The organism is Streptomyces sp. NPDC021562 (assembly GCF_040640875.1).
Taxonomy (GTDB): Bacteria; Actinomycetota; Actinomycetes; order Streptomycetales; family Streptomycetaceae; genus Streptomyces.
The window spans coordinates 90050-145144 of the sequence record NZ_JBFACN010000013.1 but is presented as its reverse complement, the minus strand read 5'-3'; the positions used below and the strand labels follow the sequence as shown (position 1 = coordinate 145144).

At 73.3% G+C, this 55095-nt stretch carries 52 protein-coding genes and 1 pseudogene (1 of these 53 running past the window's edge); 26 read left to right on the top strand and 27 right to left on the bottom strand.

Annotation, left to right across the window (positions count from 1 at the left end; translation table 11 throughout):
* Nucleotides 1-117, top strand: the 3' portion of a protein-coding gene (locus AB0G52_RS21710; protein ID WP_132887500.1) for an ATP-binding protein. It extends 309 nt beyond the left edge of the window; 117 of the gene's 426 nt are visible here — the last part of the coding sequence; the start codon falls outside the window, past its left edge; it ends in the stop codon at nucleotides 115-117.
* A 96-nt stretch (nucleotides 118-213) separates the two neighbouring features.
* Here AB0G52_RS21710 and AB0G52_RS21705 read toward each other — a convergent pair whose 3' ends face one another.
* The 4 genes from AB0G52_RS21705 to lnt all read right to left on the bottom strand — a co-directional run bounded on the left by AB0G52_RS21705 (nucleotide 214) and on the right by lnt (nucleotide 4593).
* Nucleotides 214-1488 carry a PP2C family protein-serine/threonine phosphatase gene (locus AB0G52_RS21705; protein WP_361337968.1) on the bottom strand — a complete coding sequence of 425 codons (1275 nt, stop codon included), beginning with the start codon at nucleotides 1486-1488 and terminating at the stop codon, nucleotides 214-216.
* Between the two features lie 96 nt (nucleotides 1489-1584).
* Nucleotides 1585-2343 (bottom strand): IclR family transcriptional regulator, encoded by a 759-nt coding sequence (locus AB0G52_RS21700; protein ID WP_132887498.1) that lies wholly within the window; start codon nucleotides 2341-2343, stop codon nucleotides 1585-1587.
* Between the two features lie 89 nt (nucleotides 2344-2432).
* Complete coding sequence (locus AB0G52_RS21695) at nucleotides 2433-2912, bottom strand: NUDIX domain-containing protein (protein WP_132887497.1); 480 nt, start codon at nucleotides 2910-2912, stop codon at nucleotides 2433-2435.
* Between the two features lie 67 nt (nucleotides 2913-2979).
* A complete protein-coding gene (lnt, locus tag AB0G52_RS21690) occupies nucleotides 2980-4593 on the bottom strand; it encodes an apolipoprotein N-acyltransferase (protein WP_361337967.1) in 1614 nt (537 codons plus the stop codon).
* 172 nt (nucleotides 4594-4765) lie between these two features.
* Between lnt and AB0G52_RS21685 the strand changes: the two genes are divergently transcribed.
* Nucleotides 4766-5818, top strand: coding sequence for an O-antigen ligase family protein (locus tag AB0G52_RS21685; protein ID WP_361337965.1), 1053 nt, complete (start codon nucleotides 4766-4768; stop codon nucleotides 5816-5818).
* A 119-nt stretch (nucleotides 5819-5937) separates the two neighbouring features.
* On the opposite strand, the gene AB0G52_RS21680 is transcribed toward AB0G52_RS21685, so the two are convergent.
* Nucleotides 5938-6492, bottom strand: coding sequence for a hypothetical protein (locus AB0G52_RS21680; protein WP_132887494.1), 555 nt, complete (start codon nucleotides 6490-6492; stop codon nucleotides 5938-5940).
* Between the two features lie 89 nt (nucleotides 6493-6581).
* Nucleotides 6582-7382, bottom strand: a complete 801-nt coding sequence (locus AB0G52_RS21675; protein WP_132887493.1) for an aspartate/glutamate racemase family protein — start codon at nucleotides 7380-7382, stop codon at nucleotides 6582-6584.
* 39 nt (nucleotides 7383-7421) lie between these two features.
* On the opposite strand from AB0G52_RS21675, the gene AB0G52_RS21670 reads away from it, so the two are divergent.
* Nucleotides 7422-8615, top strand: coding sequence for a glycosyltransferase (locus AB0G52_RS21670; protein ID WP_361337962.1), 1194 nt, complete (start codon nucleotides 7422-7424; stop codon nucleotides 8613-8615).
* 10 nt (nucleotides 8616-8625) lie between these two features.
* On the opposite strand, the gene AB0G52_RS21665 is transcribed toward AB0G52_RS21670, so the two are convergent.
* On the bottom strand, nucleotides 8626-9942 hold the full coding sequence (locus AB0G52_RS21665) for a TerD domain-containing protein (RefSeq protein ID WP_132887491.1): 1317 nt from the start codon (nucleotides 9940-9942) through the stop codon (nucleotides 8626-8628).
* A gap of 297 nt (nucleotides 9943-10239) precedes the next feature.
* Between AB0G52_RS21665 and AB0G52_RS21660 the strand changes: the two genes are divergently transcribed.
* The 3 genes from AB0G52_RS21660 (at nucleotide 10240) to AB0G52_RS21650 (ending at nucleotide 14653) form a co-directional block, all read left to right on the top strand.
* Nucleotides 10240-10692, top strand: coding sequence for a DUF6643 family protein (locus AB0G52_RS21660; protein ID WP_132887490.1), 453 nt, complete (start codon nucleotides 10240-10242; stop codon nucleotides 10690-10692).
* 739 nt (nucleotides 10693-11431) lie between these two features.
* The gene (locus AB0G52_RS21655; RefSeq protein ID WP_132887489.1) at nucleotides 11432-12040 is read left to right on the top strand and encodes a hypothetical protein; all 609 of its coding nucleotides are present in this window, start codon (nucleotides 11432-11434) and stop codon (nucleotides 12038-12040) included.
* Between the two features lie 174 nt (nucleotides 12041-12214).
* Nucleotides 12215-14653: a right-handed parallel beta-helix repeat-containing protein gene (locus AB0G52_RS21650; RefSeq protein WP_165939277.1), complete on the top strand. Its 2439-nt coding sequence runs from the start codon at nucleotides 12215-12217 to the stop codon at nucleotides 14651-14653.
* On the opposite strand, the gene AB0G52_RS21645 is transcribed toward AB0G52_RS21650, so the two are convergent.
* A complete protein-coding gene (locus AB0G52_RS21645; protein WP_361337958.1) occupies nucleotides 14654-16957 on the bottom strand; it encodes a hypothetical protein in 2304 nt (767 codons plus the stop codon).
* A 292-nt stretch (nucleotides 16958-17249) separates the two neighbouring features.
* Here AB0G52_RS21645 and AB0G52_RS21640 point away from each other — a divergent pair, with 292 nt between their 5' ends.
* Both AB0G52_RS21640 and AB0G52_RS21635 read left to right on the top strand, forming a co-directional pair.
* Nucleotides 17250-18068 carry a DeoR/GlpR family DNA-binding transcription regulator gene (locus AB0G52_RS21640; protein ID WP_132887486.1) on the top strand — a complete coding sequence of 273 codons (819 nt, stop codon included), beginning with the start codon at nucleotides 17250-17252 and terminating at the stop codon, nucleotides 18066-18068.
* A 91-nt stretch (nucleotides 18069-18159) separates the two neighbouring features.
* Complete coding sequence (locus AB0G52_RS21635; protein ID WP_132887485.1) at nucleotides 18160-18666, top strand: SRPBCC family protein; 507 nt, start codon at nucleotides 18160-18162, stop codon at nucleotides 18664-18666.
* Here the strand turns inward: AB0G52_RS21635 and AB0G52_RS21630 are convergent.
* The gene (locus AB0G52_RS21630; RefSeq protein WP_132887484.1) at nucleotides 18634-19758 is read right to left on the bottom strand and encodes a PLP-dependent cysteine synthase family protein; all 1125 of its coding nucleotides are present in this window, start codon (nucleotides 19756-19758) and stop codon (nucleotides 18634-18636) included. The two genes, AB0G52_RS21635 and AB0G52_RS21630, sit on opposite strands and share 33 nt — an antisense overlap.
* Before the next feature lie 374 nt (nucleotides 19759-20132).
* Between AB0G52_RS21630 and AB0G52_RS21625 the strand changes: the two genes are divergently transcribed.
* Both AB0G52_RS21625 and AB0G52_RS21620 read left to right on the top strand, forming a co-directional pair.
* The gene (locus AB0G52_RS21625) at nucleotides 20133-20456 is read left to right on the top strand and encodes a hypothetical protein (RefSeq protein ID WP_132887483.1); all 324 of its coding nucleotides are present in this window, start codon (nucleotides 20133-20135) and stop codon (nucleotides 20454-20456) included.
* A gap of 183 nt (nucleotides 20457-20639) precedes the next feature.
* Nucleotides 20640-21047 (top strand): annotated as a pseudogene (locus AB0G52_RS21620) (ATP-binding protein); the annotation flags it as partial.
* Nucleotides 21048-21892: 845 nt separating this feature from the next.
* Here the strand turns inward: AB0G52_RS21620 and AB0G52_RS21615 are convergent.
* Nucleotides 21893-23128 (bottom strand): ROK family protein, encoded by a 1236-nt coding sequence (locus AB0G52_RS21615; protein ID WP_132887481.1) that lies wholly within the window; start codon nucleotides 23126-23128, stop codon nucleotides 21893-21895.
* 73 nt (nucleotides 23129-23201) lie between these two features.
* Nucleotides 23202-23852, bottom strand: a complete 651-nt coding sequence (locus tag AB0G52_RS21610; RefSeq protein WP_361337955.1) for an alpha-ketoglutarate-dependent dioxygenase AlkB — start codon at nucleotides 23850-23852, stop codon at nucleotides 23202-23204.
* Nucleotides 23853-23919: 67 nt separating this feature from the next.
* On the opposite strand from AB0G52_RS21610, the gene AB0G52_RS21605 reads away from it, so the two are divergent.
* Together AB0G52_RS21605 and AB0G52_RS21600 are read left to right on the top strand one after the other, a co-directional pair.
* Complete coding sequence (locus AB0G52_RS21605) at nucleotides 23920-25065, top strand: methyltransferase (protein WP_132887697.1); 1146 nt, start codon at nucleotides 23920-23922, stop codon at nucleotides 25063-25065.
* A gap of 101 nt (nucleotides 25066-25166) precedes the next feature.
* Entirely contained in the window at nucleotides 25167-25946 is a 780-nt protein-coding gene (locus AB0G52_RS21600; RefSeq protein ID WP_361337952.1) for a DeoR/GlpR family DNA-binding transcription regulator, read from the top strand.
* A gap of 18 nt (nucleotides 25947-25964) precedes the next feature.
* Here AB0G52_RS21600 and AB0G52_RS21595 read toward each other — a convergent pair whose 3' ends face one another.
* From AB0G52_RS21595 to AB0G52_RS21585, 3 genes are all read right to left on the bottom strand, one after another.
* Nucleotides 25965-26360, bottom strand: a complete 396-nt coding sequence (locus tag AB0G52_RS21595; RefSeq protein WP_165939276.1) for a luciferase family protein — start codon at nucleotides 26358-26360, stop codon at nucleotides 25965-25967.
* Nucleotides 26361-26514: 154 nt separating this feature from the next.
* The gene (locus tag AB0G52_RS21590; protein ID WP_132887478.1) at nucleotides 26515-27444 is read right to left on the bottom strand and encodes a carbohydrate kinase family protein; all 930 of its coding nucleotides are present in this window, start codon (nucleotides 27442-27444) and stop codon (nucleotides 26515-26517) included.
* The gene (locus AB0G52_RS21585; RefSeq protein ID WP_361337950.1) at nucleotides 27441-28118 is read right to left on the bottom strand and encodes a class II aldolase/adducin family protein; all 678 of its coding nucleotides are present in this window, start codon (nucleotides 28116-28118) and stop codon (nucleotides 27441-27443) included. Before AB0G52_RS21585 ends, AB0G52_RS21590 begins: the two co-directional genes overlap by 4 nt.
* A gap of 57 nt (nucleotides 28119-28175) precedes the next feature.
* On the opposite strand from AB0G52_RS21585, the gene AB0G52_RS21580 reads away from it, so the two are divergent.
* A complete protein-coding gene (locus AB0G52_RS21580) occupies nucleotides 28176-28829 on the top strand; it encodes a TetR family transcriptional regulator (protein ID WP_132887476.1) in 654 nt (217 codons plus the stop codon).
* 441 nt (nucleotides 28830-29270) lie between these two features.
* On the top strand, nucleotides 29271-30077 hold the full coding sequence (locus AB0G52_RS21575) for a polysaccharide deacetylase family protein (RefSeq protein ID WP_361337948.1): 807 nt from the start codon (nucleotides 29271-29273) through the stop codon (nucleotides 30075-30077).
* Here AB0G52_RS21575 and AB0G52_RS21570 read toward each other — a convergent pair.
* Nucleotides 30056-31210, bottom strand: a complete 1155-nt coding sequence (locus AB0G52_RS21570) for a galactosyldiacylglycerol synthase (protein WP_361337946.1) — start codon at nucleotides 31208-31210, stop codon at nucleotides 30056-30058. The genes AB0G52_RS21575 and AB0G52_RS21570 overlap by 22 nt on opposite strands.
* A 281-nt stretch (nucleotides 31211-31491) precedes the next feature.
* Here AB0G52_RS21570 and AB0G52_RS21565 point away from each other — a divergent pair, with 281 nt between their 5' ends.
* Nucleotides 31492-32340 (top strand): SDR family NAD(P)-dependent oxidoreductase, encoded by an 849-nt coding sequence (locus AB0G52_RS21565; protein ID WP_132887474.1) that lies wholly within the window; start codon nucleotides 31492-31494, stop codon nucleotides 32338-32340.
* A gap of 7 nt (nucleotides 32341-32347) precedes the next feature.
* Nucleotides 32348-33319, top strand: a complete 972-nt coding sequence (locus AB0G52_RS21560; protein ID WP_361337944.1) for a DMT family transporter — start codon at nucleotides 32348-32350, stop codon at nucleotides 33317-33319.
* Between the two features lie 52 nt (nucleotides 33320-33371).
* Here AB0G52_RS21560 and AB0G52_RS21555 read toward each other — a convergent pair whose 3' ends face one another.
* Together AB0G52_RS21555 and AB0G52_RS21550 are read right to left on the bottom strand one after the other, a co-directional pair.
* Complete coding sequence (locus tag AB0G52_RS21555; RefSeq protein WP_361337942.1) at nucleotides 33372-34244, bottom strand: DMT family transporter; 873 nt, start codon at nucleotides 34242-34244, stop codon at nucleotides 33372-33374.
* 210 nt (nucleotides 34245-34454) lie between these two features.
* A complete protein-coding gene (locus tag AB0G52_RS21550; protein WP_132887472.1) occupies nucleotides 34455-35498 on the bottom strand; it encodes a YihY/virulence factor BrkB family protein in 1044 nt (347 codons plus the stop codon).
* A 182-nt stretch (nucleotides 35499-35680) separates the two neighbouring features.
* On the opposite strand from AB0G52_RS21550, the gene AB0G52_RS21545 reads away from it, so the two are divergent.
* Together AB0G52_RS21545 and AB0G52_RS21540 are read left to right on the top strand one after the other, a co-directional pair.
* Nucleotides 35681-36841 carry an MFS transporter gene (locus AB0G52_RS21545; protein ID WP_361337940.1) on the top strand — a complete coding sequence of 387 codons (1161 nt, stop codon included), beginning with the start codon at nucleotides 35681-35683 and terminating at the stop codon, nucleotides 36839-36841.
* 267 nt (nucleotides 36842-37108) lie between these two features.
* A complete protein-coding gene (locus AB0G52_RS21540; protein WP_361337938.1) occupies nucleotides 37109-37843 on the top strand; it encodes a maleylpyruvate isomerase family mycothiol-dependent enzyme in 735 nt (244 codons plus the stop codon).
* A gap of 9 nt (nucleotides 37844-37852) precedes the next feature.
* On the opposite strand, the gene AB0G52_RS21535 is transcribed toward AB0G52_RS21540, so the two are convergent.
* Entirely contained in the window at nucleotides 37853-38245 is a 393-nt protein-coding gene (locus AB0G52_RS21535) for a MarR family transcriptional regulator (protein ID WP_361337936.1), read from the bottom strand.
* 86 nt (nucleotides 38246-38331) lie between these two features.
* On the opposite strand from AB0G52_RS21535, the gene AB0G52_RS21530 reads away from it, so the two are divergent.
* Nucleotides 38332-39819, top strand: a complete 1488-nt coding sequence (locus AB0G52_RS21530) for an MFS transporter (RefSeq protein ID WP_361337934.1) — start codon at nucleotides 38332-38334, stop codon at nucleotides 39817-39819.
* 73 nt (nucleotides 39820-39892) lie between these two features.
* Nucleotides 39893-40180: a DUF6332 family protein gene (locus tag AB0G52_RS21525; RefSeq protein ID WP_361337932.1), complete on the top strand. Its 288-nt coding sequence runs from the start codon at nucleotides 39893-39895 to the stop codon at nucleotides 40178-40180.
* 159 nt (nucleotides 40181-40339) lie between these two features.
* Here AB0G52_RS21525 and AB0G52_RS21520 read toward each other — a convergent pair whose 3' ends face one another.
* Nucleotides 40340-41020 carry a TetR/AcrR family transcriptional regulator gene (locus AB0G52_RS21520; RefSeq protein ID WP_132887466.1) on the bottom strand — a complete coding sequence of 227 codons (681 nt, stop codon included), beginning with the start codon at nucleotides 41018-41020 and terminating at the stop codon, nucleotides 40340-40342.
* Nucleotides 41021-41222: 202 nt separating this feature from the next.
* Between AB0G52_RS21520 and AB0G52_RS21515 the strand changes: the two genes are divergently transcribed.
* Nucleotides 41223-42362 carry a medium chain dehydrogenase/reductase family protein gene (locus AB0G52_RS21515; RefSeq protein WP_361337930.1) on the top strand — a complete coding sequence of 380 codons (1140 nt, stop codon included), beginning with the start codon at nucleotides 41223-41225 and terminating at the stop codon, nucleotides 42360-42362.
* Between the two features lie 44 nt (nucleotides 42363-42406).
* On the opposite strand, the gene AB0G52_RS21510 is transcribed toward AB0G52_RS21515, so the two are convergent.
* Both AB0G52_RS21510 and AB0G52_RS21505 read right to left on the bottom strand, forming a co-directional pair.
* Nucleotides 42407-43684 (bottom strand): SGNH/GDSL hydrolase family protein, encoded by a 1278-nt coding sequence (locus AB0G52_RS21510; protein WP_361337928.1) that lies wholly within the window; start codon nucleotides 43682-43684, stop codon nucleotides 42407-42409.
* 35 nt (nucleotides 43685-43719) lie between these two features.
* Nucleotides 43720-44292, bottom strand: a complete 573-nt coding sequence (locus AB0G52_RS21505; protein ID WP_361337926.1) for a WHG domain-containing protein — start codon at nucleotides 44290-44292, stop codon at nucleotides 43720-43722.
* A gap of 75 nt (nucleotides 44293-44367) precedes the next feature.
* Here AB0G52_RS21505 and AB0G52_RS21500 point away from each other — a divergent pair, with 75 nt between their 5' ends.
* A complete protein-coding gene (locus AB0G52_RS21500) occupies nucleotides 44368-44859 on the top strand; it encodes an FBP domain-containing protein (RefSeq protein WP_361337924.1) in 492 nt (163 codons plus the stop codon).
* A 69-nt stretch (nucleotides 44860-44928) separates the two neighbouring features.
* Here the strand turns inward: AB0G52_RS21500 and AB0G52_RS21495 are convergent, their stop codons facing one another.
* Complete coding sequence (locus tag AB0G52_RS21495) at nucleotides 44929-45621, bottom strand: TetR/AcrR family transcriptional regulator (protein WP_361337922.1); 693 nt, start codon at nucleotides 45619-45621, stop codon at nucleotides 44929-44931.
* A gap of 263 nt (nucleotides 45622-45884) precedes the next feature.
* Here AB0G52_RS21495 and AB0G52_RS21490 point away from each other — a divergent pair, with 263 nt between their 5' ends.
* Nucleotides 45885-46358 (top strand): nitroreductase/quinone reductase family protein, encoded by a 474-nt coding sequence (locus tag AB0G52_RS21490; protein WP_361337920.1) that lies wholly within the window; start codon nucleotides 45885-45887, stop codon nucleotides 46356-46358.
* Here the strand turns inward: AB0G52_RS21490 and AB0G52_RS21485 are convergent.
* On the bottom strand, nucleotides 46348-47643 hold the full coding sequence (locus AB0G52_RS21485) for a geranylgeranyl reductase family protein (RefSeq protein ID WP_132887459.1): 1296 nt from the start codon (nucleotides 47641-47643) through the stop codon (nucleotides 46348-46350). The genes AB0G52_RS21490 and AB0G52_RS21485 overlap by 11 nt on opposite strands.
* Nucleotides 47644-47859: 216 nt before the next feature.
* Between AB0G52_RS21485 and AB0G52_RS21480 the strand changes: the two genes are divergently transcribed.
* On the top strand, nucleotides 47860-49215 hold the full coding sequence (locus AB0G52_RS21480) for a dipeptidase (protein ID WP_361337918.1): 1356 nt from the start codon (nucleotides 47860-47862) through the stop codon (nucleotides 49213-49215).
* Between the two features lie 171 nt (nucleotides 49216-49386).
* On the opposite strand, the gene AB0G52_RS21475 is transcribed toward AB0G52_RS21480, so the two are convergent.
* From AB0G52_RS21475 to AB0G52_RS21465, 3 genes are all read right to left on the bottom strand, one after another.
* Nucleotides 49387-50427 carry an NUDIX hydrolase gene (locus tag AB0G52_RS21475; protein ID WP_132887457.1) on the bottom strand — a complete coding sequence of 347 codons (1041 nt, stop codon included), beginning with the start codon at nucleotides 50425-50427 and terminating at the stop codon, nucleotides 49387-49389.
* Between the two features lie 144 nt (nucleotides 50428-50571).
* A complete protein-coding gene (locus AB0G52_RS21470) occupies nucleotides 50572-50763 on the bottom strand; it encodes a hypothetical protein (RefSeq protein ID WP_132887456.1) in 192 nt (63 codons plus the stop codon).
* A 280-nt stretch (nucleotides 50764-51043) separates the two neighbouring features.
* Complete coding sequence (locus AB0G52_RS21465) at nucleotides 51044-51997, bottom strand: ROK family protein (RefSeq protein ID WP_132887455.1); 954 nt, start codon at nucleotides 51995-51997, stop codon at nucleotides 51044-51046.
* Between the two features lie 249 nt (nucleotides 51998-52246).
* Between AB0G52_RS21465 and AB0G52_RS21460 the strand changes: the two genes are divergently transcribed.
* Both AB0G52_RS21460 and AB0G52_RS21455 read left to right on the top strand, forming a co-directional pair.
* A complete protein-coding gene (locus AB0G52_RS21460) occupies nucleotides 52247-53296 on the top strand; it encodes a LacI family DNA-binding transcriptional regulator (RefSeq protein WP_132887454.1) in 1050 nt (349 codons plus the stop codon).
* A 7-nt stretch (nucleotides 53297-53303) separates the two neighbouring features.
* A complete protein-coding gene (locus AB0G52_RS21455) occupies nucleotides 53304-54101 on the top strand; it encodes a hypothetical protein (protein ID WP_132887453.1) in 798 nt (265 codons plus the stop codon).
* Here AB0G52_RS21455 and AB0G52_RS21450 read toward each other — a convergent pair.
* Nucleotides 54047-54601: a hypothetical protein gene (locus tag AB0G52_RS21450; RefSeq protein WP_361337915.1), complete on the bottom strand. Its 555-nt coding sequence runs from the start codon at nucleotides 54599-54601 to the stop codon at nucleotides 54047-54049. The two genes, AB0G52_RS21455 and AB0G52_RS21450, sit on opposite strands and share 55 nt — an antisense overlap.
* Nucleotides 54602-55095: the final 494 nt, after the last annotated feature.

Sequence of the window (55095 nt, the reverse complement as noted above, 5' to 3'; positions counted from 1 at the left end):
ATCGACCCGGACGAGCACGGGCGGGGCGAGGAGATAGTCCACGCGCTGGCCACCCGGTACGGCATGCGCACGTGCCGGCGTGGAGTGACCCGGTGGGCCGAACTGGTCGCGGTGTGAGGACCCAGGCCGGTCCGCGGCGCGTCCGCCCGGTCTCGGCCGCCTGAACCGTCTCCTGGTTCGGGCGGCCGGGACCGGGCGGACGCGTACCGCCTGTCAGCAGCCGAGGCGCGAGGGCGAGGTGCGGCCCGTCCGCTCGATCGGCCGGACATCTCCGCCCGGCGCATCCGTCCGCTCGACCGGCCGGACACCTTCGCCCGGCGCCTCCACCGGCCCGACGCTGCGGGAGCGGTCCGCGGCCCGCATACGGAGCAGGAGCAGCGCCGCGTCGTCGTGCAGTCGGCCGCCCACGTGCGCCAGCAGTTCGTCGTGGACCGCGGTCAGGACGTGTTCCGGTTCGTCGGACACATGGCGTGCCACCCCTTCGGCCAGCGGGTAGAACCTGCGCGCACGGTCGCGGGCCTCGGTGACCCCGTCGGTGTAGAGCAGCAGCTGGTCCCCCTCGGAGAAGGGCAGGATCTCCAGGCAGGGGGGCTCGCCGACGAGGGCGCGCAGTCCCAGGGGCGGCGCCGGCCGGGTGGACTCGGCCGCGACGACCTCCCCCGAGGCGGATATGAGCAGGGGTGGCGCGTGTCCGCAGTTCACCATCTCCAGCCGCCCCTCCCCCGGGTGTCCGACGACCACCGCGGTGACGAAGTCGTCGGGGCCCAGGTTGCGCGCCAGGCTCCGCTCGATCCTGCCGACGACGGCCAGGAGTTCCGGCTCGTCGTAGGCGGCCTCGCGAAAGACCCCCAGGACCAGGGCGGCGGTGCCCACCGCGGGCAGTCCCTTGCCGCGCACGTCGCCCACGATGAGCCTGACCCCGTGCGGGGTGGACACCAGGGCGTAGAGGTCACCGCCGATCCGGGCCTCCGCCGCCGCGGCGCTGTAGCGGACCGCCACCCGGAACGGGCCCACGTTCTGCGGCACGGGCTGCAGCACCGCGTGCTGCGCGGCCTCCGCGACCGAGCGGACGGCGTCGAGCACCCGCTCCCGACGGCCCCGCAACGCGCTGGCCAGGGCGCTCGCCAGAGTGACGGCCAGCAGGGCCGACAGGACGACGGCCAGCTCACGCGCCGGCACCCCGTCCTGGGCGCCGAGCGTCCCGCCCAGCGCCGCGGCGAGGAAACCGACACACAGCACGCCCCGGAAGCCGTTGGTGCTGGCCGCCAGCGCCGGACCGGCCGCGAGCAGCGGCAGCCAGAACAACCCCGAACCGCCGAGGACGTCCACCCACACGACCCCGCAGACGATCAGTACGGGCAGCACCGGGATTCCGGCGGCCAGCTGCGGGCCGGAGCCGCGGGAGGCCGCCGTCCCCGGACGCGCCCCCCGCTTCCTGAACGGCCACGACGGCCCGTGGTGGTCGCCCTGCTCTCGCGCCTGCCTCATGTTCCGTCCGCAATCCTCACTGCACGGGGTGCACTACCGACTTGTCCGTTTCATCCAGGAAAAAGGTTCGGTCGGCACGTCACAAGGAGCGGATTTTCAGATAGTGAACGAGAGGCTCCTCGTCACCCGGTCGGCCACCGGCAGCAGCCTGGCCCGCAGCTCGGGGAGCCGGGCGAGCCGTTCCGTCGGGAGGGAGACGCCGAGCGAGCCGAGAACGTCACCGCGGTAGATCGGCACGGCGACGCACACCGTGCCGAGCGCGTACTCCTCCAGGTCCGTGACCGCCGGGGCGAGGGGAGAGGTGTCGAGCTTGCGGAGCAGTTCCGGGAGGCTGGTGATGGTGCGGGGGGTCAGGTCGGCGAGATGGTGCCGGGAGAGGTAGTCGCGGCGCGCGTCGTCGTCCAGTTCCCGCAGGACCGCCTTGCCCAGCGCGGTGGCGTGCCCGGCGTCCTCGAACCCCACCCAGAGGTCGGTCCGGGGCGCGCGGGGGCTGTCCACGATCTCGGCGACGCTGATCTCGCCCTCCTCGTAGAAGGTGAGGTAGGTGGCGGTGGCCAGCTCGTCGCGGAGGGCGGCAAGGGTCGGGCGTACGCGGCTGAGCAGCGTCTGCCCGTGGCTCGCGGTGTGCAGCGTCAGCAGCTTGTCGCCGAGGATGAACCCTCCGTCGTCCAGCTTGCGGAGGTATCCGTCGTGGACCAGGGTCCGCAGCAGGTGGTAGGTGGTCGCCAGGGGCAGCCCCGTCTCACGCGCCAGTTGCTTCGCGGGCGCGCCGTTCTCGTGCGCGCTCACCGCCTCCAGCAGACGGAAGGCGCGCTGCACGGACATGATGAGCGTGGGGCTTTCGTGGACGCTCATGCCACCAGCGTGCGCCTGGCACCCGCCGGTAGCAAGGGGCGACCCGGCGGACCGCCGGCCCCCGTCCCCGCGTGAGCCGGCCCGCCCCGTCAGCCGGAGGTCGCGGCGTCGAACCAGGTGGGCGCCTCCGACAGGGCCTGCTTGATCCGGAAGGTCCCGAACTGGTTCAGCTCGGGCAGGGCGTCCACGTCGAACCAGGCCACCTCCAACGACTCGTCGTCGTTGACCCGGGCCTCGCCGCCGACGGCCCGGCAGCGGAAGGTGATGTCCATGTACTGGCAGACGTCGCCGTTGGGGTAGGTGACCGGGTCCAGCGCCTGGACGAGGACCACCCGCTCGGCGACGCAGCGCACCGCGGTCTCCTCGAAGACCTCCCGCACGGCGCAGACCGCCGGCTGCTCCCCCGGTTCCGGAATGCCGCCGATGACCGACCACTTACCGGTGTCGGTGCGGCGGCCCAGCAGCACTCTGCCGTCGTCGTCGAAGACGATGGCGGTGATCCCGGGCAGCCAGAGCAGCTGGTGGCCCGCGGAGGCCCGGACGGCGCGGATGAACTCAGGGGTAGCCATGAGCCGACCCTAGCCGCCCGGTGATCGCTGCCCGGCAGGGACCACGGGGCGTACAGCGGGTGTACGACTACGCGTCACCGGCGCGCCGACGGCGCAGGCCGGACCCGATCGCCCAGCCGACACCGCCCGCGGCCGCCAGCACCAGAGCGATCTCGGGCAGGATGCCGAGTTCCGTCGCGGGCGTCCGGGAGGTGCGCAGCGGCACCTTCTGGACCAGGTAGGCGGGCACGAACATGCCGGTCTTCTGGGTGATCGTCCCGTCCGGCATGATGATCGCGCTGACCCCGCTGGTCACCGGCACGGTGACCGTCCGGCTGTGTTCGACCGCGCGGATGCGGGACATGGCGAGCTGCTGGTAGGTCATCTCGCTGCGGTCGAAGGTGGCGTTGTTGCTGGGCACGGAGATCATCTGTGCACCGCGCGTGACCGTGTCCCGTACGTCCCAGTCGAAGGCGGCCTCGTAACAGGTGGCGAGGCCCACCTTGGTGCCGTCGATGTCGAAGACGCCGGGCTTGGTGCCGCGGCTGAAGTCCTGGCGGACCATGCCGGTCCAGTTCTTGTTGATGGCGCCGACCAGACCGCGCAGCGGGAGGTACTCGCCGAAGGGCTGGATCTGCCGCTTGTCGTAGGTCGACGTCGGTCCCTTGACCGGGTCCCACAGGATCTGCTCGTTGAGCAGCTTGCCGTCGCGTTCGACGACGCCGCCGACCGAGATGGGCACGCCCACCGCCTTCGAGGCCTCGTCGATCACGGCCGCCGCGCCGGCGTCGGCGTACGGGTCGACGTCGGAGGAGTTCTCCGGCCACAGCACGAAGGCCGGCTTGGCGACCTTGCCCGCCTTGATGTCGGCGGCGAGCCTGAGGGTCTCCTTCACGTGGTGGTCGAGCACGGCCTGCCGCTGGGAGGCGAAGTCGAGGCCGGCCCGCGGCACGTTGCCCTGGATGAGCGCGACGGTCACCGAGCCGTGCTCCGCCTTGTCGCTCACCAGGGTCCGCGCCGCGACCGCGCCCACCACGGGGACCGCCACGCTCAGCAGGGCCGCCGCCGCGGCCCCGCGCCGGAGCTCACGCGTGCGCCGGCCCTCGACGGCGAGCCGCCCCGCCTCGTACAGACCGAACCCGCACAGGACGACCGCGAAGCCCAGCACCGGGGTGCCGCCCACCGCGGCGAGCGGCAGGAAGACGCCGTCCGCCTGACCGAAGGCGATCTTGCCCCAGGGGAAGCCGCGGAAGGGCACGCGTGCGCGTACGGCCTCGCCGGCGATCCAGAGGGCGGCCGCCCACACCGGCCACGCCGGCAGCCTGGAGACCGCGGCGACGCCCACCCCGACCAGGGCGACGAAGATCGCCTCGACGGCCACCAGCGCCAGCCACGGGCCGGGGCCGACCTCGACGCCGGTCCACACCAGCAGGGGCAGCAGGAAGCCGAGGCCGAAGAGATAGCCGAGTCCGAGGGCCGCCTTCCAGGCGCGGCCGCGCAGGACCCAGCCGAAGCCGGCGAAGGCGGGCAGGGCGAGCCACCACAGGGTGCGGGGCGGGAAGCTGACGTACAGCAGCACTCCGCTCAGGGCGGAGACTGCGGCCGGAACCAGTCGGCGGAGCAGCGCGAGGCCGCGCGCACCGGGCGTGGGGCGCGGCGTGAGCTGGTCCGATCGGTCCACGGAAGTTGCGGTGACGGTCACTCGGGGAGTGTACGGCCGGGACCGTACGGCCGACAGCGCGGTCCCGGGATGCAGGAATCGCACGGTTCCCGCACACGTCGTCCACAAGACGGGCATCGGCGGTTACGGTGTGCGAGGCGGGCGGCGGGGGCCGCCCCACAGGTCGGGGACCGCGTGGTTCGGGGGGCGAACGATGGGGTTGACCAGGATCGCGTCCGCTGTCGGGGCGGACGCGGACAGCGACAGACGAAACGTTTCGGACGCGATGGGCGTCCTGGTGCTCGGGGCCTGCGCCGGGTGGCCGCTGATCTCGGCGGCCGGGCGCGACGGACGGCCCGAGGGCGTGCTGCTCGCGGTGCTCGCCGTCGCCGCGGGCTACGCGGCGGGCCGGATGTCCGGGGCGCTGCTGCCGGTGGCCGCGCCCTGTGCCGGTGCGCTGGCCGGACTGGGGCTCGCCTGCGCGATGTCCCAGGCGGCGCCGGGTCCCCAGGTCACGGCTCCGCTCGGCCAGGCCGGTGCGATCGCCGCGCTGCTGGCCCTGGCGACGGGCGGCGCGTGCTGCGCGGCCTGGGCGACGCCGGTGCCCGCGCTGCGACGCGGCCTGCTGCTGCTGGCCGCCGGGATCGCGGTGTCCGGGGCGGTCCTGGGTTCGGCGGCCGGGTGCGTCGCCAGTACGGCCGTACTGCTCTGCTCCCTCGCCGCCGGCCGGATGCGGCACCGGGGCGCGGGCGTCGCGGGGCTGGCGCTGGCGGCCGCGGTCGTGACCGGCACGGTCCTGGCGGTCGCGGCGAACGTCCTGCCGGCCGGACTCGTCTCCGCGCTGGAAGGCCCGGAAGGCCCCCTCACCGCGCACCGGGTCCGGCTGTGGCGGGACGCCCTGCGTCTCGCGCGCCGGCACGCCGCCCTGGGTGTGGGTCCGGATCGCTTCGGTGAGGTGGGCGGCGCCGCGTCCGACGCCCTGGCGCCCGACGGCAGGCCGCATTCCGCACTGCTCCAGCAGGCCGCCGAGCAGGGCCTGGTCGGCGGCCTGCTGCTGGCCGCCGCGTTCTGCTGGCTGCTCCACGCCCTGTGGCGTTCGTCCCGCGCCACTCCCGTGGCCCTCACCGCGGGCGCGGCGCTGACGGCGCTGGCCGTGTTCGCCGCGGTGGGTGACGCGCTGAGTTCCACGACGGTGCCGGCGGGCGCGGGTCTGCTGGCGGGCCTGGCGACGGCGCGCCCGTGGGCGACGGCCGTCCCCGGCGGCTGAGTGACGTACGCGTCGGTGCGGTTGCGGACCCAGCGGCCCGGTGCCGTGCCCTGGGGGGGCGGGCGCGCCTACGACGGCGCGCCGGGCGGGAGCGGACCGCGCAGCCGTGCGTGCCCGCTTCAGCGAGCGGTACCCGGGGTGATGGTCCGCAGGCGTTCCCTGATCACGTGCACCGCGGACTCGGCGTTGTCCACGGTGATCGTGAAGGTGTGGCCGTCCCACAGGCGCAGGACGATGCCCTCGCCACGGCGCACGACGACGGCCGTGCCCTTCTCGGGGCGCCAGCGGTAGCCCCAGCCGCCCCAGTGGCGGGGGGTGATCTGCGGGGTGAAGTCGGCGCCGGCCACATGGGAGAGCGGGATGCGCCGGCGCGGTACCCCTATGTGGCCGCAGCGGACTTCGAGGCACTCCCGGTCGAGTTTCAGGTCGACGTGCACGAAGGCGAGGGTGCCGAAGAGGACCAGCAGTCCGGCGGCGATGCAGCCGACGACGGACATCACCAGCGGGGCGCCCGAGGTCCACGCGGAGTCCACGGCCAGTTCGATGCCGAGCGCCATGCAGGCGGCGCCGGCCAGCGCCAGCAGCCACTGGACGCGGTTCGTGGCACGGCCGGTCCAGATGTCGGGTCGCGGGCCGTCCTCGTCCCCGAGGTGGCCGTGGGGGTGGTCCCTCATGTCTACGAGACTACTCAGGTTTCGCTGCGCGGGCACCGCGTCGCTGAGGGTGACTGCTCACTTCGGCGGGGTCCGCGGCCCGCGCGGGGTCACCGGGACACGGCGGGGCCGGTCGGCGCGGCCGCCGCCAGCAGGCGGCCCTCGGCGTAGCTCAGCGCGGCCTCGGGCAGTTCCCCCTCACGGCCGTTGAGCAGCACCGTGACCGTGCCGGTGGCCGGTGCGCCGGGGGCCGGCCGGGCGCCGATCCGGCGCAGCGCCTGGGCGGCCACGGCGCCGGCCGAGCCGTGCAGGACGAGCGGCGCGGCGCCCGGGCGCTGCACGGCCGAGCGGATGCGGTCCGCGACGAGTTCGTAGTGGGTGCAGCCCAGGACGACGGTCGTCACGTCGTCGGGGGTGAGCTCGGCCGCGGCGCGCACGGCGGCGTCGACGGCCGACTGGTCGGCATGCTCCACGGCCTCCGCCAGGCCCCAGCAGGGCACCTCGGTGACCGGCACGCCGTCGGCGAAGTCCGCGATGAGACCGCGCTGGTAGGCGCTGCCCGTGGTCGCGGGGGTGGCCCAGATCGCGACCGGGCCGCCGCCCGCCGCGGCCGGCTTGATCGCCGGGACGGTGCCCACGACGGGGATGCCGGGCTCCAGGCGGGCGCGCAGCGCGGTCAGGGAGTTCACGGTCGCCGTGTTGCAGCCGATGATCAGTACTTCCGGGCCGCGGGCCGCCGCGGCCTCGGCGACGGCCAGCGCGCGTGCGGTGACGTCCTCGGGGGTGCGTGGCCCCCAGGGCATGCCCTCGGGGTCGAAGGAGAGTACGAGATCGGCGTCGGGGCGCAGCCGCCGTACCGCTGCGGTGGCCGCCAGCAGGCCGATTCCGGAGTCCATGAGCGCGATCTTCACCCGGTCACGATAGACGATGGGCCGTCGCGGACCGGCCCGGTGGGGCAGACTGCGCGCGTGAGCGCCATCGTGTGGACCGCCGCCGTATCCCTCGCCGCCTGGCTGTGGCTGCTGCTCTGCCAGGGCTTCTTCTGGCGCACCGACGTCCGGCTGCCGCCCCGGCGCGATCCCGGGGAATGGCCGGATGTGTGCGTGGTCGTCCCGGCCCGGGACGAGGCCGCCGTGCTGCCCCTGAGTCTGCCGTCCCTGCTCGGCCAGGACTATCCGGGCCGCGCCGAGGTGTTCCTGGTCGACGACGGCAGTACGGACGGCACCGGGGAGCTGGCCCGGGAACTGGCCGCGCGCCACGGCGGCCTGCCGCTCACCGTGGGCTCGCCCGGCGAGCCGCCCGCGGGCTGGACGGGCAAGCTGTGGGCGGTGCGGCACGGGATCGGCCTGGCACGCGCGCGTGGTCCCGAGTACCTGCTGCTGACGGACGCGGACATCGCCCATGCACCGGACAGCCTGCGGCTGCTGGTGGCGGCCGCTCGCACCGGCGGCTTCGACGTGGTGTCGCAGATGGCCCGGCTCCGGGTGGACAGCCTGTGGGAGCGGCTGGTCGTCCCCGCCTTCGTCTACTTCTTCGCGCAGCTGTATCCGTTCCGCCGGATCGGCCGTGCGGGCTCGCGCACGGCGGCGGCCGCGGGCGGTTGCGTGCTGCTGCGTACCGACGCGGCGGAGCGGGCGCGGATCCCGGACGCGATCCGGCACGCCGTGATCGACGACGTGGCGCTCGCCCGCGCGGTGAAGGGCAGCGGCGGACACATCTGGCTGGGGCTCGCCGACCGGGTGGACAGTGTGCGCCCCTATCCCGGGCTGCGCGACCTGTGGCGGATGGTCTCCCGCAGCGCGTACGCGCAACTGCGGCACAACCCGCTGCTGCTGCTCGGCACGGTCGCCGGTCTCGTGCTCGTGTACCTCGTCCCGCCGGCGGCGGTGCTGGCCGGTGCGGTCACCGGCAGCGCCACGGCGGCGCTGACGGGCGGTGCCGCCTGGCTGCTGATGACGGCGACCTACCTGCCGGTGCTCCGCTACTACCGGCAGTCTCCCGGGCTCGCTCCCCTGCTGCCGTTCACCGCGTTCCTCTACCTCCTGATGACGGTGGACTCGGCGGTGCAGCACTACCGGGGCCGCGGGGCGGCCTGGAAGGGCCGTACCTACACGCGCCCCGACGCGGTCGCCGACGAGGGCTGATCCGCCCCGGTCACTTGCGGCCGGGCGTCCAGTTCATCCCCCAGCCGTAGGCGCGGTCCACGGTGCGCTGCGGGCTCACGCCACGCTCCGGGACCAGGTAGCGGGCCTCACGCTGGACGACGAGATCCCCTCCGGTGTTGCTGATCAGGGCGAGCGCGCAGACCGTCGAGGGAACCGTGCACTCGTCGAGGGAGAAGTCGATCGGGGCGCCGTACTGGGGCTGGAGGGTGACGGTGGCGTGCAGGTCGGCGAAGGAGGTGGCGCCCTGGTAGATCGTCACGAAGACCAGGACGCGCCGGAAGTCCTGCTTGTGATCGAGGTTGAGGGTGAGGTTCTCCCCGCTCGACACGGCCCCCGTCCGGTCGTCGCCGTCGAGGTGGATGTACGGGGGCCGGTTCAGCGAGCCGAAGGCGTTGCCCAGCGCCTGCACGACCCCCTTCCGGCCGTCGGCGAGTTCGTAGAGGGCGCAGAGGTCGAGGTCGAGGTCCCCGGCGCGCCGGGCGCCCCAGCCGGGGAGTTCCTTGCGGACCTGCCAGTTGAGGTTGACGCGCAGGGCGCCCGCCGTGCCGCCCTGTTTGGCCAGCGAGACGGCGGGCGCCGCCTTGGTCAGCGTCACCTTGGACAGGCGCACGGGCGCGGTCGAGGGGGGCGGGGGGACCGGCAGGCCTGCGGAGGTGGGCGCGGGGTGCTGCGGGAAGGGGGGCCCGCTCGGGGGCGCCGGGGCGGGGGCCGGCGGGACCGGGGGCGGCGGGACCGGGGTCGGGGCGGGCGGGGCGGCGTGGGGAACGGGCGGTTGCCGCGCGTGCTGCGGCTCGTCCACCGTGATCCCGAAGTCGGTCGCGAGGCCTTCGAGTCCGCTGTCGTATCCCTGGCCCACCGCGCGGAACTTCCAGCCGCCCTGACGGCGGTACAACTCACCGAATACGAAAGCGGTTTCGGTCGTGGCACCGGTGCTGTCGAAACGTGCGACCACATTCCCGTCCGCCGCGTCGCGGACCTCGATGTAGAGACCGGGGACCCGACCGAAGGTGCCGCCGTCGGCGGAGGCCGCGAGGACGATCTGCTCGATCGGGGCCTCCACGCGCGCGAGGTCGACGAAAAGCGTGTCGGTGACCAGGTCGCCGGAGCGCCGCTTGCCCTCGTGCCGGACCGCGCCGGAGGCGTGCGAGGGCTGGTTGTAGAAGACGAAGTCCTCGTCGGAGCGGACTTTCCCGGCGACCAGCAGCAGCGCGGAGGCGTCCGCGTCGGGCACGCCCGGACCGGAGCGCCAGCCCAATTCGACGCGCAGCGCCGTGGTCGGCACCGGCGTATTCGATCCTTTCGACATTGACATGTCCGCCCCCATCACGTGTCGGCATGCCGGGCACACCCCGGCGGTCCCAGGTCATCCCTACCCGCACAACCTATTCCCGGGGACAGGGAACGCCCACGAACGGCACAGGAAGATCCCTCGCCAACCGCCGGTAACCGCCCTGGAACTCGGCCTTTACACGATCACAACGCCGATTGCCGTCCTTTTTTGCCGAGTTCGCTCGGATTGGGGATCCGGCGTCACCGCCGACACGGAAAACAACCCTCTTATCGGTCTCCCCAACCAGCACATCGTGGGCTTACCTTATGTGCCATGACCTCCCCCCGCTCCACCTATGGCGGCGGCTACTACTCCGCCTCCTTCCCGGACACCCCGATCTACGACTCGCTCGTGGCCGAACGGGGCACCCCGCAGATCGCCCCGATCCGGGTCCCTCCCGCCTACGACACGAGCAGCAGCTTCAACCTGCCCGCCCTGCCGTCGGCACTCCCCGCCCTTCCGGCCGCTCCCTCCCAGCCGGCCCCGGGCTACGGCTACCCGCAGCAGATGCAGCAGCCCGCACCGCTGCAGCAGGCGCCCACCGCCTACATCCCGCAGCAGGCGACGGCACCGCGCGGCTACCCCGGGCAGCAGCCGCAGCAGCCGCGTCCGATGATGGGCGGCACCGGTTACGAGGCGATGCGCCCGGCGGCTCCGCGCCCGCCGCAGCCCGCGCCGTACCAGGACCCGTACAACAACCAGCAACAGCAGTACCGCGGCTACTGATCCCGCAATCGGTCCGCGTTCATCCGGTCAAGGCGCTCCGGGGCCGCCCGCCCCGGCAGGCCGTCATGGCCCCAGGGGGCTGACCGGCGCCGGCTTCTGATCGACGACGGGGGAAAGGTCGTCACCGGCGCCCCTCCTATGCCCCTCCGCGCCCACCGCGTGCCCTCCCCGAGCGCCCCTGCCGACCGAGGCCGGTTCCGCGGAACACGGCGTCCCGCTCGCCTGAAGCAACGTTCCCCTGCGACCAGACGTCATCGGCGGCGCAACCACCCCGCTCCCCTCTCGACCTACCGCTGGTCGAGCACGCACCGCCCCCCCCGCTCCCGCACTTCCACCCCTGTCCGGCCGCACCTCCGCATCCGCCCCGTGCACCCCGCACGTCTGCACCGAGCCCGCCAACTCCCCTCGCACCAGCATCAGCACACGTCTGCCCCAGTCCGTGTGCCTCAATCCATCCGCACCCCACGAATCTGTAGCCGACCGTTGCCCCCGGTCCGTCTGCACCCCACCCGTCGATCCCCACCCGGCCTCCGGCGCCGTGGCTGTGATCGCTCGGTCCCGGGTCCGGGGTCGAGTGATCTCCGGTCCGGCGGGAACCCGAGTGCGCGGTCCGGTCGTTGGGCGTCACGAGAAGTCGATGACAGTGCCGGCCGGGGTGATTTCGCTCTCTCTTCGGCCGGAGCGTGCGGGTGAACGGTGCGGGTGGCGTTATCACGGAGCGGGAAGGGGGTGGTGGCCGGTGCGAGCGATCCGTGGCCTGTGGCGCTGGCGGCGCAATCCGCTGCGGCGCGCGACCGACCTGGTCGAGGCCTGGCTGGCCCTGGTGGCGCTGGTGCTGATCGCGGTGGCCGCACCCGTCCTCGGCTCGGTCGTCGGCGCGGCCGCCCAGGGCGTCCTCCAGCGGTCCGTCCGGCAGCAGCATCACGACCGGCACCTCGTCACGGTCACGGTGGTGCGCAGGCTGGGCGGCGGCACCCCCGTGGAGACCGACCCCGACGTCGCCGGCGTCCGCGACAGCCGCAGCCGCGTCCTCGCCGACTGGACGGCGCCGGACGGCAGCCGCCACGAGGGCCCGGTCCTGACGACCCTCAAGTCCCCGCACAGAGGCGACCACTTCGACGTCTGGACGGATCGGCAGGGCCTCATAACGGCCCGTCCGCTGGACTCCGCCACGGCGTCGACCCACGCTGTGCTGGCCGGGTTCGGCGCCGCACTGCTCGCCGCCGGTCTGGTCGAGGGCGGCAGACGGATGATCGTCTGGCGCATGGTCCGCCGCAGGTACGCGCGGTGGGACCAGGCGTGGGAACGGGCGGGTCCGGACTGGGGCAAGGCCGGTACGGGCAGCTGACGGCCTTTCCCTCTCTGGTCAACCCACCGCCTCGGCGCACGCTACGGTGGAGCCGCCGAAGCGCATTCGGCATCGACCCGCGCGCGAGCGAACCGCAGGGGCAGGGCACCGTCCGCGATGCCGCCCCGAGGCCAGTCAGCGATCTGTACGACGAGGTGGGGGCACGGCAACGCCATGGCACAGGGCACGGTCCAGGTGACGCACACCGGCACATCGCGGTGGCGACGCCGCACGGGTGAGTACGCTTCGCTCGCCGCCGCCCTGGAGGCAGCCGCCGACGGCGACGTCCTCACGGTCGCGCCCGGGACCTACCGGGAGAACCTCGTGGTGCAGCGCGCCGTGACCCTGCGCGGCCCGGAGGGGGCGCCCGGCTCCGTGCGGATCGCGCCCGTGGACGGGGTGCCGCTGACCGTGCGCGCCTCGGCGGTCGTCCAGGACCTGCACGTCGAGGGGCAGGACGCGGCGGCGCCGGCGCTGCTGGTCGAGGAGGGCACACCCGAACTGCTGGACGTACGGATCGTCACCCGGTCCGCGGCCGGGATCGAGGTGCGCGGCGGAGCCCGGCCCACTGTGCGGCGCTGCACCGTGGACAACCCGGCCGGCATCGGCATCGCCGTACTCGACGGCGGCGGTGGGGTGTTCGAGGAGTGCGAGATCGTGGCGGCCGGCCAGGCGGGGGTGGCGGTGCGCGGCGGCGGCCATCCGCGGCTGGACCGCTGCCGGATCCACCACGCGTCGGGCACCGGAGTGACGGCGACCGGGGAGGGCTCCGCGCTGGAGGCGGTGGGCTGCGAGATCTACGAGGTGCGCGGCTCCGGGGTGCAGGTCACCGCGCGCGCCACGGCCCACTTCACCGACTGCGACGTGCACCGCACCACCGCCGACGGTGTCACGCTCGACACCGACGCGGTGCTCACCCTCGCCGACTGCCGGATCCACGACATCCCGGAGAACGCGGTCGATCTGCGTTCACGCTCGGTGCTCACGCTGACCCGGACGACGGTGCGCCAGTTCGGGCGCAACGGACTGTCGGTGTGGGACCCCGGGACCCGGGTGGACGCCAACCAGTGCGAGATCTTCGACAGCACCGGCGACTACCCGGCGGTCTGGGTGAGCGACGGCGCCACCGCCGTGCTGGACTCCTGCCGGGTGCACGACGTGCCGGACGCGCTGTTCGTACTGGACCGTGGCTCCCGCGCGGACGTCGTGGACAGCGACCTCTCCCAGGTGCGCAACACGGCGGTGTCCGTGAGCGACGGGGCGACCGCGCAACTGGACGACTGCCGGATCCGGGACGCCGCCACCGGCGCCTGGTTCCGCGACCACGGCAGCGGCGGGACCCTGAACAACTGCACGGTGGACGGCACCCAGACCGGAGTGATCGTCACCAAGGGCGCCGATCCCACCATCGAGCGGTGCACGGTGGACGCCCCGGCGGAGGCGGGCTTCTACGTGTCGGCGGGCGGCCGGGGCTCCTTCCTGAACTGCCGGGTCACGGGCAGCGGCGGCTACGGCTTCCATGTGATCGACGGCTGCCGTACCACCCTGCGCAAGTGCCGTACGGAGCGGTGCGCGCGCGGAGGTTACGAGTTCGCGGAGGGCGGCCCGGACGCGGACCCGGGCACCGGTCCGGTGGTGGAGGACTGCACCAGCGACGAGAGCGGCAGCCTGCGCCGGCCGACGGCGCGCGAGACGGCGGTGCAGACGTCGTACCAGTCCCCCGGGCTGCTGGGTGCCATTCCCGGGCAGCGCAGCACCGAGCAGGAGCCCCTGCTGCCGCCGGCCGCGCCCGAGGAGCCGGCCCGGACCTCCCAGGCCGTGCTCGGTGAACTCGACGCGCTGGTGGGCCTGGACAGCGTCAAACGCGAGGTGCGGGCGCTGACCGACATGATCGAGGTCGGCAGGCGCCGTCAGCAGGCCGGGCTGAAGGCCGCGTCGGTCAAGCGGCACCTGGTGTTCACGGGCTCCCCCGGCACCGGCAAGACCACGGTCGCCCGGCTCTACGGCGAGATCCTCGCCTCCCTCGGGGTGTTGGAGAAGGGCCACCTGGTCGAGGTGTCCCGGGTCGATCTGGTCGGCGAGCACATCGGCTCCACGGCGATCCGCACCCAGGAGGCCTTCCAGCGGGCGCACGGCGGTGTGCTGTTCATCGACGAGGCGTACGCGCTGTCGCCGGAGGACGCCGGGCGGGACTTCGGCAAGGAGGCCATCGACACGCTGGTGAAGCTGATGGAGGACCAGCGGGACGCCGTGGTGGTGATCGTCGCGGGCTACACCGAGGAGATGGAGCGCTTCCTTTCGGTCAACCCCGGTGTGGCCTCGCGTTTCTCCCGGACCATCACCTTCGGCGACTACGGCCCGCAGGAGCTGCTGCGGATCGTGGAGCAGCAGGCCGACGAACACGAGTACCGGCTGGCGCCGGGGGCGGCCGAGGGGCTGCTGAAGTACTTCACGGAGATCCCGAAGGGCCCCGCGTTCGGCAACGGCCGTACCGCGCGGCAGACCTTCGAGGCGATGGTGGAGCGGCACGCGAGCCGGGTGGCCCAGGTGGCCGATCCGACCACCGACGACCTCACCCTGCTCTACGCCGAGGACCTGCCGGAACTTCCCTGATCAGTCGTCCCGTCCCGGGTGCCCCGCGGGCGGGTCCCGGCGCAGCCGCGACAGCAGCCGCGCCCGTTCCACGGCGAAGGCCGGGTCCGCCTGGTAGTCGGAGTGGCCCAGGACGGGGGCGGGCAGCGGGTGGTCCGGCGTGCGTCCGTAGACGAGGGGGTCCTTCAGGGGCGGGTGGTCGACCCCCGGGCCGTCGCCGTCGGAGATCCGGACGGGGCCGCCGATGGGGTCGGTGAGCCGGTAGAGGTTGCGCCAGCAGGCGACCTCGCGGTGCAGGGAGCCGAGCTCGGCCGGGCCGAAGTGGGCCGGGAACCAGCGGCCGTACAGGCGTTCCAGCGGGGAGCCGTACGTCAGCAGGGCGACCCGGCTGCGGACCGACGGGGCCAGCTGCCAGGCGGCCGCCGCCGCGAGGACGCTGCCCTGGGAGTGGCCGGAGAGGACCAGGCGGCCGCCGGTGCGGCGGATCCAGGTGACCATCCGCCAGGTCAGGTCGGGCACCGCGCGCTCCGCGTAGCAGGGCGGTGCGAACGGGTGGGCGGCGCGCGGCCAGAAGGTGCCGACGTCCCAGAGGATGCCGATGGTGCGGCGGGCCGAGGCGTCCTTGTAGGCCCGCCGGCCCCAGGTGACGAAGAGGACGAAGCCGAGCCCCACCAGCCAGGAGCCGACCGCCTGCGAGGCCTCGGCCGCGCCGTGCACGGAGGCGGGCGTCCGCCCGGCGGCCCCGTCCGGCGTCTTTCCCGTGGCCAGGGCGCCCAGCAGCGCTCCGGCGCCCAGCACCAGCGTGGTCGCGCACAGCACGGTGAGCACGAACGGCGTCCGGTCGGTGAGGGCGGCCATGGCACGGACCCGGGCGATCCGGCGGGTCCGGGCGACGTCCTCCGGCTCGCCGGGATGGTCCCGGTCCACGGCGTCGCGTTCGGCGCGGCTGAGCCGTGCGGTGCGCCAGGAGAGCCGGGCGACGGCGGCCAGGAGCACCGCGAGCACGGGCGGGACCGTCGAGGCCTGCCAGGTCAGCAGCACCGGAGGGCCGGGAATCGAGGTGCCCGTGCCGTCCAGCCAGTCGGAGACCCGCTGGGTGACTCCGCCCGACATCACCCCGCCGAGCGCGCAGGCGAGCAGGGCGACCGCGGGCCCGTTCAGGCCGCGCATCGCGGCGCGCGGATCGGGCAGCCCGCGCCGCAGGTCGAGGGCGACGAGCCCGAGGACGATCACCAGCAGGCCCTGTGCCAGGGCCAGCCCGCCGAAGGTGGCGTCCCCGGCGAGCCGTCCCGTCGACCGCCATCCGGGCCGGGACCAGCCCGCGTACAGGACGACGAACGCCAGCAGGGCGAGCGCGACCAGGGGCAGGCGTCGTACGAGACACCGGTCCAGTTCCTGGTCGAGGTGGTTCTCGGTGCGGCCGCGGCGGCACACCACCCACACCACGGCCACCGCGCAGGCGACGAGCGCGCCGGTCAGCAGCCGGCCGAGGGTGTCCAGCAGGGCGGCTCCGCCCGGCCGGCGGTCGAAGGCGGCCGCCGGTGTGAGGACGGCGGCGGCGACGGTGAGCAGACCCGCGGCGGTGTGGGCGGCGCGCAGCCGGGCGACGAGCCGGCGCCCGTACCAGAAGCCGGGGCCGGCCAGCGGTGTGTGCCCGGGCTCGGGTTCGACGGACAGGGGCCGGGTGGACTCGTAGGCGCTCCAGGTGCGGTGCGACAGGTACCAGAGCAGGCCGGTCAACGCGGTGGGCACCAGGGCGGCCAGGGCGAGCCGGCGGCCCGGGCCGCTCCACCAGCCGCCGTGCGCGCCGGCCGGGGCGAGGAAACCGAGCCAGGAGTGCCGGCGGGCGCAGGCCGTGACGCCCGCGCACTGCCAGGCGGTGAGGTCGAGGGCGACCTCGCAGGCCGCGGCGACGAACAGCACCGTGAGGGTGAGCCCGGCGAGACGGACCAGCAGCCCGTAGAAGCGCACGGTGCGCGGCCGGTTCCGGGCGGCGGGGCGCATCCAGTGGGCGAGGTTGACCACCATGAAGGGCAGGAGCAGCAGCCACAGGGCGCGGGAGGCGTTGCCGGAGGTCAGGTTGCACCAGACGTACGCCTCCGGCACCGGGCGGTCACGGTGGTCGGCGGGCCGGGACTCGGCGTCCACGTCGTCGGCGCGGCGGAAGACGGCGGCGGTTTCGTCGCCGGTGATCCGGACCGTGCGCGGGTCGTCGAGCATCTTCGCGGGGGTGGTGCCGCCGACGCCGTGCACCAGCAGTTCCAGGTCGATCTCCGTCGGCCGCCCGGTGGGGCCGACGGCGGTTCGTTCCCGCGCGCGTTCCACTGTGATCGCACTTCCCCCGTGCCGGCCGACGGTCCTTGTCCGTGCGGTTCCCAGGATCTCCGATCACGGTGTGACGTACACCACTTCTTACGGAATCTCCCCGTTGGGTGTGACGCCAGGTGCAACACGAGGTGACCGAATGACATGTGTGCACTGACACAGGCAGTGGCGCAACCGGTGCGGTCCCGTGAAAGGATGGGGCGCCCGCGCACCCGAACCGAACGGAATGTCCTGGTCGGAGCCGGTACGCGGGGCGTGTCGGACAGCTTGAGGCGAGAGGACCGGAGCGTACGTGAGTGAGAACCAGAACCTCCTCGCGGAGCAGCGCCGCGCCCTGATCCTGGACGAGGTCCGACGCCGGGGCGGCGTACGGGTCAACGAGCTGACCCGCAAGCTCGGCGTGTCGGACATGACCGTCCGCCGGGACCTGGACGCGCTCGCCAGGCAGGGCGTCCTGGAGAAGGTGCACGGCGGCGCGGTGCCGGTGGTGGAGGCGAGCACGCACGAGCCGGGGTTCGAGGCCAAGTCGGGCCTGGAGCTGACGGCCAAGGAGGACATCGCGCGGGCCGCCGCCGAGCTGGTCGTGCCGGGGGCGGCGATCGCACTGTCCGGCGGTACGACGACGTACGCGCTGGCCCATCAGCTCCTGGAGGTTCCCGACCTGACCGTGGTGACGAACTCGGTGCGGGTCGCGGACGTCTTCCACGCGGCGCAGCGCGTCTCCGGGCAGCGGCAGGGCGCGGCGACCGTGGTCCTGACCGGCGGGGTGCGCACCCCGTCCGACTCGCTCGTGGGGCCGGTGGCCGACCAGGCGATCGCGGCGCTCCACTTCGACCTGCTGTTCCTCGGGGTGCACGGCATATCGGTGGAGGCCGGCCTCTCCACGCCGAACCTCGCGGAGGCGGAGACCAACCGCCGTCTGGTGCAGTCGGCCCGGCGGGTCGTGGTGGTCGCCGACCACACCAAGTGGGCCACGGTGGGACTGAGTTCGTTCGCCAAGCTGGAGCAGGTCGACACACTGGTCACGGACGCCGGGCTGCCGGCGGAGGCGCGCGCGGAGATCTCCGAGCACCTGCGGCGGCTGGTGGTGGCGGGCGAGACGGAGGACTGACCGCGGGGCGGCCGGGGCAGACATGTGATGGCATGTCAGTTATCGTGACGGGTCCGGTCAACGGCCGTGTCGGCCAAGGGGGTTATCGCCCATGCCGCGTCAACTGCGCCCCGTGGGGCTCGACTTCGTCGAGACCGCACCCGTACGCCTGGTGTTCGCGCGGGAGATGTCCGCGCCGCCCGACCGGGTCTTCCACGCACTCAACGACGACGTGCCCGGCTGGGCGCAGTGGTTCGCCGCGGTGACGCACGCCGAGTCCGTCGACGACGGCGCCGGGCGCGCCATACGCCTCAGGGGCGGCGGGCGCTTCCGGGAGACGGTCATCGCGGCCCGGGAGGCGGAGGTCTACGCCTACCGGGTGGACCTGACCAACGCGCCGGGCGCCCGCGCCATCGCCGAGGAGTGGCGGCTCGTCCCGTCCGGCGCCGGGACCCGCGTGCAGTGGACCTTCGCCGTGGACGGCACGGCGCCGTTCCGGTTCGTGGTCAGGCTGGCCCGCGCCGGTCTTGGCCGGGCTTTCCGGGACGCGGTCGGCGCGCTGGACCGGCGTCTCGCGAGCCAGAGCTCAGTCGGGCCAGACACCGGTGGCCAGCAGTGACTCGATCGCCGCGGTGTACGGCGTGAGGTCGAGCCCCTGTTCCGCCACCCACGAGTCCGAGTAGTACTTGTCCAGGTAGCGGTCCCCCGGGTCGCACAGCAGCGTCACGACGCTTCCCGTGCGCCCCTGCGCCACCATCTCGGAGACGATCTTCAGCGCGCTCCACAGACCGGTACCGGTCGAGCCGCCCGCCTTCCGCCCGATCGCCCGCTCCAGCGCCCGTACCGCCGCCACGCTCGCCGCGTCCGGCACCTTCATCATCCGGTCGACGGCGCCCGGTACGAAGCTCGGCTCCATGCGCGGCCGGCCGATGCCCTCGATCCGGGAGCCGCAGTCGCAGGTGACGTCCGGGTCGCCGGTGGTCCAGCCCTCGAAGAAACAGGAGTTCTCCGGGTCGGCGACACAGATCCGGGTGTCGCGCTGGGTGTAGTGGACATAGCGCGCGAGCGTCGCCGAGGTGCCGCCGGTGCCCGCCGTGGCGACGATCCACGCCGGTTCCGGGAACCGCTCCAACTCCAGCTGGCGGAAGATGGATTCGGCGATGTTGTTGTTGCCGCGCCAGTCAGTGGCCCGTTCGGCGTAGGTGAACTGGTCCATGTAGTGGCCGCCGGACTCCGCCGCGAGACGCGCGGACTCCTCGTACATTCTGCGGGAGTCGTCCACGAAGTGGCACTGCCCGCCGTGGAATTCGATGAGCCGGCACTTCTCGGCGCTGGTGGTGCGCGGCATGACCGCGATGAAGGGCACGCCGATGAGCTTGGCGAAGTACGCCTCGGAGACGGCCGTCGAGCCGCTGGACGCCTCGATCACGGGGCGCCCGGGCCGGATCCAGCCGTTGCACAGGCCGTAGAGGAAGAGGGAGCGGGCCAGCCGGTGCTTGAGACTGCCCGTGGGGTGGGTCGACTCGTCCTTGAGGTAGAGGTCGATGCCCCAGGCCTCCGGCAGGGGGAAGCGCAGCAGGTGCGTGTCCGCCGAGCGGTTGGCGTCGGCCTGGACCTTGCGCACGGCCTCTTTGAGCCAGTCGCGGTAGGCGCTGTCACTGCGGTCGACGTCGAGGGTGGCGCCGGTCCGGATCTGCTGGGTGGTGCTCACGACGGGGCTCCTTCGCTTCGCGCCGACGGCGTCCGAACGCGGTCGACGCCTCGATCATAGGCATCTTCCGCACGCTTCTCACCTGCATAAACGCACCTTTGGGCGCCTCAAAGGCACCCTGGGGAACACGGGGCGAAACAGCCGGGAACAGTGGCGTGATCCCGCCGGGCGCACTGCGGCGAGTGCTCCGAGCGCCCCCGGCCCGGCCGTCCGGGCGTACTGGTGCTCCCCGCCGGAGGGGGGCAGACTGCCATCCGACGGGACGAACGTCCCGAACGGGGGCGCACACTGGATCACGACATGAACCGGAGCACGCCGGCCGGGACCACCACCTTCCGAGCCGGCGACCGAGGCAGTCGAAGGGGCGGGGCACGATGACGGAGCCGGAGTTCACGGCGACGGGCGTACGGATCGACAAGCGACTGCGTTCGCTGACCCGGGCCGGGCAGGTCCGGATAAGGGACGGCAGGGTACAGCTGCTGACGAGTTACGGCAGCGAGATCGACAGCGCGCCCGTGCAGGCGGTGCGGGCCTCCAAGCCGTGGTTCGCGTCGGACGACCGGGCCCTGGCCGACCTCAACGGCCAGCGCTACTCACTCACTCTGGGCGACCACGATCCGGCGCCGGGCGAGCCCGGTCCGCCCGCGGCCCGCCGCTTCATCGAGGCGGTACGACGAGCCGCGGGCCGGGACGGCTGACCACCGCGAGTTGCGCGACCGTAAGCACTGGGTCACGCTTGTCACACGTCACTCTGGGTACACCGGCGATAACGCTGCGAACCAGCCCGCCGGCCACGACAGCAGGCGGCCCCATGGACGGCGGCCCCTTGCTGGATCCGTTCTCCCGTGTTCTTCCGGACCTCACGTCGGGGAGTCGCAGCCGTGATCAAACACCCAAGCAGACACTGCTCGGTGGAGCTTCAAGCCTTGCCCTCGCGGATCGGTCAGGTCCGCAGAATCGTATCTGCGCAGTTGCGCTACTGGCGTCTGGACCCGCTCATCGACCGGGCCGCACTCGGCGTGACCGAGTTGCTCACCAACGTCCACCGGCATGCCCAGCCGGACAAGAACTGCACCGTGGAGATCGAGCTCCAGCTCGACCGCCTCACGGTGTCGGTCCGCGACCACGACCCGCGTCTTCCCGTGGTCGAGGAAGGGACGGCCGCCACGCCCATGGCCACCTGTGGCCGCGGGCTCGCGATGGTGGCCGCCGTCAGCGAGAGCTGGGGGGTGCGTCCGCACGACGACGGCAAGGTCGTGTGGTTCACGCTGCCCGCGTCGACGGCCGCACCGCAGCCGACCCGGCCGCCCCGCGGCACCGCCGAGCCGGCCCCCCGCCGACTCCCGGAACCGGAACCGGCGCCGGCAGCCATGCCGACTCCGTCCCACGCGGGCGCCGGGTCACCGATGCCCGCCCATGCGGGCACCGGGGCACCCGTGCCGGCGCACGCGAGCACCGGCACACCCGTGCCCGCACACGCGACTGCCGGTCCACCCCTGCCCACGCACGCGGGCACCGGGGCGCGTACGCCCGCCCATGCGCTCGCAGGATCACCCGCACTCGCACACGCGACCGCGGGAACCCCCGCCTCCGCGCACACGAGCGCCGCACCACCCACCCCGGCCCGCACAAGCGCCGGAACGCCCGCCCCCGCGCACGCGGCCGGCGGTGGGTCCGTCGCCACGCACGCTCCCGCCCGCTCGGCTGTCGCCAGTTGAGCGGGCGGTGAGGCTTCCCGTCCGGTCGCTGTGTCGGGGCCGCCGCGCACGTTCGTGCAACCGGTCCGGCTCACGCCGGAACCCAGCACCGGAGCGGAGGCCGAGGCGGCGGCTCGTCGGCGAAGCTGAAGTCGGTTCGTGGCGTGGCCGATTCGGCTGTCGCCAGTCGAGCGGGCCCGTTTTCGGTGGTGGGTGGTCGGCACCGGCCGTGCAGGGCATCGATCGGCACCGGCCGGAACCCGGCGGTTCCCCGAGCAGCGCCGGGCGGCCCGACGGGACGCCAAGTCCACGCCGTCCGGGGCCGGTACGGCGGTGCCGCCCCGGCGGCGGAAGGCGAAGCCGACGATCACGGGCTCACGGCAGCGCACGAGGGCTTTCCGAGCCCACGCGCCCGGAATGCCCGGCCACCGGGCGGTCTACCGGAGGGCTGTCAGGGGGTCGTCCAGCACCGGCTGCCAGGCCAACTCGGCGGCTCCGACGAGGCTGTTGTGGCTGAGCGTGCACGGCAGGATCGGCACGCTGCCGCTCTGCCCCCACAGGCTGCGGTCGGCGACCACCGCGCGCAGCCGCTCCGGGTCGGCCTCCAGCAGGGTGCGGTGCAGACCGCCGAGGATGATGCGGTCGGGGTTGAGGATGTTCACCAGCCCCGCCAGGCCGAGACCGAGCCGGTCGATCAGCGCCTCGGCGGCCCCGCGGACGGTCGGGTCGGCGTAGTGGTCGCGTACCAGGTCCTCGGCCTGCCGGAGCAGTGACACCTCGGGCCCGGGTTCGCGGCCGGCCTCGATGAGCAGGGCGAGGGGGTCCGCCTCGACGTCCAGGCAGCCCCGGCTGCCGCAGTGGCAGGAGCGGCCCTCGGGGTTGACGGTGAGGTGGCCGACCTCCAGGGCCAGGCCCGAGCTGCCGGTGTGCAGGCGGCCGTCCAGGACCAGCGCGCCGCCGACGCCGCGGTGACCGGTGGCCACGCACAGCAGGTCCCGGGCGCCGCGTCCCGCGCCGTGCCGGTGTTCGGCGAGCGCGGCGAGGTTCACGTCGTTGCCGGCGAACGCCGGTCCGGTGATGCCGGCCGCGCGCACGCACTCCGCGAAGATCCGGCGTACCGGTGCGCCCACCGGCCAGGCCAGGTGCAGGGGATTGAGGGCGAGGCCCTCCGGTTCGGCGACGGCGGACGGCACGGCGAGTCCGGCGCCGACACAGCGCAGACCCGTGGTGCGGAGCAGGTCGGCGCCCGCCTCGACGACCGAGCCGAGCACCTTCGCCGGGTCGGCGTCGACCGTCTCGCAGCCGGGGGCGGTGGCGACGATGCGGCCGCCGAGGCCGACGAGGGCGGCCCGGTAACCGTCGGCGTGCACCTGGGCGGCGAGTGCGACAGGGCCGTGCTCGGCGACCTCCAGCCGGTGCGAGGGGCGGCCCTGCGAACCGGCGGCGGCACCGGGGTGCGCGTCGACCCTGATCAGGCCGAGCGACTCCAGTTCGGCGGCGACGGCGCCCGCGGTGGCGCGGGTGACACCGAGTTCCGCGGTGAGGACGGCGCGGGTGGGGGCGCGGCCGGTGTGCACGAGTTCCAGGGCGGGGCCGAGTGCGCCACGTCCTCTGTCCAACCGGGGTTTCGGGGTTCCGTTCCCCGTCGGGTCGGGGGCGACCTTTCCGCTCATGGGAGGGAGTCTGCCATGATCCGCAGAAGCGGCCGAAGCGAAGGTGCGGCGCCGTGCGGGCCCATCGCGCGGTTCACAAGCCGCTCACTCTCAGTGTGAGGTTGAGACGGCCGGTCAGGCCCAGCTCCGCCGGCGACGTGCCCGGACACACCTTCGGCACCCCGTGATACGCGAGCCGCGACTCTCCTCCGAACACGAACAGGTCCCCCGATCTCAGCTCCACGTCCGTGTACGGCTTGCCCCTGCTCTCCGTGTTCCCGAAGCGGAACACGCAGGTGTCCCCGAGGCTCAGTGACACCACCGGCGCGTCCGACCTCTCGTCGGCGTCGCGGTGCATGCCCATGCGGGCGTCGGCGTCGTAGAAATTGATCAACGCGATGTCGTACGACAATCCGCCGACCGCTTCCGGCCCCAGCGCGTCGGTCACCGCGCGGCGGCCCAGTTCGTCGAGCCAGGCCGGGAAGGGCTTGACGGGACTGCCGTCGCCGTCGACGACCCTGCGGGCGTAGGCGTACGGGTACCAGTGCCAGCCCAGGCAGACCTGGCGGGCGGTCATGGTGCCGCCGCCGGGGGTGCGGACCGTGCGCAGTCCGGCGGGCGGCCGCGCCCAGTCACGGCAGGCCCGCAGGAGCTCGCGCTGCCGCTGCGCGCTCAGCCAGTCCGGGACGTGCACGGCGCCCGGCGCGACCTGGGCGCACGCCCTCGGGAACAGCTCGTCCTCCATGCCCCCATCCTGCCCGACCGGGCCTGAGCTGGGGCTCGGCTAGCCTGGACGCACGATGAGCGACCGTATGACGACTCCGTGGGGCGAGGTCGAACTGTCCCGCTTCCCCGACGACCCGCGCGACCGGCTGCGTGCCTGGGACGCCTCCGACGCGTATCTGCTCCGGTATCTGGACCGGGAGCGGATCGGGCCGGCCGGCCGGGTCGTGGTGTTCGGCGACCGGTGGGGCGCGCTGGTCACGGCGCTGGCCGAGCACCGGCCGGCGCAGATCAGCGACTCGTACCTGAGCCAGGAGGCGACCCGCCTGAACCTGGCGCGGGCGGGTGTCGAACCGGGTGCCGTGCAGCTGCTCACCACGCAGGACCCGCCGCCGGACCGGGTGGACGTGCTGCTGGTGCGGGTGCCGAAGAGCCTGGCGCTGCTGGAGGACCAACTGCTGAGGCTGGCACCGGCCGTACACGCGGACACGGTGGTGATCGGCACCGGCATGGTGAAGGAGATCCACACCTCGACCCTCCGGCTCTTCGAGCGGATCCTCGGGCCGACCCGGACCTCGCTCGCCGAGCAGAAGGCCCGGCTGATCCACTGCACCCCGGACCCGTCGCTGGAGCGCCCGGAGAACCCGTGGCCGTACTGCTACGAGCTCCCCGACGGCATCGGCGCGGTCTCCGGGCGTACGGTCGTCAACCACGCCGGTGTGTTCTGCGCCGACCGGCTCGACATCGGTACCCGGTTCTTCCTGGGGCATCTGCCGCAGGGCGGGCGGCGCGTCGTGGACCTGGGGTGCGGCAACGGGGTGGTCGGTACGGCGGTGGCGCTGGCCGATCCGACGGCCGAGGTGCTGTTCGTCGACGAGTCGTTCCAGGCGGTGGCCTCGGCGGAGGCCACCTACAAGGCCAACGGGGTGCCCGGCCATGCCGAGTTCAGGGTGGGCGACGGGCTCGCCGGGGTCGCGACCGGCAGCGTGGACGTGGTGCTGAACAACCCGCCGTTCCACTCCCATCAGGCGACCAGTGACGCGACGGCGTGGCGGATGTTCACGGGGGCCGAACGGGCGCTGCGGCCGGGCGGTGAGCTGTGGGTGGTCGGCAACCGGCACCTGGGCTACCACGTCAAGCTGCGCCGTTTGTTCGGCAACTGTGAACTGGTGGCCGGGGACCCGAAGTTCGTGGTGCTGAAGGCGGTCAAGCGGGGTTCTGGCGGCCTCTCGTGATTGTTATTGCAAGGTAGAAGCAGTTTTCGAGCACAATCAAGCATTCCTTGGAAAGCCGGGTGCGTTAGGGTCGCCCGGAACCCGAGGAACGGAGGGGGCGGATGTCGCGCGACGCCCGCTGGAAGGTGCTGCTCGAACTGCTGGTCGAGCGCGGTCGCCTGGAGGTCGAGGAGGCGGCGGCCGAACTGGGGGTCTCGGCGGCCACGATCCGCCGGGACCTCGACCAGCTGGCCGAGCAGCAGATGCTGGTGCGCACCCGGGGCGGCGCGGTGGTGCACGGGGTGTCGTACGAACTGCCGTTGCGCTACAAGACGGCGCGCCGGGCCCCTGAGAAGCAGCGGATCGCCCGGGCGGTGGCGGAACTGGTAGCCCCGGGCGAGGCGGTGGGTCTGACCGGCGGCACGACCACCACGGAGGTGGCCCGCGCCCTGGCCGTGCGCGGCGACCTCACCACGGGGACACCGGCGCTGACGATCGTCACGAACGCGCTCAACATCGCCAACGAGCTCGCGGTACGGCCCCAGTTCAAGATCGTACTGACCGGTGGTGTGGCACGCCCCCAGTCGTACGAACTCGTCGGCCCGCTCGCGGACGGGGTGTTGAGCCAGATCACCCTGGACGTGGCGGTGCTCGGGGTGGTCGCCTTCGACGCCGTCCACGGGGCCGCGGCCCATGACGAGGCGGAGGCCGCGGTCAACCGGTCGCTGTGCGAGCGCGCGGCGCGCGTGGTCGTCGCCGCCGACTCCAGCAAGCTGGGCGGGCGGGCGTTCGCCCGGATCTGCGCGGCGGAGCTGGTGGACACCCTGGTGACGGACACGGCGGCGGCGCCGGAGGCGGTGGGCCGGTTCGAGGAGGCCGGGGTCCGGGTCGTCACCGTGTGAGCCGGCCGCGGACCCCGGTCACATGCCGCTGGTGTCCGCGCTGACGAAGCCCGCGCCCCGCTGGTCGTTGCAGCCGAACACGGGCCGGTCGGCCGGGTCGGGCCAGCTCTGCTGGGCCTGGAGGGCGACGCTCACCAAGGTCAGCAGCAGGTCGACGTCGCTCGCGGCGTCGAGCCGTATCGTCACCCACTGCGAGCCGGGGACGATCCGGATCGCCCCCGTGTTCTTGAGGTCCCTGGCGAAATGCCGGATGGCTCGGGCGGTCAGACGCAGGTCCACGTCGCGGTCGGAGTGGAAGTGCGCGATCTCACCCTGCGTCGAACTCACCCCCTGGCCCAGGCCGCAGCTCGGTAGAACCTGGCTCAGGTCGGGCCAGGTCGCCAGTTGCGCGAGAGCGCGCGAGGCCAACGTCATGGGGTCATCATGGCCCGCTCACTCTCCGGTAACCAACCAGCGGGCCGTTATTAACCGAGCTGTTGCCGGACTCTGTCCGAACACAGGCTCAGGGGGCGAGTGGGCATCCGCAGGATTTCAGCGGTTCGAGGGACGGTTCGAGGGAGAGAAGGTACTACTCCCGCCTGGCGCCCGCAGCCGCGAACGCGTCGGCGGCCGCGAGGTCGAAGTCGCCGTGGTCGCTGCCGAGGCCCTGGGCGACCAACGCGGCCACCGCGTTGCCGAGTACGGCCGCCTCGAGCGGGGTACGGCCCAGGCCGACGCCGTAGACGAAGCCGGCCGAGAAGGCGTCACCGCAGCCGGTGGTGTCGACGACGTCGATCTCGAACGCGGGGACCGACTCGGTGCCGTCGGCGGTGACCAGCAGGGCCCCGTCCGCGCCACGGGTGACCGCGACCAGCCCGGCCCCGGCACCGATCAGTTTCTTCGCGCCGGCCACCAGGTCGTCCTCCTCGGAGAAGCCCAGCACCTGGTCGTCGTTGGGGAGCAGGTGGTCGATGTGGGGCAGGGCCGGCGCGAGTTGCTCGAAGCTGCCGAAGACGCCGGGCGCGAGCAGGTCGACGGAGGTGGTCACGCCGTGCTCCTTGGCGAAGTGCAGGATTCTGGCGGCGACCTCGACACCGATCAACTCCGGTCCCCCGAGGTGCAGATGGGTGGCCTCGGCGAGGGCTTCCCAGGGCACGTCGTCGAGGCCGTAGGTGACGTTGGCGCCGAGCAGATGGAGGGAGGGGCGGCCCCCGTCGGACCGGATGGGCAGCACGCTGGCCGAGGTGCCGGTGTCGACCCGGCGGACCAGGAACTCGGTGTCGATCCCGGCCCTGCGGAGCAGGTGCACCAGCATGTCGCCGGTGGCGTCGGCGCCGATCGCCCCGGTGGTCTGCACCGTGGCGCCCAGCTTGGCCAGGCTGAGGGCGGTGCCGGCGGCCGTCCCGGCGGCGGTCATCCTGATGTCCTCGACCAGGGTCGCGCCCTGCCCCTCGGGTATCGCGTCCACCGGCCGCACCAGCACGTCCAGCACGTGCACGCCCATCGTGACGACTCTCATGGCTTGCCCTCCCGCAAGGATTGAGTGGTGCCGTAGTTCCGTGCGATCGCGGCCTCGATCACCGCGAGTTGCTGCTGCTCGTCCAGGACCCGGGGCTTTCCGAGCGCCGCCGCGTGCTGGTAGACCCCGCAGGCCCATTCGAGCAACAGGGCGTTCTCGACGGCCTTGTCGAGGGTCGGACCGACGGTGACCGAGCCGTGGTTGGCCATCAGGGCGGCGCTGCGGCCGGCCAGCGCGGTCAGCACCGACTCGGCCAGGTCCGGGGTACCGAACGTGGCGTACGGCGCCACCCGCACGGCGCCACCGAGGGCCAGCAACTGGTAGTGGATGCAGGGAAGTTCGTCGAGGACGCAGGAGAGGGCGGTGGCCATCGGGGCGTGGGTGTGGACGACCGCGCCGGCGCCGTACCGCCGGTAGACCCCGAGGTGCAGGTCGAGTTCGGAGGTCGGCTGCAGCGTCCCGGCGACGACCTTCCCCGACAGGTCGACCACCGTCACCTGGTCCGCGGTGAGGTGGGCGAGCACCGCACCGGTCGCGGTGACCGCCACCCGGTCCCCCACCCGCACGCTGACGTTTCCCGCCGTGCCGACGAGCAGTCCCGCGGCCCCCAGACGGCGGCAGACGTCCGCCACCGCGGCCCGCTCCTGCACCAGTGCGGAGCTTGAGTCCGTCATGGCCGCGACGCTAACGTAAACCTGAAACAAAGTCACGTTCAGATTCAGGAGCCGTCCGTGTCCGAGCCGACCACCGACGAGACCGGGGTCGTGCTGCGCCGCACTCCCCAACAGGCCCGCAGCAAAGCGCGGTTGGCGCGCGTGCTGGAGGCGGCGGAGCGAGTGCTGGTCGCCGAGGGCGTCCAGGCGCTCACCACGACCAGGGTCGCCGCCGCGGCCGGGGTGTCGGTCGGCTCGCTGTACCAGTACCTGCCGGACCGGGACGCCATCGTCGACGCGCTGGCGGCCGGTTACTTCGCGCAGCTGGAGGCCGTCATGGACGACTTCGTCCGCGTGGCGGCCGTCGAGCGGTGGCCCGACCCGGTCGGCGTGCTCATCGACACGTATGCCGGGCTCTACCGCCGCGAACACGGCTTCCGGGCCCTGTGGTTCGGCAGCGGGCTGACCGACCGGACCAGGGAGGCGGACCGCGAGCACAAGCGCCGGATGGCCGAAGGGGTCCGCCGGGTACTCCTCGCCCTCGGCGCCGCCGACGACACGGAGACACTCGGCCGGGCCTGCCACGCCGCCGTCCTCACCGCCGACGCCCTCGCCCAGGAGGCCTTCCGCCGCGACGCCGAGGGCGACACGGCCCTCCTCGACGAGGCCAAGGTGATGCTGCGCGGCTACCTCACGGCCATCGCCCGGCGCCGGGAGCGCGGGAGGGCCTGACGGTTCCGAACGGCACCCGGAGCAACCCGGCGCCACCCCGCACATGCGACGCGCGGCGCGCACGGCGGCCCTGCGGCAGGCGGCCCCACCCGGCGCCCCGCCTCGCGACGGGACAGGTGGACACCATCGGCGGTGAGCCGGGTCCGCCCGGACTCGTCCCCTTGCCCGGCGGCCACGTGGGTTCCCGCGCCACCGGCGTCACCGTGCGCGACGCGGGCGACGCGTGCGTACGGCCCCCAGCCGGCGACGGCGGCGGCGGAGGAGGGCCGTACGCCCGTGGTCGGGAGGTGGGTGGGTTTGGCGGGGCGGCGGGCCGGATACCTTCGGCACCGCCAGGACTGTTCCCGTCACGGGCAACGGCCCGCGGTACGCGGGGGCCGACGCAGGCGCCGTGGTGGCCGCAGGCCACGGCTCGCGGCCGTTCGAGGAGGCACGTCGCCGATGGCCCGTCCGACCCGCCCCGCCCCCGTTCGCCGCACGTCCGCATACGTGCTGCTCCCCCTTGTCACCCTGGCGGCGGCCCACATCGGTCCCGCCGCCACCTGGCTCCCCGCTCTGCGGCACCGCTGCTTCCCCGGCCTCGCCGGACAGGGGCGCCCCGACCACATCGCCCTGACCTTCGACGACGGCCCCGATCCCGGATCCACCCCGTACTTCCTCGAAACCCTGGACGATCTGGGCGTCCGGGCGACCTTCTTCCTGCTGGGCGAGAGCGCGGTGCGGCACCCGGCGCTCGTCCGCGAGATGGCCGAGCGCGGCCACGAGCTCGCGGTCCACGGCTGGACGCACGACCGGCCCTGGCTGCCCGCGCCCGCCCGCGACCGGTCGGAGGTCCTGCGCTCCGTGACGGCGCTGACCGATCTCACCGGCCGGCGCCCGCGCTGGTACCGGCCCCCCTTCGGGATCCTGACGTCCGGACGGTGGGCGGCCGCGCACCGGGCGGGACTGCGGACGGTGCTGTGGACCGCGTGGGGCGAGGACTGGACGGCCGACGCCACCGCCGTCTCGGTTCGGGCCCGGATCGGAGCCGACCTGCGGCCCGGCGGTACGGTCCTCCTGCACGACTCCGACCGGGTGGCCGCCGCGGGCTGCTGGCGCTCCGCCCTGGGAGCCCTGCCGGAGATCGTGCAGGGCTGCCGCGCGGCCGGGATGACGGTCGGGCCGCTCGCCGAGCACCGCCCGGTGCGGCACCGCGGCCGCCTCCGCGCCGGGACGCCGGCCGGTGGTCAGGACGGCGAAGGTCCCTGACCCGGTCGGGCGAGCACGCGCGCGAGCAGGTCGTCCCGGAACAGCGCACGTCCCGCCGCGACGCGCCGGGCCCGCTCCGGACCCGGTCCGGTCAGCCGGCCGAGCGAGTCGACCAGGCCGGTCGCGTCGGCCGCGAGGTCGCACAGTCCGAGGACGGCCATCCGCCGGACCCCCTGCTCACCGTGGCCGGGCAGCGGCCGGTAGGCGACGACGGGCACGCCGGCGGCCAGCGCCTGGACGGCGGTCTGGCCCGCCGCGTTGTCCACCATCGCGGCGCAGCCGTGCAGCAGCCGAGGCATGTCCGTCACCCAGCCGGGCGCGGCCACGCCCGGGATCGCGGCCAGCGCCCGTCGCAACCGCTCGTTGCGTCCGCTGAGCACGACCGGACGGAAACCGTGCTCGACGAGCAGCCCGGCCGTGGCCGGCAGGTCCGAGCCCACTCCCCAGGCGCCGGCCGACACCAGCACCGTGGGACGCCCGGTCCCGGGACGTCCCGCGCGTTCGCGCGGGGCGCGCGCCCCGGTTCCCGCCCCGTCGCCGAAGAAGCGCGGGTCCACCACCGGGCCGACCGTCTCCGCCGGTCCGCCGAGCCAACGGCGCACCTGACGGGCGGCGTCCTCGGAGACACACAGGTGGCGGTCGTTGCCGGGGTGCAGCCACTGCCGGTGCACGGCGAAGTCGACGATCATCACGCTGCTGGGCACCCGCAGCGCGCCGGTGGCCCGCAGTTCCCCGGTGAGCTGCGCCGCCAGGTGGAAGACCGGCACGACCAGGTCGCAACGGGACCGGCGCACGGACGTCATGAAGGCGTCGGCGGCGAGCCGGGCCAGCGGAGCGCCGTTCGGGCGACGGCCGCGTCCGGGCCGGAAGAACAGGTGGTAGAGGGCGCCGTACGCCCATGGCGCGCGCCGGACACAGGTCTCGTAGCAGCCGCGCAGGCCCGCGCCGAGGCCGCGGGGCAGCAGGGCGAGCACATCGACGACCTGTGCCTCCCGGCCGGCCGCCCGGGCCCGGTGGGCCAGTTCGGCGGCGACGCTGTCGTGCCCGGCGCCCATACTGGCGCTGACCAGAAGCAGTCGTCGGGCTCCCGGCACGGGTCCCGTCTCGTGGCGAGCGGATGCGTGGGCGGCCATGGTTCCCCGGTCGTCAGCGGCGGCGTCGCCACGGTGTGGCCGACACCGCGATGAGTGACCCGCGACGGGCGGCGCCAAACGCGCTCGGGTGGTCCCCGCCGACCTCATCGACCATGGTGGACATGGTCGTGGTTCCCGTCGCGTGGGGGACGGCTCCGTCGGTTCCGCCGTACGGCCGTTTCGAAGACCTGCGCGGCGGATACCCCGCGAAGGGACCAGCCCGCCCGGACGCAGGGGCGGTTCCGGTCTCCCACCTGTCCTCCAGCGCTGCGAGGCCGTCCATGTCCCACGCCGTCTTCCGAGCCGACACCACCGCGCCGGCCGCGTCCGGGCAGAGTCCGCTGCCGGGCAAGCGGGCGGACACCGTGCGCAGGACCGCGGCGTTCCGGGGTCCCGCCCTCGTCACGGGTGCGTCGTCCGGTATCGGCGCGGCGGTCGCCCGCCGTCTGGCGGCGGAGGGCGGCTGGCACATGGTCCTCAACGGCCGCGACGCGACCCGGCTGGAACGGGTGGCCGCGCAGGCGTCGGCCGTGGCCTTCGCCGCGGACCTCACCCGCCCGCACACCGACCGGGAGCTGTGCGACTTCGTCCTCGACCGGGTCGGCAGGCCCGAGCTGCTGGTGGCCTGTGCCGGCGTGGGCTGGGCCGGGGACTTCACGGCCATGCCGCGTTCGGCGATCGAGGAGGTCGTCGCGGTGGACCTGCTGGCCACCCTGCACGTCGTGCGGCGGCTCGCCCCGCACATGGCCGAGGCGGGCTCCGGACGCATCGTGCTGATCGGCTCCGTGGCGGGCTGCGTCGGGGTGCGCGGGGAGGCCGTGTACTCCGCGGTCAAGGCCGCACTGGGCGTCTTCGCCGACGCCCTGCGGTACGAACTGCGGACCACCGGCGTGGGGGTCAGCCATGTCATCCCCGGCGTGGTGGACACCCCGTTCTTCGCCCGCCGCGGAGTGCCCTACCTGCGCTCGTCACCCCGGCCGGTGACGCCCGAACGGGTGGCCGACGCCGTCTGGAGCAGTGTGCGACGCGGCCGGGACGAGGTGTTCGTGCCGGCCTGGCTCCGCCTGCCCGCCCGGGTGCGGGGCCTGTCCCCCGGGCTGTACCGCTCACTCGCCGCCAGATTCGGATGAGGGGCCGGTGGGAGCGCTCACGGTCGCCCTCGCCCTGCTCGCCGCGTTGTGCAACGCCTCGGCGTCGGTGCTGCAGCGGCGGGCCGCGGCGGAGGACGAGTCCGACAGCCGGCTCGACGCCCGGCAGGCCGTGCGCTGGCTGGGACGCCTGCTGCGCCGGCCGTACTGGCTCGCGGGCGCCGGGATGCTGGCGCTGGCCAGTGTGTTCCAGGGTTCGGCGCTCGCCACGGGCAGCCTGTCCGTCGTCCAGCCGCTGCTGACCAGCGAGCTGCTGTTCACCCTGGTGGTGGGCAGTGTGGTGTTCCGTCGCCGCCCGGACCGGCGGACGTGGTTCGCGTTCGTCTCCCTCGGGGCCGGGCTGGCTCTCTTCCTCGTCGCGGCCTCGCCCACGGCCGGCCGGACCACGGCGAGCGGCGGCGCCTGGCTCGTGGCCTGCGGAGTGGTGCTCGCCGTGGTGACGGCGCTGGTGCTGGCCGGCCGGCTGGCCCGCGGCGGCCCCAGGGCCGCGCTGTACGGCCTCGCGTCGGCCATGTCGTTCGCGGTGACCGCCGCGCTGATCAAGGAGGTCGTGGGGAGGTTCGGACAGGGCCCGGCGGCGGTTCTCGGGCACTGGTCGCTGTGGGCACTGGCCGTCGCGGGGCTGATCGGTTTCACCCTGCTGCAGGCGGCGTTCCGCGCCGGATCGCTGACGGCGTCCCAGCCCGCCCTCACCCTCGGTGACGCCCTCACCAGTGTCGCCCTCGGCTGGGCGCTGTTCGGGGAGCGCATCGGGCTGGGGGTGCGGCTGGTGCCCGAGATCATCGGCGTCCTGCTCATCGGCGCGGGCAGCCTCGGCCTGGCGGGCGCGCCGTCGGTCAGCGGCACCTGGGACACGGTCCCCGACGACCCGGCCGAGCCCGCCGACGGACAGCGGCGGGACGGACAGGAACGGCAGGTGCGGCGGCAGCGTCAGGAGCGGCAGAAGGGACCCCACGAGTGACGGGCCGGGCGGTGGGACGCGGGGACCGACGGCGGACCGGGCGCCCTCCTCCTCACCCCGGCCGCTCCTCCTCCCCCGAGTCCTGTCCCGGCATGGCCGGATGGCGGGCGAGCACGAAGACACCAGTGACGACGGCGGCCAGCCCCGCCACCTGCCAGGCGAGGGAGGCGCTGTCGGTGTGCAGGCGGTCGCCGAGGAACGCGATGCCGCAGGCGATGCCCACGAGCGGTTCGGCGGCCGTGAGGGCCGGCAGGGACATGCGCAGCGGTCCGGCTTCGAAGGCACTCTGCACCAGCATCAGACCGGTCACGGCCAGGGCCACCACCGCGTACGGCTCCCAGCGCAGGAGCAGGGCGACCACCCCGCGGGTCCCGGCGATGCCGGTGGACACCCGGGTCAGGGCGTCCTGCAGGCCGTAGAGCATGCCCGCCGCCGTGGCCAGCAGCGGCGGTTCCTCGAACAGCGGCAGGTGACGTGCGAAGCCGATCAGGGCGAGGGCCACTCCGATCACCAGGCCGATGACCAGCCACTGCCGGAAGACCCCCGGGGCGGCCGGACCCGGGGCGGGGCGGCCGGCCAGGGTGAACGCGGCCACTCCCCCGCCGAGCAGCAGGACCCCGGCCCAGCCGGCGGCGCCGAGCCGCTGGCCGCTCAGCCAGCGTGCCAGGACGAACGCGAAGAGCAGGTTGGTGACCAGCAGGGGCTCCACCTGGGACAGGTTGCCCCGGGCGAGCGCGACGGTGCTCAGCAGCTGTCCGGCCACCATGCATCCGATGCCGCCCAGCCAGAGGCCGCTGTGCGCGAGGTCCCACAGGAGCCGGAAGCGCAGGACGTCGGCGGCGGGTGCCCGTTCGGCGGCGTGCTGCTGGAGCACGAATCCGACACCGAGCAGACATGCGGCGGAGATGCCCAGGACATAGATCATGAGCGTTACCCGTCAAGTCCCCGTCCGCTGCCGGACCGGTGCTCGTTCCATGGAGGACGATGGCTCGCCCGTGCCGGGCTCGTCCACGACGTCCCGCCGGATCGACCATACGTGACCACCGACCGGCGCGCCCGCCCGCGACACGGGGAGACCGTCACGTCGGGTGCGCGCTCACCCGCCGGACCCTGCCCGTGCCCCGTCGCCCCGCCCTCAGGAGGAGTCCTCGGGCGGTTCTGCGTCCCGCGGCTCGGCATCGGGAGGCGGGCCGGGGCGTTCGTGGGGCGGGGTGCCGAACCGCACCTGGATCTTCTGGAAGCCCTTGAAGGCCTCGGTGGTGGCGTACGACCGGTAGGCGCGGCGGTCCGCCGGGCTCAGGTGCACCCGGTCCGTGAAGGGGGTCAGCAGACTCCGCGGCCACAGCCGCATGACGCGTACGGCGCCGGCCTCGGCCGCCAGCACGAAGATCAGCGCACCCGCGTAGAGCCAGGCGAACAGCCCGAGGACGATGCCGAACATGCCGTAGGTGGCGGTCGCGCCGCGCAGCACGTGGCTGACGTAGTACGTGCCCGCCCACTGCAGTCCCTGCCAGGCGAAGGCGGCGCCCAGCGCGACGCCGAGCAACTGGCGCGGCGGCAGGGCCCGGTGGGTCAGCAGCCGGTAACTCACGACGAGCAGCAGGGTGTTGAGGAACACGGAGCCGACCGTGGCGGCGATCCAGGTGCCGCCGCGCAGCCGCGCCCCGAACAGGAACGTCTGCGAGCCCGCCACCGAGAGCAGGGTGAACGCGCACAGCCCGAGCGCCAGGACGAGCAGGAAGAGCAGGCCCTTGAGCCGCGAGCGGAAGGGGTCCGGGCGGGCGTGCCGCGGCACCGCCCAGATCTTGTTGAGGGCGTACTGCGCGGCCTGTGCGACGCCCAGCGAGCCGTAGACGGTGCCCGCGATACCCACGGCGAGTGCGGCTCCGCTGCCGTGGAAGGAGTGGATGTTCCTCTCCAACTGGTCGCCGATGACGGGGAACTCGCGCAGCGCCGAGTCCAGGACACGCTGCCGCAGGGCCGGGTCGCCGCTGAGGAAGGTGCTCAGGACGGCGACGAGGATCAGGAGCAGCGGGAAGAGGGAGAGGAAGCCGTAGTAGGTGAGCAGGGCGGCGAGGTAGGCGGCCTGGTCGTCGTAGAACTTGTACAGGACGGCGAGCGGCAGTCCCACCCAGCGGTGACGTCTCTGGTAGCGGTCAGCACGCTCGAGAAGTCTCATGGCCCGTCATGCCCACACGGCATCTGTCCTTCCCGGAGTCCCGCCCGTTCGCTCGCGTGCCCGTCGGGTACCCACGCCGGCCGGCCCCACGCGGCCCGGATCCGGCAGCCTTGCCGGGGTGTCCGGTCCTCACCTAGCCTGAATTTGTGCCGCTGATAAACAAAACCCGATCGCACAGTGTCGTGCCGGGTAGCCCTCTCGCCCTCACCCGCCTGCGGATCGCTCTCACCGCCTTCTTCGCCATGGACGGCTTCGTCTTCGCCGGCTGGGTGGTCCGGATTCCCGACATCAAGCACCAGACCCATGCCTCGGTCGGCGCCCTGGGGCTCGCGCTGCTCGGCGTCTCGGCCGGTGCGGTGATCACCATGACGCTCACGGGCCGGCTGTGCCGCCGGTACGGGAGCGGGCCGGTGACCGTCGTCTGCGCCGTCCTGCTCTGCCTCAGTGTCGCGCTGCCCCCGCTGACCCACTCGGCAGCGGCCCTCGGCGCGGTCCTGCTCGTCTTCGGCGCCGCTTACGGCGGACTGAACGTCGCCTTCAACAGCGCCGCGGTCGACCTAGTCGCGGCCCTGCGCCGCCCGATCATGCCCACCTTCCACGCGGCGTTCAGCCTCGGCGGCATGATCGGCGCCGGGCTCGGGGGCCTGGTCGCCGCGTCCCTGAGCCCCACGCGCCATCTCCTCGCCCTCACCGTGACCGGCCTGCTGGTCACGGCGGTCGCCGGCCGGGCGCTGCTCCGTCACGACATCCCCGTCCCGCACGCCGAGGACCGGGTCGGGCCCGCCCGGGTCCGCCCGGACGGCCGGACGATCCGGACACGCCGGATGGTCCTCGTCTTCGGCCTGATCGCCCTGTGCACGGCGTACGGGGAGGGCGCGATGGCCGACTGGGGCGCCCTGCACCTGCGGCAGGACCTGGGCGCGTCCGCGGGGGTCGCCGCCGCCGGTTACACGTGTTTCGCGCTGGCCATGACGGTAGGGCGGGCGAGCGGGACGACGCTGCTGGAGCGGCTCGGACGGTCCAGGACCGTGGTGTTCGGGGGCGGTACGGCGGCGGCCGGCATGCTCGTCGGTTCCCTCGCGCCGTGGGTGTGGGCCGCCCTGCTCGGCTTCGCGATCACGGGCCTGGGGCTGGCCAACCTGTTCCCGGTGGCGGTGGAGCGGGCCGGTGCGCTGGCCGGTCCCTCGGGCGTGGCGACGGCGTCCACCCTGGGCTACGGCGGCATGCTCCTCGGCCCGCCGGCGATCGGTTTCGTGGCGGACTGGACCTCCCTGCCGACGGCCCTGACGAGCGTGGCGGTGCTGGCGGCGGTGGCGACCCTGATCGGCGCGACGTCCAGGTGAGCGGAGCCTGCGTGCGAGCGGAGCACTCCGCCTGGTAGGGCGGCTCCGGCTCCCGTACCGGGTGGACGTCGGGGTGTTGCCGTTCACGCCCGTGTCGGCAGGCGGCCCACAGCTGTGTCTCGGCAAGCGGGCCGCCGGCTGTGCGCAGTCGGTGGAATCCTGTTGCGTCGGCGTCCGCGTCGTCGTGCGGACTCACTCGTCGTACAGACACACGCGTCGTGCGGACTCACTCGTCGTGCGGACACACGCGTCGTGCAGACTCACGGCATGGAGACTGCCGAGTTCCTTGAGACCCTGGACCGGGAAGGCCGTTCGCTGGCCGCGGCCGCCGAGGCGGCGGGGCCCGACGCCAAGGTGCCGACCTGCCCGGACTGGCAGGTGCGCGACCTGCTGCGGCACACGGGTACGGTCCACCGGTGGGCCGCCGGTTTCGTCGCCGAGGCGCACCCCGACCCCCGCCCCATACCGGACCCGCCCGACCTCGACGGCACTGAGCTGATCGCCTGGTACCGAGACGGCCACCGCAGGCTCGTCGAAACCCTGGCCGACGCACCGGCCGACCTGACCTGCTGGACCTTCCACCCGGCCCCCGTCCCCTCACCGCTGGCCTTCTGGACCCGCAGGCAGGCCCACGAGACCACCGTCCACCGGTACGACGCCGAGTCCGCGCGCGGTGGCCCGGTCTCCCCCGTCGCCACCGGCTTCGCGGCCGACGGCATCGACGAACTGCTGCGCGGCTTCCACGCCCGTGCGCGCAGCCGCGTCCGCACCGAGACCCCGCGGGTGCTGCGGGTGCGCGCCGTGGACGCGCAGGCGGTGTGGACCGTACGGCTGACGGCCGGGCCCCCGGTGGCGGAGCCCGGTGAGTCCGGCCCGGCGGAGGCCGAACTGGCGGGCCCGGCGGACGAGTTGTACCTGGCGCTGTGGAACCGGGTGCCGGTGCCCCAGGTGACCGGCGACCCCGAACTGGCCCGGCTGTGGCGGACGAACTCCGGTATCTGACCGCCGGGTTCAGCCGGCCAGCAGCCGGCTGAGCACCGCGCGCTGCATGGGCAGCACCTCACCGTGCAGCGCGCGCCCCTTCCCCGTGAGCGCCACCCGCACCCCTCGCCGGTCCTCCGGGCACATGGCCCGCTCGACCAGGCCGTCCTTCTCCAGCCGGGCGACCAGCCGGGACAGCGCGCTCTGACTGAGGTGCACCCGCTCGGCGATCTCCTGGACCCGGTAACTGCAGCCGCCGTCGGCCGCGGAACCGTCGGAGAGCAGGTCGAGGACCTCGAAATCGCTGGCGCACAATCCATGGCCGTGCAGCGCGCGGTCGAGTTCGCACTGGATACGGGCGTGCAGGGCCAGGATGTCCCGCCATTGCTCCACGAGCTCCTGCTCGGGCTTCTTCGCCGACATCTCGGCACCGTAGCAGAGAACCAGAATTATTGCACCGTAATTAAATGCGCTTGCAGTCAATGCATATGCATGTAGTCTGCCGTGTCATGACCTCTCCGCTCACAGCCCCTGCCGCCGCACCTTCGGCGGTGCGCTGGACCCCCCGGCTCTGGGGCACACTGCTGGTGCTCTGCGCCGCGATGTTCCTGGACGCCCTGGACGTGTCCATGGTCGGCGTCGCGCTGCCGTCGATCGGCTCCGACCTGCACCTGTCGACCTCGACCCTGCAATGGATCGTCAGCGGCTACATCCTGGGATACGGCGGCCTGCTGCTGCTCGGCGGCCGCACCGCGGACCTGCTCGGGCGGCGCCAGGTGTTCCTCGTGGCGCTCGGCGTGTTCGCGCTCGCCTCCCTGCTCGGCGGCCTCGTCGACTCGGGCCCGCTGCTGATCGCCAGCCGCTTCATCAAGGGCCTCAGCGCGGCCTTCACCGCCCCGGCCGGCCTCTCGATCATCACGACCACCTTCCCGGAGGGCCCGCTGCGCAACCGCGCCCTCTCCATCTACACGACCTGCGCGGCCACCGGCTTCTCCATGGGCCTGGTGCTCTCCGGCCTGCTCACCGAGGCCAGCTGGCGCTTCACCATGCTGCTGCCCGCGCCCATCGCCCTGATCGCGCTGCTCGCCGGCCTGCGGCTGCTGCCGCGCAGCTCCCGCGAACGCGACCACAACGGCTACGACATCCCGGGCGCGATCCTCGGCACCGCCTCGATGCTGCTGCTGGTGTTCACCGTGGTGGAGGCCCCGCAGGCGGGCTGGGCCTCGGCCCGCACCCTGCTGTCGTTCCTCGCGGTCGCCGTCCTGCTCACCGTGTTCGTCCAGGTCGAACGCCGCTCCCCCGGCCCGCTCGTCCGCCTCGGCGTACTGCGCGCCGGCAACCAGGTCCGCGCCCAGCTCGGTGCGGTCGCCTTCTTCGGCTCGTACGTCGGCTTCCAGTTCCTGACCACCCTGTACATGCAGTCCCTGCTGGGCTGGTCCGCGCTGCACACGGCGCTGGCCTTCCTGCCGGCCGGCGCACTGGTGGCGGTCTCCTCGACCAAGGTCGGCGCGATCGTGGACCGCTTCGGCACCCCGCGGCTGATCGCGGCGGGCTTCGCCTTCATGGTCCTCGGCTACGCCCTGTTCCTGCGCATCGACCTGGACCCGGGCTACGCGGCGGTGATCCTGCCGTCGATGCTGCTGATCGGCGCGGCCTGCGCCCTGGTCTTCCCCTCGCTCAACATCCAGGCCACCAACGGCGTCGACGACCACGAGCAGGGCATGGTCTCCGGACTCCTCAACACCTCCGTCCAGGTGGGCGGTGCGATCTTCCTGGCGATCGTGACCGCCGTGGTCACCGCCGGCGCCCCCGCCCACGCCACCCCGCAGGCGGTGCTCGACAGCTACCGGCCGGGCTTCGTGGTGGTCGCCTGCGTGGCCCTCGCCGGGCTGCTGATCACACTCACGGGGCTGCGCACCAAGCGCCCGCAGGGGACCGTCGTGATCGCCAAGTCCACCGCCCCGGAGGCGGCGCGCGTGCCCGCCGCCCGCGACTGACCGGGGCTGCCCTCAAGTCGCCGCCCGGCGGAGCCTGTTGCTCCGCCGGGCGCACGGCTGTGAGACTGGCGGGATGACCAGTCACGGGGTACGACGCGGCCAGGCCGAACGGGACGCGATCACCGTCGAGATCGGATACGCCTTGTTCAGCGGGGTGTTCGCGGCAGCACTCGGCTTCGGAGCGGTGGCCGGGCCCGCCCTGCTTTTCGCACTGCCCGCCGGTGTCGAGCAGGCGCTGCGGGCCGCGGGCGCGGTGGCGGCCGTGCTGCTCTTCTCCGCACGGGTGGTGAGCGTGCTCGTGCGTTTCCGGCAGGCTGGTCAGGCCGTCCGGCCCCGCCGCGGCAGGCCCGAGGGATCGTAGGCCAGGTACATCGGTCGGGCCGGCCGTGCGGGGCCGGTGTGACCGGCGGGCCGGTGTGACCGGCGGGTCGGCGTGAGGGGCGGGTCGGTGTGATGTGAGGGGCGGGTCGGTGTGAGGGGCGGGTCGGCGAGCTGACCCGTGGGAGCAAGGGGTCCGGGGTCAGCGGCCGGGCGTCAGCTCCGCCAGCTCCGCTTCGAACAGCCGCTCCACGTCGAAGCCCATGCCCGTGAAGTGCCCGGCGAGTTCCAGCGAGAGCACCCCGTGCAGCCGGGTCCAGAAGGCCAGCGCCCTGCGCAGCACTCCCGGCGGGGCGGCGTGGCCTTCGGCCCACTGGCGGTGCTGGCTGAGATGCGCGGTGAAGCCTGCGGAGGCCGGCGACGGCGCCTCCAGCCCGGCCGCCGTACAGACGTCGAGCAGGGCAGCCATGATCTCGCGGGCGATGGCGGTGGTGTCATCGGGGGCGTGGTATCCGGGCACCGGTGTGCCGTACACGAGGAAGTACCGCTGGGGGTCCTCCAGCGCCCACCGGCGCATGGCGTGCGCGAGCCCGTCGAGGCCGGCTCCGGAGTCGGCGACGGCGCGGAAGGAGTCGGCCAGACTGCGGTACGCGTCCCGGATCAGCTCGGTGATCAGCTCGTCGCGACTGCCGAAGTAGCGGTAGAGGGCGGGGCCGCTCATGCCGAGTTCCTTGGCGATGGCGTTCAGGGACAGGCCTGAGGCGCCCGACCTGGCCATCTGCTCCCAGGCGCGCTCTTTGATGTCCGACCGCACCTGAGCCCGGTATCGCTCCCGGGGGGTCACCGCGTCTGCATCTGCGTCTGCGTTTGCACCAGGCGCCATGTCCGTCACTCTCCGTCCTCGATCCAGGGGATTCAGGGGCTCAGGGTTGTTTCAACCTATCACTTTCGGCATCCCCTCTAGCGTCCACTAAGGCCACCCCACACGCGACAGCTTGACACGCACGCAATGGGCAGTCATTTTAGTTATAGCCTATAACGCAAGCGTGAAGGGCTCACGCACCCATGTGAACACGGAGGATGTCATGGCAACCGCAGCAACCCCCGAAGCCGCCGGATCCACCCGCAGCACCCAGCTCGTCGAGGTCGTCCTGCCCGGCGCGGTGGAGCCCGAGGAGCTCCAGCTCCGCCACCGCGAGATCCCGGCTCCGGGCCCCGGCCAGATCGTCGTCCGCGTGGAGGCCACCGGCATCTCCTTCGCCGAGCAGCAGATGCGCCGCGGCCGTTACTACGACCAGCCGCCCTTCCCCTTCGTCCCCGGCTACGACCTGGTCGGCAGGGTGGAAACGGCCGGTGCGGGTGTCGCACCGGGGCTGGTCGGCGCGCGGGTGGCGGCGCTGGTCAAGGTCGGCGGCTGGGCCAGTCACGTGCTGCTCGACGCGGCCGACGCCGTGGTGGTGCCGGCCGGGGTCGGCGCGGCGGAGGCGGAGACGCTGGTCGTCAACGGCATCACCGCCTGGCAGATGCTCCACCGCAAGGCCCGCGTGCGCACCGGCGGGACGGTCCTGGTGCACGGCGCCAACGGCGGGGTCGGCACCGTACTCGTCCAGCTCGCCCGCGCGGCGGGTCTGCGGGTGATCGGGACGGCTTCGCCCCGCCACCACGACGCGCTGCGGGGCCTGGGAGTGACGCCGGTCGACTACCGCGACGAGGACGTCCCGGCCCGGGTGCGCGAACTGGCGCCCGGCGGTGTCGACGCCGTCTTCGACCACCTCGGTGGCCGTAGCGTCGTCGGCTCCTGGGGGCTCCTCGCGCCGGGCGGCACCCTCGTCTCCTACGGCACCGCCACCACCAGGGACGACACCGGCTCCAAGCAGTGGCCGGTCCTCAAGATCCTCGGTCGGGTGTGGCTGTGGAACGCGTTGCCCAACGGCCGCCACGCCTACTTCTTCAACGTCTGGGCGGGCCGCGCGTTCAGCAAGGGCCGCTTCCGGGCCCGGCTGGGCGCGGACCTCACCGAGGTCTTCCAGGCTTACCGGCGTGGCGAGGTCAGCGCACACGTCGCGGCCACGCTGCCCCTGACCAGGGCCGCCGAGGCGCTGCGGCTCGCCGAGTCGGGGACGGTCGCGGGGAAGGTGGTCCTGGTCCCGGACACCGACGACGCCCGGGACACCGGCGAGTTCCGGGACACCGGCGACGGCCCGACCGCCGACACGGTTCGGTGAACGCCGCCGGCGCGGTGACGGTGGTCGGCCTGGCGAACGCGGGCTCAGTCGCCGCCCGGGCCCGCTCCACCGTCCGCGCCCGCTCCACCGTCCGCGCCCGCTCCACCGTCCGCGGCCGCCCCGCCGTCCGCGCCCGCCCCGCCGTTCGCGAAGGCGCCCGAGTCCGCGAAGGCCAGTGCGGCGAAGCGTTCGCCGATGAGGCGGTGGGTGGCCGCGTCGGGGTGGAGTCGGTCGGGCAGCGGGAGTTCGACGCAGTCGGCCTCGCCGTAGAGGGCGCGGCCGTCGAGGTAGTGGAGGTCGGGATCGTCGGCCGCGCGTTGGGCCACGATCCGGGCCAGCTCGTCCCGGATGACGTTCAGGGTGAGCTTGCCCGCGGCCCGCTCGGCCGGGTCGCCCACGGCCGTGAAGGTGAGCCGGCCCTCGGCGAAGGCGCTCAGGTCCATGGCGGTGGGGCCGGGGGTGTCCTCGTGGATGGGGCACAGGATCGGCGAGACCACCAGCAGCGGGGTGGTGGGGTGCCCCTCGCGGATCGTGTCGAGGAAGCCGTGCACGGCGGGACCGAAGGCCCGCAGCCGCATCAGATCGGCGTTGACGACGTTGATGCCCAGTTTCAGGCTGATCAGGTCGGCCGGGGTGTCCCGGATGGCGCGGGCGGTGAACGGGTCGAGCAGGGCGCTGCCGCCCAGCCCCAGGTTCACCAGCTCCACCCCGCCGAGCGCGGCGGCGAGCGCCGGCCAGATCGCGGTGGGGCTCGCCGCGTCCGAGCCGTGGCTGATGGAACTCCCGTGGTGCAGCCAGGTTCTGCGGCCACGGTCGGGTACGGCGGCGATCGGGGCGTCGGTGCGCAGCGCGACCAGCTCGGTGGTCTCGTTGTGCGGCAGCCAGATCTCCACGTCCTTCGCCCGCCCGGGCAGGCCCGTGAAACGGAGGGTGCCGACCGGGCCGGGGCGCACCTCCGTCGTCCCGGCGGCCATGTCGACGAGCTGCACCTTGCCGCCGGTCACCACGTCCTGACCGGCCAGGGTGCCGTCGACGAGGAGGTCGTACACACCGTCCGGGCGGGGCGGGGCGCCGACGTACTGGCGTTTGGTGGGCAGGGTGTCCAGTTCCAGCGCGGTGGCGCGGGTGCGGAACACCACTCGTACGCCGGAGGGCTGGGCCTCGACCATGGCGAGCTGCGGGTCGGCGCACTGGGCGCGGGCCCGGGCCGGGAGCCGGTGGGGCAGGACGCCGTGCTCGGTGCGTTCCAGGTCGAGGGCGCCGCGCAGCAGGTCGGCGGTGATCGGGGTGGTGATCCAGGACTGGTCGTGGTCGGTGCTCATTGCCTCTGCTTGCCTGTCGGGAGGGGGCGGGTCGGTCAGGCCGGCGCGGGCCAGTTGCGCAGCAGGGCGTCCAGGGCGTCGAGGATGCGGGTCCAGGACTGCTGGCTGTCGGGGGCGCTGTGACTGAAGCCGCCGCCGAGCTCCAGGTCGACGTAGCCGTGGAAGACGCTGCCGAGCATGCGAACGGCGTGCGTCTGGTCCGGTTCGGTCAGGTCGTAGCCGCGCAGGATCGCCCGGGTCATCTGCGCGTGCCGGACACCCGCGCTGCCGGCCGCCGTCTGCGCGTCGAGGCGCAGCCGGGCCGCCGCGTAGCGGCCCGGGTGGGCGCGGGCGTAGTCGCGGTAGACGTCGGCGAACGCGCGAAGGGCGTCCTTCCCGGCCCGCCCGGCGAGCGCCTCGGCGGCCAGGTCGGCCATTTCCTCCAGCGCCAGCAGGGCGATCCTCGTCCGCAGATCCTGGGAGCTCTTGACGTGCGAGTAGAGGCTGGCGACCTTCACGTCGAACCGTCTGGCCAGCGCCGAGACGGTCACCTGGTCGAAACCGACCTCGTCGGCCAGTTCGGCTCCCGCCCGGACCAGCCGTTCCGGAGTCAGTCCCGCTCGTGCCATCACCACTCCTTCACCTCACCGCCTGAGGCGATTATGTATTTGCCTAAGACCTTTAGGCAAATTAGCGTGCGGTGTATGAGACAGCTGAGTGAGCAAGAGATCCGTGGCGCGTTCGTGAACTGCACGAAGGGCGCCGCGAAGCGCCTGAGCGTCCCGCACGACCTGGACGCGCAGCCGTGGGCCGACCTGGACTACTTCGGCTGGCGGGACCCGCAGGCACCCGACCGCGCCTACCTGGTGACCGAACTGGACGGCCGCACGCTGGCCGTGGCCCTGCGCTGCCCGGGCCCGACCTCCGGGGCGACCCGGCGCAGCATGTGCAGGATCTGCCTGACCACGCACACCGGGGGCGTCTCGCTGATGGTCGCCGCGAAGGCGGGGAAGGCCGGGCAGCAGGGCAACTCCGTGGGCGCCTACCTCTGCTCCGACCTGGCCTGTTCGCTGTACGTGCGGGGCAAGCGGGACGCGGGCGTCGGCGGGCGCATACCGGAGTCGCTCACCCTGGAGGAGAAGATCGAGCGGACCGTGGCCAATCTCGCCGCGTTCCTCGCCAAGGTGACGGCCTGAGCCGGGACACGCAAGACCGGCACCCGGAAGCGGAGGCCCGGAGCCGGGACGTCCGCTACAGGACGACCCCTACGGGTAGACCAGCCCCACCCCGTGGGCCAACTGGGCGGCCGCGTGCCGGAAGAAGCGGTCCCGCTCCTCCACGACGCCCTTGAACTGCCCGAACACCTCGAACCCCACCAACCCGAACAGCTGCGCCCAGGCCGCGGCCATGGCGACGCCCACCTCCGGCGGGAGGCCGGGCACCAGTTCGTCGGCCATCCGCCGGGCCTCGGGCGCGAGTTCGGCGGGCACGGGCGTACGGGCCAGACCGCGTCGTTCGAACGCCTCCCGCAGGATGCCGATCAGCACCAGGGCGACCCGGGCGGCGGACGGGATCGTCGTCTCCGGCGCCGAGTAGCCGGGCACCGGCGAGCCGTAGATCAGCGCGTACTCGTGCGGGTGGGCCAGCGCCCAGCGGCGTACCGCCTCGCAGACGGCGACCCAGCGCTGCGCCGGAGCGGCGTCGTGGGCAGTGGCACGCGCGGCTTCCGCTGCTTCGCCCAGGGAGTCGTAGGCGTCGATGATCAGGGCGGTGAGCAGGTCGTCGCGACTCGGGAAGTAGCGGTAGAGCGCCGAGGAGACCATGCCGAGCTCGCGCGCGACGGCCCGCAGAGACAGCTTGGCCGCACCTTCGGCCGCGAGTTGTCTGCGCGCCTCGTCCTTGATGGCCGCAGTGACTTCCATCCTGGCCCGCGCACGGGCGCCCTGGGGGGTGGTCATGAGGAGCAGTCTGCCATGACTCAGAGCAGTGCACACGTTTTGGAGCAGCGATCGCACAGTAGCGCACCGATCGCAGGGCAGAGCACCGCCCACATGACAGAGCATCGCTCATAATAGAGAGCGCCGATCACAACACAGAGCGCCGCCCTCAACCCAGTGCGCCGCTCAGAAAAGAGAGCACTGCTCTTGCCAAGGAGCACCGCTCACCCCCACACTGATGTCAAGCGAGAGCACCGCTCTCTCAATCAAGTGGGGGTCACGCCATGTCGTCGTCACAGTCACAGCCGTCGTCCGAGCCGTACTACGCCAAGGCCAACCCGATGGCCGTCCGGATGAACAGCCTCGTCGGCTGGCTCGCCCGGCACGGAATCAGCTTCGCCGGCAGTGCGGAGCTGTCCGTGCGCGGCCGCAAGAGCGGCCGGATGCAGCGCGTCCCGGTCAACCCGCACATGTATGACGGCACCCAGTACCTGGTCTCGGCGCGCGGCAACTCCCAGTGGGTGCGGAACATGCGTGTGGCCGGCGGCGGGGAGCTCCGGGTCGGCCGTAAGGTGCGCGAGTTCACCGTGGCGGAGCTTCCCGACGCCGAGAAGCTGCCGGTGCTGCGCACCTACCTGGAGAGGTGGGGCTGGGAGGTCAAGCAGTACTTTCCCGGGGTGACGGCCGGATCCTCCGACGCGGAACTCCTCGCGGCCGGTGCCGACCACCCCGTCTTCCGGATCAGCGTCACGAAGTGACCGCGTCCTCGTCGGCCGTGTGCTCCGCGGCCTGCTGGTCCTCGGACGTGGCCTTGGCCGCCGACGACGGGTCGAAGGCCGTGAGGGCGCGCTGGGCCAGCGGATGGGAGCGGACGAGTTCACCCAGGGACGTCCGGCCCTGGGTGATCTCCTTGAACGCCCGCCAGGCCGGCCGGAACCCGGTCAACGCCGCGTGGAACAGGCCGGGACGGCGCTCGAACACCGCGAGCATGCTCTTGCCGACGCTCATCTCCACGCCGAGGCCCGCCTTGATGGCGAAGGCGTAGTTCAGCGCCTGGCGGCGGGTGTCCACGGCGTCATGGGCCTCGGCGATCCGCACCGCCCACTCCCCCGCGAGCCGCCCCGAGCGCAGCGCGAAGGAGATGCCCTCGCGGGTCCACGGCTCCAGGAGCCCCGCCGCGTCGCCGCACACGAGCACGCGGCCACGGGACAGCGGGGAGTCGTCGGCGCGGCAGCGGGTCAAGTGGCCCGAGGAGATGCTCGGTTCGAAACCGGCCAAGCCGAGCCGGGCGATGAAGTCCTCCAAGTAGCGCTTGGTGGCCGCGCCTTCGCCGCGCGCCGAGATCACCCCGACGGTCAGCGTGTCGTCCTTGGGGAAGACCCAGCCGTAACTGCCCGGCATCGGGCCCCAGTCGATGAGGACCCGGCCCCGCCAGTCCTCGGCGACCGTCTCCGGCACCGGGATCTCCGCCTCCAGGCCGAGGTCCACCTGGTCGACCTTCACCCCGACGTGCGCCCCTATCCTGCTGGCGCTGCCGTCGGCGCCGACCACCGCGCGGGCCAGCAGGGTCTCGCCGCCCTGGAGGACGACGGCGACCGTGCGCCGGTCCGGTACGGCCGAGCCGTGCTGCTCGACCCGCTGCACGGCGGCCCCGGTGCGCAGTTCGGCGCCCGCCTTCTGGGCGTGCTCGACCAGTTGCTGGTCGAACTCGGGCCGGTTGATCAGCCCGAACATCATCTGCTTGGAGCGGCGGGTGCGGGTGAACCGTCCGTTGTTGGAGAAGGTGACCGCGTGCACCCGGTCCTTGAGGGGCAGCTCGAAGCCGGGCGGCAGCGCGTCGCGGGAGGGACCGATGATGCCACCGCCGCAGGTCTTGTAGCGGGGCAGTTCGGCCTTCTCCAGCAACAGCACGCGCCGTCCCGCGACCGCCGCCGCGTAGGCGGCCGACGCGCCGGCGGGTCCCGCGCCCACCACGACGACGTCCCACACCCGCTGCGCGTCGTCCGCCTGCACGTCGTCCGCCGAAGAATTCTCGCCGCTCACGATGGTCCGCTGCTCCGATCAAGCCGTAGAAGCCGTATCAAGCCGTAGAGGTCGTATCAAGCTGTATCAAGCCGTGGGCCGGGCCCGTCCGTCCCTGTCCGTGGGCCGACACCTGTCACCTGTCCCCCCGCATCCTACGGCGGAGATCGCCGCAGGCCACTGTGGGAGGATCGGTGGACACACCAGTTCAACGTCGCACCCACGAGGAGCGTGCCCATGTCGTCCAATCCGGTCGCCGAGACCGTCGCCGCCCTGTTGCCCAGGGCCAAGGCGGAGCTCGCCGAGCTGGTGGCCTTCAAGTCGGTGGCGGACTTCACCCAGTTCCCGAAGAGCGAGAGCGAGGGGGCCGCGAACTGGGTGGCCGACGCGCTGCGCGCCGAGGACTTCCGGGACGTCGCCGTACTGGACACCCCGGACGGTACCCAGTCGGTGTACGGCTACCTGCCGGGTCCGGAGGGTGCCAAAACGGTCCTGCTGTACGCGCACTACGACGTGCAGCCGCCGCTGGACGAGGCCGCCTGGACGACCCCGCCGTTCGAGCTGACCGAGCGGAACGGCCGCTGGTACGGGCGTGGTGCCGCCGACTGCAAGGGCGGCCTGATCATGCACCTGCTGGCGCTGCGGGCGCTGAAGGCGAACGGCGGTGTGCCGGTCCACGTGAAGGTGATCGCCGAGGGTTCCGAGGAGATGGGCACCGGCGGCCTGGAGCGGTACGCCGAGCAGCACCCGGAACTGCTCGCGGCGGACACGATCGTCATCGGCGACACGGGCAACTTCCGCGTCGGGCTGCCGACCGTGACCACGACCCTGCGCGGCATGACGCTGGTCCGCGTCCAGATCGACACGCTCCAGGGCAGCCTGCACTCCGGGCAGTTCGGCGGCGCCGCCCCGGACGCCCTGGCCGCGCTGATCCGCGTGCTGGACTCGCTGCGCGCCGAGGACGGTTCGACGACGGTCGACGGGCTCACGCCGGAGTCGGGCTGGGAAGGTCTGGAGTACGACGAGGAGCAGTTCCGCAAGGACGCGAAGGTGCTGGACGGTGTCGGGCTGATCGGTGACGGTTCGGTCGCGGACCGCATCTGGGCGCGTCCGGCGGTCACGGTGCTCGGCATCGACTGCCCGCCGGTCGTCGGCGCCACCCCGTCGGTGCAGGCCGGCGCCCGCGCCCTGGTCAGCCTGCGGGTGCCGCCGGGCGTGGACGCGGCGGAGGCGAGCAAGCTGCTCCAGGCGCATCTGGAGGCGCACACGCCGTGGGGCGCGCGGGTGCGGACGGAGCCGGTCGGTCAGGGCCAGCCGTTCCGGGCCGACACCGCGAGCCCGGCCTACCAGGCGATGGCCGACGCGATGAAGGTGGCCTACCCGGGCGAGACCATGCAGTACGCCGGTCAGGGCGGCTCCATCCCGCTGTGCAACACCCTCGCGAGCCTCTACCCGCAGGCGGAGATCCTGCTCATCGGCCTGAGCGAGCCGGAGGCGCAGATCCACGCGGTCGACGAGAGCGTGTCCCCCGAGGAGCTGGAACGGCTGTCGGTGGCGGAGGCGCTGTTCCTGCGCAACTACGCGGCGGGCTGAGCCGCTCTGCCCTCGGCAGTGGACCCTCGTCTCCGGACGGGGGTCCACTGCGGGGTCGCGGCCGTCGGCGGACCGGGGTTCGGCGCCGGGCGGGAGTCGGCAGCGCCCGCGGAGCCGACGAACCGGGTGCCGGCGGGCCACTGTGCGGACTTGACGGCCCGTCAGGCAGTGTCAACCGACCGGGACGCCGGCCTCCAGATAGAGCGCGGCGCCGTGCTCACGGGCCCGCAGCGCCCAGCGCAGTCGTTCGTAGCGCACCGGCGGCAGCAGTTCGGCGGCCTCCTGCTCGGTGACGAAACGCCAGTCGCGCAGTTCCGGCCCCGGCAGCACCAGCCGGCCCGCCTCGGCGGAGTCCAGTCGGCCGCCGTCGAAGAGCAGCCGCAGTCCGCCGTAGCGGGGCGGCGTGGGCCGCTCCCAGTCGATGACCAGCAGGCCGGGCGTCTCCGCCAGCCGTATCCCGGTCTCCTCCTGGACCTCGCGGACACCCGCCTGCGCGGGAGCCTCGCCGGGCTCGACCACGCCGCCGGGGAACTCCCAGCCGGGCTTGTAGGTGGGATCGACGAGGAGGACGCGGTCGTGTTCGTCGAAGAGCAGGACGCCTGCGGCCACGGTCTCGGCGGTCGGTTCGGGCGTCTGCACGATGTCGCAGACCGCGGCCTCGCCCCCGTCCACCGCCGCCGCGATCCGCACCGCCGTCTCGTACGGCGTGAGTTCGCTGGTGTCGACGAGATGGGCGTCGGCGCTGATCCAGGAGGCGAGGGCGGCGCGGTAGGGCTCGATCCGGTCGTACGACCACTGGCGGACCCGCATCTCGCCGTCGGGGAGGTCGGGCGGGATCTCCCGCCCGGCTATTCGCGCACGCAGGATCGTTTCAGCCGGGGCGACGCACACATGGCGGACAGGTATGCGGCGGGCGGCGAGGCCGCCGAAGATCTCGTCCCGGTACTCCTGGCGCAGCAACGTCATCGGAACCACCAGGGTTCCGCCCAGCTCGGCGAGCATCGCGGCCGCCGTGTCGATCACCAGCCGGCGCCAGATCGGCAGGTCCTGGAAGTCGCCGGCCTCGGCGAGGCGCTTGGCCGGCAGCAGGTGCGTCAGCGTCGCGCCGATGACCTCGGGGTCGAAGAGCGTGCTGTTCGGGATCAGTTCGATCAGTTCACGTGCGGTGGTGGTCTTCCCCGCACCGAACGCGCCGTTGACCCAGACGATCACGGACTCCCCCTCTTCTGTTCGGCCCCCTGTGGCTTGCCCGCTCCACACTGCCACGGAAACCAGTTCCCGTTGAGGGTGCGCATGACGCAGGGCCGGTGTCCCTCCGCGGAACACCGGCCCCCCTGGTCGCCCCCGCCGCGCCGGCTACTCCTGCCCCAGGAAGTCCGGGTCGACGTGGAAGCTGTCCTGGCTCACCCCGGGGTCGACGTGTTCCAGGGTGTCCGAGACGTTCAGGTCGCCGAGCGAGCCGTTGTCGGCCGAGTGGGACGGGGTGATGGCGGCCACGACGAATCCGGTGGCCAGGCTGGCGATGGCGAGCATGCTGCGCTTCTTCATGCCCGTTTCAACTGCGCGTGGCTCGAGGAGTCACGGGCGGCCCCGCGAGCGGAGCAACGAGCAGCCCCCGGAGGCGGCACGCGTCACGGGCCGAACGATCTCCACCGAACTCTTTCCAACAGAGTCGATCACGTCCTACCGTAATCGCGCAGAATGATCAGACGTCGCGCATGAATCAGGCGTCACAGAATGATCAGGCGTCACCGAGCAGCCCGGTCGGCTGGACCTGAACACCGGCCGACCGGGCTCGACGCCGCCGCCACCCGGCGCCGCGAGCGGCTCAGACCCCGGCCGCGGTCGCGTCCGGCCTGCGGGCCAGCGCGGCAGCGGCGGCACCCACCAGGCCCGCGTCCGTGCCCATCTGGGCGGGCACGACGGTCAGGCGCTGGACGAAGGAGAGCGTCGCGTAGTCGGTGAGCGCCTTGCGCAGCGGCGTGAGGAGGATGTCCCCCGCCTTGCCCACCCCTCCGCCGATGACCGCGATGTCGATCTCGACCAGGGTCGCGGTGGCCGCGATCCCCGCCGCCAGCGCCTGCGCGGCCCGCTCGAAGGACGCCACGGCGACCGGGTCGCCGGCCCGGGCGGCGGCCGCCACGGCCGCCGCCGAGGTGTCACCGTCGGGACCGGGCCGCCAGCCGCCCTCGAGCGCGCGGCGGGCGATGTTCGGGCCGCTCGCGATCCGTTCGACGCAGCCGCGTGATCCGCAGGGGCAGGGGTCGCCGTCGAGGTCGACACTGATGTGGCCGATGTGACCGGCGTTGCCGGTGGGTCCCGGGTGCAGCTTGCCGCCGAGCACCAGGCCGCCGCCGACACCCGTCGACACCACCATGCACAGGGCGTTGTCGTGGCCGCGGGCCGCGCCCTGCCAGTGTTCGGCGGCCGTGATGGCGACTCCGTCGCCGATCAGCTCGACCGGCAGCCCCCCGGTGGCCGCGCGCACCCGCTCGACGAGCGGATAGTCCCGCCAGCCCGGCACGTTGACCGGGCTCACGGTGCCGGCGGAGGCGTCCACCGGGCCCGCGCTGCCGATCCCGAGCGAGCCGGCCCGCTCCCACAAGGGTGAACCGGCGAGTTCGCCGACCACCTCCTCGACGGCCCCCATGACCGTGTCGCCGTCCTGCTGGGCGGGCGTCGCGCGCTGGGCCCGCGCCTGGATCCGTCCGTGGCCGTCCACCAGCGCGCCGGCGATCTTGGTGCCGCCGATGTCGAGGGCCGCCACGAGGTCGGTGTGCATCAGAGTCAGATCTCCCCGTCAACCATGAGTAGCCGAGTAAAGAACAGGCCGGTCAAGCGGTGGGGGCGCAGGCCGGAGATTGCGGTGGACAGTCTCCCTTGCATCTGACAACGTTGTCCAGGCTCTATGCTCGAGGCCACATCCTCATACAAACGCATGAGCTTGTGTATCCCTGATACAAACCTTGAGCCAGGACACCGACCCGTGAGCCCCGTGCTTCCCGTGGACGACAGGACAGGACGCCGTATCGTGCCCGAGACCTCCCGCCGCGCAGAACGTCTTCCCGGCTCCCGCTATGGGACCCGGCCGACGATGAAGGACGTGGCGGCGCGGGCCGGCGTGGGACTGAAGACGGTGTCCCGGGTGGTCAACGGCGAGCCCGGGGTGACCCCGGACACCGAGCGCCGGGTCCAGGAGGCGATCGACGCCCTCGGCTTCCGACGCAACGACAGCGCGCGGGTGCTGCGCAAGGGCCGTACCGCGAGCATCGGTCTCGTCCTGGAGGACCTCGCCGACCCGTTCTACGGCCCGCTGAGCCGCGCGGTGGAGGAAGTGGCCCGCGCGCACGGGGCCTTGCTCATCAACGGCTCCAGCGCCGAGGACCCGGACCGCGAGCAGGAGCTGGCCCTCGCGCTGTGCGCGCGGCGGGTGGACGGTCTGGTGGTGATCCCCGCCGGGGACGACCACCGGTACCTGGAGCCGGAGATCAGGGCGGGCGTGGCGACGGTGTTCGTGGACCGTCCGGCCGGGAAGATCGACGCCGACGTGGTGCTCTCCGACAACTACGGCGGCGCCCGGGACGGGGTCGCCCATCTGATCGCGCACGGCCACCGGCGGATCGGGTTCATCGGGGACATGCCCCGGATCCACACCGCGGCCGAGCGGCTGCGCGGTTACCGGGCCGCGATGGAGGACGCCGGGATACCCGTCGAGGAATCGTGGACCTCGCTCGGGGTGACGGATCCGGAGCGGGTGCGCCGGGCCGCCGAGGAGATGCTGTCCGGGGCCGCCCCGGTCACCGCGATCTTCGCGGGCAACAACCGGGTGACGGTCACCGTGATCCGGGTGCTGGCGGAACTGTCCCGCCCGGTCGCCCTCATCGGCTTCGACGACATCGAGCTCGCCGATCTGCTGCGTCCCGGCATCACGGTCGTGGCCCAGGACTCGGCGCTGCTCGGCCGGACCGCCGCGGAGCGGCTCTTCCGCCAGCTGGACGGCACGCTCATGGCGCCGGAGCGGATCGAGCTGCCGACCCGGTTGATCACCCGTGGCTCGGGCGAGCTGCCCCCGGCGGACTGAGCCGCGCATGACGGGCCGCACGCTCGCGGAACTCGGCCTCGACAGGGCGCCGCGCGACCATCCGCTGAGCTACCCGGGCGGCTGGCCGGCGGACTCCGGACTCCTCGACGGCGACCGGCTGTTGCCCCTGGACCGACTGGTGCACGACGACGGACGGGTGCCGGTGCTCGCGGTCGGCTCCAACGCCTGCCCCGCCCAACTCCAGCACAAGATGGCCGAGTTCGGGGTCGCCGGGCCGATTCCCATGGTGCGTGCCCGGGTGACCGGCCTCGCGGTGGGCGTCTCCGCGCACGTCAGTCGCCTCGGCTACGTCTCGGCGTCGCCCTTCCGATCCAGGGCGGCGGTGCGCGAGTTGTTCGTCGTGTGGCTGGACGGACGGCAGCTGGAGGTGATCGACGCGAGCGAGGGCGTGCCGCTGCCGGACGGCAACTTCCAACGGGCCTGGCTGCCCGCCCCGGCCGTCCGCGTCGGCCTCGCGGAGGGCGCCACGCTCCCGGGCGTCCACGCCTACGTCAACCGCCACGGCGTACTCCACGACGGCACCGGCGCTCCCCGGCATCACCCCGGCCAGCGCCCTCTCCTCACCGAACTCCTCGCCGGTTCCGCCGAGTTGCGGCAGCTGTTCGGGAGCACGCCCGAGGAGTTCTGCGCACGGGCGCGGGCCGACTCCGCGCTGTGCCGACGGGGTACCCGGCTGTTCGCCGAGCGGAACTGGACGGTCGCGTCGGGCCTGGAACGGTATGTGGACGATCAGCAGACGGGGAGTCCGGGGAGCGGCTCGTCGTTGTCGCCGCCCGCGATGTAGACGTCGCTGATGTACACACCGGTGTTGCCGCTGTCGTCGTCGGTCTCGGCCCACCAGACGTTCGTCCACCGGCCGTGCGTCGCGCGGCGGCCGAGGTCGGCCTGGCAGAAGAACGCGTGGGAGCCCGGGTGGACCTTGCCGACCACGTCGCCCGAGGTGGAGTAGGACTTGGCGGCGCTCCGTACCTCGCAGGTGTAGGTGCCGCTCCCGGTGGCCTGGCAGGCCGGGGTGACCGTGGCGGAGGGGGTGGAGGTGGCGGCCGCGGTGCCCGAACTCGCCGACGGGCCGGGGCCGGAGACGTTCGACGACGGGGCCGAGGCGGACGGGTGGGACGACGCCTTGCCGTCCTTGGGGTGGAGGGCGCCGCCGGTCGGGGCGGTGGTGGTCTCCTCGCCCTGCCCCACGGGGTCCGGATCGGCCGAGTGCCCGCTCCCGGCACCGCGGACACTCGCCGAGGCACCGGCCGGGGCCGAGAAGGGCGGGGCCGCGTCCGGCTTCACCGGGTGCCCCTCGTCGTTCAGGAGGGCGATGGTCAGTCCGAGGGTGGCGAGGACGACGACGACGGCGATCGTGGCGAGCCGTCCGGCCCGGCGGCCCGGCCGACGGTCTCCGCGGCGCCCCGGGGGCGGCGGGGCGGGTCTCGACCGGCCGTCGGGACCGGGGCGCCCCGGCGCGCGCCCTAAGCCGCGCGCGGCCTCCTGCCCGACCGCCTGCCCGTCCACCGCGGGAGCGTCGCCGGGCCACGTCTCGGCCGCCGCTTCTCCGCCCGTCTCAACGTCCCCGACAGGCACGCCGCCCGCCACCACACCGCCCGACCGCCCCTCGAGCGCCCCACCGCCGACCACCTCGGCCTCACCCGACCGCCCCTCGACCGCTGCGGCGTCGGCCCCCTCGGCCACCCCACCGCCGACCACCTCGGCCTCACCCGACCGCCCCTCGACCGCTGCGGCGTCGGCCCCCTCGGCCACCCCACCGCCGACCACCTCGGCCTCAC

Excerpts from the sequence above, each read along its gene's own strand:
- AB0G52_RS21635 (WP_132887485.1), top strand. The coding sequence starts at position 18,160 with ATGCCGCGTCAACTGCGCCCCGTGGGGCTCGACTTCGTCGAGACCGCA.
- AB0G52_RS21490 (WP_361337920.1), top strand. The coding sequence starts at position 45,885 with ATGTCGTCGTCACAGTCACAGCCGTCGTCCGAGCCGTACTACGCCAAG.
- AB0G52_RS21585 (WP_361337950.1), bottom strand. The coding sequence starts at position 28,118 with ATGACGGACTCAAGCTCCGCACTGGTGCAGGAGCGGGCCGCGGTGGCG.
- AB0G52_RS21610 (WP_361337955.1), bottom strand. The coding sequence starts at position 23,852 with ATGGAGGACGAGCTGTTCCCGAGGGCGTGCGCCCAGGTCGCGCCGGGC.
- AB0G52_RS21700 (WP_132887498.1), bottom strand. The coding sequence starts at position 2,343 with ATGAGCGTCCACGAAAGCCCCACGCTCATCATGTCCGTGCAGCGCGCC.
- AB0G52_RS21600 (WP_361337952.1), top strand. The coding sequence starts at position 25,167 with ATGTCGCGCGACGCCCGCTGGAAGGTGCTGCTCGAACTGCTGGTCGAG.
- AB0G52_RS21495 (WP_361337922.1), bottom strand. The coding sequence starts at position 45,621 with ATGACCACCCCCCAGGGCGCCCGTGCGCGGGCCAGGATGGAAGTCACT.
- AB0G52_RS21540 (WP_361337938.1), top strand. The coding sequence starts at position 37,109 with ATGGAGACTGCCGAGTTCCTTGAGACCCTGGACCGGGAAGGCCGTTCG.
- AB0G52_RS21685 (WP_361337965.1), top strand. The coding sequence starts at position 4,766 with ATGGGGTTGACCAGGATCGCGTCCGCTGTCGGGGCGGACGCGGACAGC.
- AB0G52_RS21510 (WP_361337928.1), bottom strand. The coding sequence starts at position 43,684 with ATGAGCACCGACCACGACCAGTCCTGGATCACCACCCCGATCACCGCC.
- AB0G52_RS21535 (WP_361337936.1), bottom strand. The coding sequence starts at position 38,245 with ATGTCGGCGAAGAAGCCCGAGCAGGAGCTCGTGGAGCAATGGCGGGAC.
- AB0G52_RS21500 (WP_361337924.1), top strand. The coding sequence starts at position 44,368 with ATGAGACAGCTGAGTGAGCAAGAGATCCGTGGCGCGTTCGTGAACTGC.
- AB0G52_RS21665 (WP_132887491.1), bottom strand. The coding sequence starts at position 9,942 with ATGTCGAAAGGATCGAATACGCCGGTGCCGACCACGGCGCTGCGCGTC.
- AB0G52_RS21615 (WP_132887481.1), bottom strand. The coding sequence starts at position 23,128 with ATGAGCGGAAAGGTCGCCCCCGACCCGACGGGGAACGGAACCCCGAAA.
- AB0G52_RS21590 (WP_132887478.1), bottom strand. The coding sequence starts at position 27,444 with ATGAGAGTCGTCACGATGGGCGTGCACGTGCTGGACGTGCTGGTGCGG.
- AB0G52_RS21505 (WP_361337926.1), bottom strand. The coding sequence starts at position 44,292 with ATGGCACGAGCGGGACTGACTCCGGAACGGCTGGTCCGGGCGGGAGCC.
- AB0G52_RS21680 (WP_132887494.1), bottom strand. The coding sequence starts at position 6,492 with ATGAGGGACCACCCCCACGGCCACCTCGGGGACGAGGACGGCCCGCGA.
- AB0G52_RS21565 (WP_132887474.1), top strand. The coding sequence starts at position 31,492 with ATGTCCCACGCCGTCTTCCGAGCCGACACCACCGCGCCGGCCGCGTCC.
- AB0G52_RS21520 (WP_132887466.1), bottom strand. The coding sequence starts at position 41,020 with ATGGCGCCTGGTGCAAACGCAGACGCAGATGCAGACGCGGTGACCCCC.
- AB0G52_RS21455 (WP_132887453.1), top strand. The coding sequence starts at position 53,304 with ATGACGGGCCGCACGCTCGCGGAACTCGGCCTCGACAGGGCGCCGCGC.
- AB0G52_RS21570 (WP_361337946.1), bottom strand. The coding sequence starts at position 31,210 with ATGGCCGCCCACGCATCCGCTCGCCACGAGACGGGACCCGTGCCGGGA.
- AB0G52_RS21575 (WP_361337948.1), top strand. The coding sequence starts at position 29,271 with ATGGCCCGTCCGACCCGCCCCGCCCCCGTTCGCCGCACGTCCGCATAC.
- AB0G52_RS21695 (WP_132887497.1), bottom strand. The coding sequence starts at position 2,912 with ATGGCTACCCCTGAGTTCATCCGCGCCGTCCGGGCCTCCGCGGGCCAC.
- AB0G52_RS21550 (WP_132887472.1), bottom strand. The coding sequence starts at position 35,498 with ATGAGACTTCTCGAGCGTGCTGACCGCTACCAGAGACGTCACCGCTGG.
- AB0G52_RS21660 (WP_132887490.1), top strand. The coding sequence starts at position 10,240 with ATGACCTCCCCCCGCTCCACCTATGGCGGCGGCTACTACTCCGCCTCC.
- AB0G52_RS21625 (WP_132887483.1), top strand. The coding sequence starts at position 20,133 with ATGACGGAGCCGGAGTTCACGGCGACGGGCGTACGGATCGACAAGCGA.
- AB0G52_RS21605 (WP_132887697.1), top strand. The coding sequence starts at position 23,920 with ATGACGACTCCGTGGGGCGAGGTCGAACTGTCCCGCTTCCCCGACGAC.
- AB0G52_RS21705 (WP_361337968.1), bottom strand. The coding sequence starts at position 1,488 with ATGAGGCAGGCGCGAGAGCAGGGCGACCACCACGGGCCGTCGTGGCCG.
- AB0G52_RS21555 (WP_361337942.1), bottom strand. The coding sequence starts at position 34,244 with ATGATCTATGTCCTGGGCATCTCCGCCGCATGTCTGCTCGGTGTCGGA.
- AB0G52_RS21530 (WP_361337934.1), top strand. The coding sequence starts at position 38,332 with ATGACCTCTCCGCTCACAGCCCCTGCCGCCGCACCTTCGGCGGTGCGC.
- AB0G52_RS21515 (WP_361337930.1), top strand. The coding sequence starts at position 41,223 with ATGGCAACCGCAGCAACCCCCGAAGCCGCCGGATCCACCCGCAGCACC.
- AB0G52_RS21595 (WP_165939276.1), bottom strand. The coding sequence starts at position 26,360 with ATGACGTTGGCCTCGCGCGCTCTCGCGCAACTGGCGACCTGGCCCGAC.
- AB0G52_RS21465 (WP_132887455.1), bottom strand. The coding sequence starts at position 51,997 with ATGCACACCGACCTCGTGGCGGCCCTCGACATCGGCGGCACCAAGATC.
- AB0G52_RS21525 (WP_361337932.1), top strand. The coding sequence starts at position 39,893 with ATGACCAGTCACGGGGTACGACGCGGCCAGGCCGAACGGGACGCGATC.
- AB0G52_RS21470 (WP_132887456.1), bottom strand. The coding sequence starts at position 50,763 with ATGAAGAAGCGCAGCATGCTCGCCATCGCCAGCCTGGCCACCGGATTC.
- AB0G52_RS21650 (WP_165939277.1), top strand. The coding sequence starts at position 12,215 with ATGGCACAGGGCACGGTCCAGGTGACGCACACCGGCACATCGCGGTGG.
- AB0G52_RS21480 (WP_361337918.1), top strand. The coding sequence starts at position 47,860 with ATGTCGTCCAATCCGGTCGCCGAGACCGTCGCCGCCCTGTTGCCCAGG.